We start from the raw sequence: 57,671 nt of genomic DNA, 5'->3' as shown, positions 1-57,671 counted from the left end.
TGTTTCGTTATTGGTGTGCGGAAGAGGACGTGCCGGTACAGGCTTTTGTTATCCGCACCGATTTGGCCTGTGGCAGCACCATTGGCCCGATCACTGCTGCCGAACTGGGCGTAAAAACCCTGGATGTTGGCGTGCCCACGTTTGCCATGCACTCGATACGGGAGCTGGGCGGGGTCAAGGACGGCTTTAATCTTTATAAAGTATTGGCCCGTTTTTATAACAGCCCCATACCGTTATTGTCTAATCACGGGTGATGGCCGTCACAGCTGAATTTTGCCGTATTACCTATAATCATTACGTTACCCAGATGCCGCAATGAGCTATTGATGTACGAGCAAAATTTACCAGACCTGTTAGGCCAATTCAGCCCCTTCGAAGCAATGGAGGCAGAATATATCCAGCAACTTCTGCAGTATGCAGAGGTTATCAGTGAGCCGGACGGCAAGTTACTGTTTCGGCGCGGGAAGCGGGCGGAATTCCGGTACTATTTGCTGGAGGGCAGCGTCGAGCTGATCAGCGCCGGCTTCAGTTCCGAGCTTGTCGAGGCGGGCAGCGAGCGAGCCCGGCTGCCGTTGTCCGAAGCGACGCCAACCCAGGTGTCGGCGGTGGCCAAGTCCAAAGTACGACTGTTAAAAGTGGATTCTGACTTTCTCGATTTGGTGTTGGCCTGGAGCGAGGCGCCGCTGGACGACCTCCAGCTGGACACGGACAATACCGCCTGGCTGGAAACCAACCCCGCGGCGGCCATGAACGTCGAAGTTTTGCACAACGACTGGATGAGCGGGCTGCTTTCATCCCCCCTGTTGCGGCGTATTCCGTCGGCCAATATCCAGCAGTTGTTTGCCCGCTTTGAGCGCGTCTCTGCCAGTGCCGGCTCAGTGGTTATCCAGGAAGGTGGCGTCGGGGATTATTTCTATATCATCGATACGGGCAGGGTGCGCATCAGTTCCATTACCGGCAGCAAGGACATTACCCTGGGACCGGGGCAATATTTTGGCGAGGAAGCGCTGGTGGCCGATACCCCGCGCAACGCGACGGTAACCATGCTCGCTGACGGCGTTTTGATGCGCTTGGGAAAGGACGATTTCAGCAACCTGCTGCACAAGCCGATCCAGCAATACATTTCCGCAGCGCAGCTGGCTGAGTTGCAGGGTAAGGTTAGCTTGCTGGACGTGCGAACCGCAATGGAGTTTCGTCTGCAGCATTCCCCTGATAGCGTCAATTTGCCGCTGTCCAGGCTGCGCGACAAGCTGCCAGAGCTCGGCAAGGGCACTCGCTATGTATTGGCGCCGGAAGCGGGACGGCGCGCCCAGTTGGCGGCGTATTTGCTGGCCCAGGAAGGCTACGAAACATTCCTGCTGACGGCGGAGTCAACGCCCTGGCAACTTGAATAGCACCTGGTGAGAGTGTTACTGCTTTCTGCCTATCACGCCGCCAGTCACGCTCACTGGTGCCGCGGCCTGATGGCGGCGTTTCCCGACTACCAGTGGACTCTGCTCTCCCTTCCCGGGCGCTATTTTAGTTGGCGAGTGCGGGGCAACAGCCTGAGTTGGGCCTGGCAGGAACGGCGCACACTGGAGCAGGACTACGATCTGTTGATCGCAACATCAATGGTGGACCTTTCCGCACTGCGGGGCTTTGTGCCCAAGCTGGCTGCGCTGCCCACCATTGTGTACTTCCACGAAAACCAGTTTGCCTACCCTCTGTCGGGTCAAGCATTCGCCAGTGTCGAGCCACAAATCCTCAATGTTTATACGGCCTTGTGTGCCGACCGCATTCTGTTTAATTCTGCCTACAATCTGCACAGCTTTGTCGACGGAGCCAGGCAACTGTTGGCGCGCCTGCCGGACCAGGTTCCCGCGGGAATTATTGAACACATTGCCAGCAGGAGCCAGGTATTGCCGGTGCCACTGGATAATGACTGGTTTGACAATGATGACGCTGACACGCAACAGCGGCAGGGTGCTGCCTTGACGAGCGTCGAGGCGGATGGGTGCAAGCCACTGACCATCGCCTGGTGCGGGCGCCACGAGTATGACAAGGGGCCGGAGCGCCTGTTCGCTATACTGTCTGAACTGGAGTCCAGCAGCCTGGATTACCGGCTGGTCATACTGGGGCAGCAATTCAAAAACAGCCCGCCAGAATTTGCCCGCATCAAGCAGCAGTTTGCCCATCGCCTGCTGCATTTTGGCTACGCGCAGTCGCGGGCCGACTATCGGCGCTGGTTGCGGGCCGCCGATATTGTGCTCTCCACCGCGCTGCATGAATTCCAGGGGCTGGCGGTTATGGAGGCGGTGGCCAGCGGCTGCGTGCCGGTGCTGCCAGACCGGCTGGCCTACCCGGAGTGGGCGCCAGCCTGGAGCCTGTATAGCCCCGACTCGATTATCTCCAATGCGCAGAGCGATGCGGCGGCAGAAATCGCCGCGGAAGCCCGCGCCGCGGCAACGCTAATTTCGAGTGCGAGCACCCATACGGCGCCCGACTTGTCAGCCTATAGCTGGCAGGCAATGCAATCGCGCTACGCACAGTCGCTGCTGCAAACAGCCGCAATGCAAGGCGCCGGGCGGGGCGGTTAAGTAATCTGGCCAATCGGTAGATCCCCGGCGCAAGAGTGTCGCGTTTGCAGTTATTTTGTCGTTCAAGGCTCGATGTCTGGCGATTTCAGATAAAATGGGTGTTAGCTACACGATAAAGTACTTATTTTACGGATTAACCCAACAGGTGATATATGTCGGCAGGTGGATTGATCAGTCGCAGCTGGACGTTAAAAAAGCTTGAATACAGCCTCGACAAGGCGGATTGCTACAGCACCTGGAAAGCGTTAGCGGCTGAGCACGATGAGCTCTCCGGGGCCAACCAATGGAAGCAAAGCGAAGACAGTGATTTGTTTGATGCACGCCAGCTGAAAAAGCGCTTTAAGGTACTGCAAGACGCGCTAGCCGAAAACGACCGGGAAGAAGTCTTGTTTGCCTTGAATGAAGGCATCCACGGCAACATGGGGGGCATGGGCAAATCGGTACTCTATCGTCAATCCAGGCTGGGCACCAAAAAGCTGATTGAAAATTACGTGGCTACTGTGGTTGAGGCCCTGCAGCAGGTTGGCGATGCACCGGAATCTGAAATCCCTTTTGATGAAAAGCTCGACTTCTTTCGCCGCGCCAGTCACTGCTATGGCCGTTCCGCATTGACCCTGAGTGGCGGTGGCGGATTGATTTACTTTCATCACGGGGTGGTGGAGACCTTGCTGGAGCACAATATTCTGCCTAATGTGATCTCCGGCGCCTCGGCGGGCGCCTGGATGGCGGCCCAGATAGGCACCCGCACCGATGCTGAATTAAGCGAATATTTCCAGCACAAGCGCTACGACTTCCAGGCCGGTAAAGGTTTGAAGGACATTGTCGGGTTGATGCGCGGGATTGGCCGTGCCGACCTGGAGAACGAACGGGATGATGTTATCGACGCATTTGTTCCCAACCTGACCTTTCAGGAAGCCTACGAGCGTACCGGGCGCTACATCAATATATCCATCGCGCCGGTAGAGAAACACCAGACCTCACGGTTGATGAACGCCATTACCTCGCCCAATGTCACTATTCGCTCTGCAGTCAAAGCGTCTTCTTCGGTGCCCGGCTTAGTCGACCCGGTGGAGCTGGAGGCCAAGGATTCTCGCGGCAGGACCAAACCCTATCTGCGCAGTCGCCGCTGGGTCGATGGCTCTTTCGCGGAGGATTTACCCTTCAAGCGCCTGGCCCGTTTGTTTGGTGTAAACCATTATGTGGTCAGCATGATCAATCCGTTAGCGGCACCGTTCCTGCGTCCGGAATCCAAGTCAGGGTCTTTGAGTGTAACCAATTCGGTAAAAAACCTGGCCATAGTTGGCGCCAGGGAAACATTGAAAACCGGCCGTCGCTGGATATCGCCAGTGACCCTGGGGCGCTTTGATTCCATGTTTGGCGTGGTGTACCAACTGATTGAGCAGGACTACGTCGGTGACATTAATATTGTGCTCAACCGAAAGCAGGTCAAGTCAGGTAATTCGCTGTTCAACTACGCCGATGACGCGGACATTCAGGCACTGATTTTGGCCGGGCGCCGCGCCACCTGGCCCAGGGTTGATCAAATCAGGAATTCAGTCCAAATCAGTCGTGCCATTGATGAAATACTCGATCGACTGGAGCAGGAGGCCCTGGCCCAGCCTCATCCGCAACATAAACCGCATATGACGTTGTAATACAGCGGTAATGGCGGCGCAGGGGTGCCGATATCCGCTCGTTGCGAGAGAGGGGCAGTGCCTTAAGTCTGCAACTCCCCGCCGCTCGCTCAACGGCTATCGGGATTTGCATGACTGCGCTCGTGTTGCAACAGCCAGAGCTTGACCTGCTCGCCGCCGGCGTAGCCGCACAGCGCGCCATTGGCGGCGACGACTCGATGACAGGGAATGAAAATCAGCAGTGGGTTGCGGCCGTTGGCGCTGCCCACCGCCCGTGCAGCCTCGGGCTTTTGAATTAGCGCGCCAATGGCTGCGTAACTGCGGGTCTCGCCGTAGGGGATAGCAGTTAACGCCTGCCACACCGATCGCTGGAAGCCGGTTCCGGTGGCCTTCAGGGGCAGATCGAAGTCTTTGCGGGTGCCGGCAAAATACTCCCGCAACTGCTGTGCCGCGTCGCCGAACAGGTCCGGCTGCTGCACACCGGTTTGCGCCCGCTCATAGTCACGGTGGCCGGGCGTGTACAGGCCGGTAATCGAAACGCCGTCACCGGTGATTACCAGGGTGCCAATGGGAGAGCCCAGGGTGGTGAAATAACGGCTGGTGGTATCCATCAACATATCAACCACCTAAATATCACCCAGCATGGGCCTGATCACCAGGTCTTCAACTACGCTGCGCTCACTCAGCTGATAGGTAGTCAACAGCAGTTGGGCAATATCCTCCGGGGGAATAAAACGCTCCTCGGGCAGGTCTACACCCTCCCAGCTGGCGGTCAGGGTGGCGCCGGGCATCACGGAGGTAACACGAATGTTAAACGGCTTCATCTCCTCGCGCAGGACCTTGGACATGCCGTACATGGCAAATTTACTGATGGTGTAGGAGCCGCCATTGCTGTAGGCCATCAGCGAGGCAATGGAGCAGATATTAAAGATATGGCCGCGGCCAGCTTTTTTCATCTCCGGTATCAGGCCGCGGCTGGCGCGATAAGCGGAGTACAGGTTGGTTTCAATGTGCTGCTCGAGCAGGCCCTCTTCCTCGGTGTGAACCGCGCCCGGTATAAACACACCGCTGTTGTTCACCAGGACATCAATGGGGCGATTGAGGTCTAGAACCAGGTTCACGAAACGACCGGTATCGTCCTTGCGCGACATGTCGGCGGGGCAAACGTAGACGCGATTATTGTGTTTGGTTTCTATGTCGCGTTTCAGCGCGCTGAGATCGTCGCTATTGCGGGCGCAGGTGACAATGTCGAAACCACTGCCAGAAAACGCTTCAATTACGGCTCTGCCGATGCCTTTGGTGCCGCCGGTAACCACGGCCAGCTTTGCTTGGTTCAAGGTGTCTGCCTCTCGTTTTTCAGTGGTGTGCGAAAGTAATGGGGCTCGGCCTTTGCTCCGGCCGCAGCCCCTGCAGAGAGGATGATAACGCGCGCGGCTTAGACCCGTCCAACCACCGGTATCACTGCGCCGGTAATGGCACTGGCCTGGGGGGAGACCAGGAAGCTGATAACGTTGGCCAATTCCGCGGGAGAAACCCAGGTAGAAAAGTCTGCGTCGGGCATATCCTTGCGGTTAATCGCAGTATCGATAATGGACGGCATAACGGCATTGACCCGCAGCCCCTTGCCTTTGAACTCTTCCGCCAGGGATTCGGTCAGCTTCGATACCCCGGCTTTGGAGGCGGCGTAGGGTGCCATACCGAGGCCCGCTTGCACTGACCCGAGGGCGCTGATATTGACAATACTGCTGCTCTTCTCTTTGCTCAGGAAGGGCAGGGCCGCGCTGCAGGAAATAACCGCGGTTTTGACATTGATATTGTACATCTTGTCCCAGCTGGCGAGGCTGCCGTCAGCAAAGGTTTCCCAGACAAAACCGCCGGCGATATTGACCAGCGCATCGAGGCCGCCAAAGTGAGTGCCCGCGGTCTGGAACGCCTGGCGGGCACTGTCTTCCGAGGTCAGGTCGACGCCGCCCAGTTGCAACAGGTTGTCCCGGTCCCGGGCGGGATCGGCCGGCGCGTAGTCAATGGCAATGACACGGGCGCCACTGGACAATACGGACTCGACAACCTGGGACCCCAGCCCCCCAAAGGCGCCGGTGATGGCAATGCGTAAACCGTCTAAATTCATGTAACTCTCTCTTGTCTGGTCATTAATTATAGTGAGCTGCGGCGATTGCAGTTCGCGGTCACTTGCTGCGGGCATTGTATGCTAAAGTAAACTGGTAGAGGTAGGGCAGTGGTTTTAACGCGATTCAAACTGAATACCAAATAGCTTACCCTGCTTGCCATTAACCGGCAGGGCAGCAGTGCCTTGGAACCGGTATTTGGCTGACTATACATCGCAATTCAATAAGACATACGGCAAGTAAATAAGACATCCACATGGAAAGATTGACGACGATCACCCTGGCAAAGGAATATCAAAAGTTTTCCGCCGCTCACTTTACGATTTTTTCCGCCACCGAGCGGGAGCGCCTGCACGGCCACAATTTCAGTGTCACAGCGGCTCTCACGGTGCCGGTTGGAGACGATGGCCTGTGTTTCAGCTACCGCATCTACAAGGATATTCTCAAGCAGGTGTGCGAACAGCTGGATGAATACGTGCTTATCCCGAGCCAATCCCCCCATTTGCAGATTCGCAGCGAGGGGGCCTTTTATCACGTCGAGTTCAATGGCGAGACCATGCCGCTGTTAAAATCTGACACGATATTGTTGCCCATCAGGAACACTACAGTGGAAGAGTTTTCCCACTACATCCTGGAAAAATTACTGCAGGTCAACCAGGACGGCAACCGCTTTGACATTCGGGCCCTGGAGGTGCGGGTTTTTTCGGGTCCCGGTCAGTGCGGCTCCAGCAGTTGGGCCGCATGAGTCGCGCGGATATTCCCTGTACACGCCAGCGCAGTTATGGCCAGTGTCGTTAAGAGCTGTGCGGGTCTGGTGGGCAGGCAGTGCCCGCAATGGACAGAACGGGAATGGACGCCGCTGCGAAAATACCAACTTCTAAATCACTTTAACTTCGGCCTAAAGATTAATAAAATCATAAGGTTGAGATGATGTTCTAATCTTGTTTGGTAGGTAGTGGCGGGGTTAAAAAGGCCCGCTTCTGCGGCGCTGCCGAAACAACACTTGTTTTCCAGCTGTACCAGTGCTGAACCATTATCGTATCTGATAAGCTTACCAAATTACCACCTAAGCTAAGCTTTCGTGCAGCCGGCACTATGTTAGGTCTGGCTTCGGGGGCTTGCTTTCAAGACCCTCGACAGCAGGGATGCTGTCGTGGAGCCTCCATGGATGGAACCTCGGCGAGTCTTGAAAGCAAGCCCCTGGAGGCAGGCCGGGAGCAAAGCTGCTGTCGCAAGGGCTACAGGGTATATGTTTACTATCGCCGATAGCTGGCTTATTCATAGGCGTAATTAGGTAAGCTTATACTTGGGTTAAGCCGACACCAGTGCTGAGCCGGTACCAATACTGGCCGCGAAGTTGAAGGAATTCCTGGCCAATATTGGGACGTCAGCCGGCTGTCTCAACCAGTTGGCAGCAGGTACAGTAACCAGCCTCAGTAGCTCCTTTTCCACTTCAATTCCGCCCCTTCGATACCGGTCTTACCACCGGTTGAGCTCTCCAGGTTCAGGTTGGGGGTCAGCTCAATCTCCACTCGTCCTTTCCAGGGTTGGGATGGATTGGGCGTGCGCTCCACCTCCAGGTAGACTCTCTCGTTGATGTACTTGCCCACACCTACGCTGACGCCGGAGGTATTGTCTTCCGTGGTCTCTGTTTCAATAAACAGGGTGTCTGCTCCCAGCAACTCGCGAGTACTGTCGATGGGGTCAAAGCCACCGGAGCCGCCGCGCAGGGTGTTGATGGCAGCGGCCAGTTGCACGGCCTCTATGGGGGACATGTTCTGGATGGATTTGCCGAAGATAACGTAGGAGACTATCTCGTCTTCGGGCATGGCTGGAACCGATGAAAAGGTTATTTTCAAGTCCTCGTCGGTGCCGTTGAGGTTGGCGGTAATGACCCGATCCGCCTTGCTGTAAACCCCCTGGATAGAGAGACCAATGGCGTTATTGTTAAAGTTAACCTGGCCGCGTTCGAGATTGAACTTTTTGCCAAACACCTTGAACGAGCCGCGCACGGTACTAAACGCGCCTTCGTAGGTGGGGGCACTGGACGTGCCGCCGAGTTTGAGTTTGCCTTGCAGTTCCGCCTCCAGCCCGCGCCCCCGGAGGTAGGCCTGTTTGCGCGCTGACAGCACCAGATCCAGGGTGACCACGGGCAACTGCAGGCTTGCCGGTTTACCTTCGTCGCTTTCCAGCTCCTCCGTCTCCAGCTCCTCCACCTTGATGGTGGGTATCTGGTGGGCCAGACTGGAGCTCAGGATGGCGGTAAACGGGCTAACCTCAACCTCACCTTTGGCCAGCAGTGCCTTGAAATCACCGCTGAGATTGATCTTGCCGGTTAACTCGCTCTCTATTTGCGGGTTGCGCAACAGTGCCGCCTGGCTGGCTTTTAGTGTCAGGTTTACCTCTCCGCTATCACTGCCGCTGGGCAGTCTGGCGGCTCCACTCAGAATCAGCTTGCCTCTTTCGCCATCGGTCGCGTCACAGTCTTTGAGTTGCAGTTTTTGCAGTGACATTTCTACGCTGCAGCGGCCGTTTTCGATGGTGGTGCCAGTGGAAAAATTGTTGTAATAGGCGCTACTCAAATTGAGGTTGCCATTAAGAATCGGCTCCAGCAGAGTGCCGGACAGATCCAGGTTGGTGCTAAGTTGGCCGGCGATACTCTGGGAGTTGTCGGGGATAAAGGCCGCTACGGTCTGCAGGTTAAGCTGGCCAGCCAGTGTTGCCGCGAGGGGCAGGGTGTTGTAGGGGCGGACATCCTCCGGGTTTTGCAGCTTCTCCAGCAGGGGTTTGGTAACCAGTGTGATAGCCAGTGGTTCCGCCGGCTTGTTACCCAGAGTGAATTGCGAATCCAGCGTCAGTTTGCCATCGCTGTGAGCGGCGATCATATTCCACTGCAGGGGCAGGCTGACAGGTTCGCTCTCTTCGTCATAGCCCTGGATTTGGGTGTCGTAGTTAAACGACGCGTTAAGCTGCGGGTCGTCCAGCTTGCCTTTGAGGTTCACCGACGCTTGCAATGTGCCTTGCGGCAGCGGCCAGTGGATAAAACTGAACTGATCGGTGCCGAGCCTGGCGCTGTCCAGCTGCAGATCGATCTGTTGCTGGGCGTAAGTGAGGCTGGCACTGAGCGTTGGCTGGCCCTGGATGGACAGCTCCAGCGTATCGACTCGGGAAATTGAAGCCTGGTAGACGCCGCGGGCCGCTGTGGTAAACGGTATGTCCTGATAGCGACCGCTAATGCTGGCGTCGCCCTCAATACGCGGTTGCTGTATTTGCCCCTGCAGGTGCAGGTTTGCCGTTGCCACACCCTCCAGGGTAGGCGGCAGGCTCAGGTCCGCCAGGCCGACCAGCTGCAGGGGCAGGGCGTCGGCCGCCAGGCGCAAATCTGCGTGCAAGCTGGAGTAGTCAAAATTGCCAGACAATACCGCCTTTGCTGTGCCCAGCTGCAAGTGCGCGGCCTTGGTTGCCAGGGTCGACTGCCGCTTGTCGATCGTGCTGTTAAGGGTAAACGGCTGCTGCCGATAGTGGCCGCTGCCGGAAAACGTCAGGTCTACGTCAGGGTCCTGCACAGCACCGGTAAGCCGCCCGCTAAATTCGGCAAAGGAAAAGTCGAGATTGTCGGGCAGCGGCACGCTAAATTCGCGCAAGGTCTGCAGTTCAAAATTACGCCCCTGGAAATCCAGTTTGGTCTGCCTTGACTGCCAGTCGATACTGCCACGGCCGGCAACTTCAGCCTCGGCCATGCTGGCCGTGATGGCGGCCAAAGTAGCATTGCTGGCAGTGGCGGTGCCCTCTACGGCAATGGCCACCGGCAGGTCGTTGTACAACGCTTGCGCTGACGCCGAGCCATTCACTCGTGGCTGATCGATGCTTCCGCCAACCCGTAATTTGGCACTCAACTGGCCGGGACCAAGTTGATCCAGCCAGATTCTGCCGATACTCAGTGGCAACTGGTTTATCTCCACTTCAAAGTCCAGCTGTCCGGCGACTAATTTACCCTGCGCCCGGTGGCGGGTGTCGTTGATACCAAGCTGCAGTTGTTCGACCAGCAGGTCGCCGCCCTCAGGGGTGTATTGCAGGTCAGTGCTGATAGCAATTTGATTGTCGACCAGCGGAAATAGCAATTCCTTGACCGAGAGGGTCAGGGTGGTGGCCTCCATCCGAATTGCGGCGCTGAAACGGGCATCGATCGCCTGTGTCAGGGGTAATTTCAGGCGTTGACCGACACTGCCGCCAGCCTGCTCTCGCAGCACACCTTCAGCCTTGAAGGTGATCCAGTCAGCGGAATCCAGTTGTAACTGCAACTGCGCAGCGGTTGCGTCCAGGCTCGCGGCCTGCAGTTGCAAGTTGACGCTCTGGTCCTTGCGCCAGCCAGCGCGGCCGTCCAGAGACAAGTTGAATTGCTCGGCATTCGGCTCGAGACCGCCAAAGCCGTGCAGCCTGATCGTCTTGAGTTGTAATTGCCGCAGTTCTATCTGCTCTAAAAACGGCAGTGCCAGGGGCTCTCGGGCCGGCTCTGGCGCTGGGCTTTCCCCGCCCGGTTTGTGCACCTCCAGCTCAGCGGCGGCAAGCTTTTCAACAAGCAGGTGATGCTGGAACAGAAAATATGGGCGCCAGAGCAGTTCTGGCTGGCGGATGGCCAGCAGCGGGCTGCCATCCTGGGAAACGGCAATAAGGTCCGCGCGCCAATTGCCCAGTGCAGGTGAGCGCAGGCCCTGCAGCTCGATGTGCACTGACTTGCCCCGGTTGATCACCTCGATGGATTGTTTGGTCAGCCACAAGCGGCCGCTTTCGGAGTTGAGGGCCACGGCGAGGGCCAACCCCAGGCCCACCAGTAACAACAATAAGGTCGCCAGCAGGGTCAGGAGCCAGCGCAACAGGCGCATTGGGTGCCATTGATTGAGAAATGCCGGCCCCATCAAAAAGCCTGCCCAATGCTGATATAGATCTGGTAGTTATTGTCTTCGCCGTCGCGCTTGTCCAGCGGGAAACCGATATCAAAGCGGATCGGGGCAAAGCTGGTGTAGTAGCGCAGGCCAAAACCCGCACCCCAGCGCAGATCCTCACCGGGTTTGGGTGTCGCCGACTCGTAGGCGGTGCCGCCGTCCAGGAAAAGCACTCCCCCCCAGCTCTGGCCCCAGCGCAAACGGGTTTCCAGCGAGACTTCGGAAAATGACAGGCCGCCGCTGGGCTCGCCGTCAGTGGTAGGGCCCAGCCCCTGGTATGCGTAGCCGCGCACCGAGCCGCCGCCACCGGAATAAAAGCGGATATTGGCGGGCACATCGGTGCGGTCTATGCCGGTAATGGTACCCATCGCCGATCTCAGGGCCAGCGTCGGTCGCCCCCAGAGGCGCGCGGAGGAGAGATAAGCACTGGCGGCTATAGTGGAGTGCAGGAAGCGGGTGTCGGTGTCGTAGGCGTCCCAGTAGGGGCGTACATTGAGCCCGGCTACCCAGCCGGAGGTCGGGTCCAGCGGGTTGTTGCGATAATCCAGCTGGATATTCATGGGCACGGATAGCAGCGCGTAATCCTCGCTGCTATCGTCTTCGGTCACCTTTGAGAAGGCCAGCTCCCCGCCGATTTGGGCGCGGATATGCTTGGTTAGCTGGCGGCTCAGCTCTACACCGACAGTACCCGTTTCCGACTGGAAGGCATCCGGGTTCTCACTGCTTAGCTCGCTGTAGACGGTCAAGGCCTGGTTGTCGCGCCAAATATGGGGAAAGGTCAGGGAAGCGTCGAGGGAGCGTGCAAACTCGGCCACGTGACCATCGATGCTCAGCTTTTCGGCTCGTCCCAGCAGGTTGCGGTGCTCCCAGCCGACGGAGACGCCGAAGCCCTCCTCCGATTCAAACCCGGCACCGGCGGACACTGTGTGGTGATCCCGTTCTGTGACCTGCAAGGTAACATTGACCCGGTTATCTACCGGCTCTTGCTCTTCAATACTGATACTGGCAACGAGGTTTGTTTGCAGCAGCTGCAGGCGGGCCTTGTCCAGTTGCGAACGCTTGAAGCAATTACCTGCCTTGAAGGGCAGCCGGGCCAGCAAGTAATCCTTCTCGATGGTGGTTAAACCCTCCATCTGAACCGATCCAAATACCATTTCCGGGCTCTCGGTGATGAGGTAAATGACCTCAGCCGAGTGCTTGGCGTGGTTCAATAGCACCCGGTAGTTGACCTCCGGCCTGAACAGGCAGTGATTGTCCAGCAGGTAGTCGTGCAGGGTGCTTTGGCCAGCCAGCACGTCTTTTGCCAACAGCGGGGCGCCGGCCTTTAACTTGACCCTGTTGCTGGGAATAGAGATATCCTCGGGCTCCCTCACTACCACCCTGGATACCCGGTAGCGGGGGCCGGGTTCGACCAGGTAAATAAATTTCTCCCGCTCGAGAACAGTTTTAACTTTATTGCTGTAATAGCCCTCGGAACGCAGCTTTTTAATCAGCAGTTGTCGCTCCTGGTAGGCAATTTTGCGTGGCTGGGAAAACTGTACCTCTTCCAGGTTGGCGCGATAGAGAACCAGTTCATCGGCCAGCACCCGTTGCAGGGTATTATTTTGGGGAACCTTAATCTCGAACGGCGTGTCTTTCTTGTCGAACGGGTTGAGTGGTGCAATCAGGGCCGACTGACACCCGGTAATCGCTGCCAGGATCAGCAAGGCGATTATGCGCAAAACGTACTTCATTATGGATTTTGTCGGCCTGAACGTAAGGGATTGCCCGCATCACAGCAGGGGCGTATCGGGATTGTAGAGTATGTGAATCCCAATGTGGAGCAGCAGCAGGGCAATAGTCGTTGATTTTTCCGGGGCGCAAAGGCATGAACGCCGGGGACGGGCAGGAGGGATTGATTGCGGCTCAATTTCGAGTCAGTATGGAGGTGACGACAAATAGAATTACCTAATTACGCCTATGAATAAGCCAGCTATCGGCGATAGAAAACATATACCCTGTAGCCCTTGGGACAGCAGCTTTGCTCCCGGCCTGGCTCCAGGGGCTTGCTTTCAAGACTCGCCGAGGTTCCATCCATGGAGGCTCCACGACAGCATCCCTGCTGTCGAGGGTCTTGAAAGCAAGCCCCCGAAGCCAGACCTAACATAGTGCCGGCTGCACGAAAGCTTAGCTTAGGTGGTAATTAGGTAGAATTATAAACGTTCAGGTGAGGCTGCAATGGCGAAACTGACCTTTTACGGTGCCATCAACGGGGTAACGGGCTCGGCTTATCTGCTGGAAACGGGCTCGGCCAAAGTATTACTGGAGTGTGGCTTGTTCCAGGGCCGGCGAGAAGAGGAGAAGGCCAACCGCGACCCCTTTCCTTTTACAGTATCTGATCTCGATGCGGTGGTACTGTCTCACGCGCACCTCGACCATTCCGGGCGACTGCCAAAACTAGTGGCCGATGGCTATGGAGGCTGTATCTACATGACCTACCCCACACGGGAGCTGCTGGAAGTCATGTTAAAGGACGCCGCCTCACTGCAGGAGCGGGACGTCGAATGGGAGAACAAACACCGTCGTCGCACCGGCAAAAGAGAAATAGATGCCCTGTATACGCTGGAGGATGTGGAGCAGACATTGCCGCTTTGCGAAGGCGTTAATTACGGCCAGCGCAGCGAGATCGCCCAGGGTATAAGTGTGTGCTTTCGTGACGCGGGTCATATCCTCGGCTCCTCCATTGTTGAGCTGTTTATTAAAGAGGGGGGGCGAGAGCGTAAACTGGTATTTTCCGGCGACCTGGGCAATAGCTGCGCCGCTCTGCTGCAAGATCCGGAGATCGTAGAAAGCGCCGACACTTTACTGATTGAATCGACTTATGGTGATCGCAATCATCGCTCCATGGAGGAAACCCTGGACGAGTTTGAGGAAATCATCGTCACCGCATCGGCAAACGGCGGTAACATAATGATTCCATCGTTTGCAGTGGGACGCACCCAGGAGATTATTTTTCGCCTGGGTGAGCTGTATCAAAAGGGCAAATTAAAGCAACAGGCGGTATACCTGGACAGCCCCATGGCGATTGCGGTTACGGAAATTTATCACCGCTACCAGAATTTTTACAACCCGGAAGATGCCGAGGTGCTGGGGCAGGGCAAGCACAAGAGCTTGCACACTTTTTTACCTGTCTTGCGCTACTCATCCACCACGGCAGATTCCATGGCCCTCAACAAGATTGAGGCCGGGGCCATTTTTATTGCCGGCAGTGGTATGTGTAACGGTGGGCGTATCCGCCACCACTTCAAGCACAATCTCTGGCGTCGCAATGCCCACGTGGTTATTGTCGGCTACCAGGCCATCGGCACTCCAGGGCGGGCCCTGGTTGACGGCGCCAAAACGTTTCGCATGGCGGGCGAGGAAATTGTCGTGCGTGCTGCCATTCACACCTTGGGTGGTTTTTCAGCCCACGCCAGCCAGTCCCAACTGGTGGACTGGTTGAGCCATTTCCATAAACCCAGGCCCAAGCTTTTCCTGGTCCACGGCGAAGAAGAAGCGAAGTCAACTTTCAAACAACACCTGGCGCAGCATGGTTGGGATGCAACCATTCCCACTGAAAGGCAAACGATTACCATTTAGCGAGCTGCTGTTTGTTCCAGGGTCGAATTAATCCGGGCTGCTGCAGTCAATCTGTGCGGAAGCTGCGCAGGCATCGTCGCCAGTTTTGACACAGCATTACGCAGCCAAGCCCGCCCAGCAATCGTATGTCCTGGCTATGACCTGTCCGGAAAGTGCTGTCCGACCAGCGCCAGCCACAACAAATATGCAGCCAGGAAAAGTAACCAGGAGAGGAAATTCATGCAACAGAGAGGTAATTTATGGCTGACTCGGTAGACCTTCCGAAAGTATTCCCCAGCGCCGGCGAAGATGCCGATGCCTCCAGGCGAGCGCCGGATACACCACAGACCCGGTCACCCTCCTATCGGCTGGCATTTACCGATGCCGATTTTTTACTGCGCGAGGACCTGCGTCCAGTGCGCTTGCAACTGGAACTGCTCAAGCCGGACCTGCTTCAGGATGAATACAACATTCATTCCACAGTAGTGATATTTGGCAGCGCGCGAATCTACGATATTGAAACCGCAACTGCCCGCTTGGCTGCGGCCGAAGACCGCGCCCGAGCCAATAGCGGCGATGCCCGCCTGGCCCGTAAAGCCCGCATCGCCGCCCGCACTCTCGCCAATGCGCACTATTACGCTGAGGCCCGCAAACTGGCGCAACTGATTACTGCGGACACAGCCAGTGACGAACGCTGCCAAATGGTGGTAGTAACCGGCGGTGGACCGGGCATTATGGAAGCCGCCAACCGCGGTGCCATGGATGTGGGCGGCAAGAGCATAGGCCTGAACATCGTCCTGCCTTTTGAGCAGCAGCCAAACCCGTATATCACCCCCGAACTGTGTTTTCAATTTCACTATTTTGCGATTCGGAAAATGCATTTTTTAAAACGCGCCAAGGCACTGGTGGCCTGTCCCGGCGGCTTCGGTACCATGGATGAATTGTTTGAAACCCTGACCCTGATCCAGACCCAAAAAGTCAAACCTCTGCCGGTATTGTTGCTCGGTAGTGATTATTGGAGTCGGGTTATCGATTTTGAGCTGATGGTTGACGAAGGCGTGATCTCGGAAAGTGACCTGGACTTATTCCAGATCATAGATAGTGCGGATCAGGCGTGGGAAATTATCAAGCGGCACTATGGTCTTTCTTAACCTCTCCGGGGGTTTATCCTGACCACACGGGTCTATCCCAACCATTTCAGGAATTAGTCATTGCAGCTCGATAGATCGTCAGGCACAGGAGTTGAGTCAATGCAAAAGGCAGTTGAACAAACAGAACAGCAGCGCAAGGACCAGGGCGGTGTTTCGGCCCAGTGGCATGCAATGGACGCGGAGGCTGTGCTCGCCCAACTGCACGCCAGCGAACGCGGCCTGGCGGAGGAAGAGGTACAGCGGCGCCAGCAACAATACGGTTTTAACCGGCTGCCTGAAGTCAAGGGGCGCGGCCCGCTGCTGCGTTTTTTGGCGCAGTTCCACAATGTACTGATTTACGTGTTGATGGTCGCGGCCGTCATTACCGCCATGCTGCAGCACTGGGTGGATGCCAGTGTTATTTTCGGGGTGGTATTGATCAACTCCATTATCGGCTTTATCCAGGAGGGTAAGGCGGAAAATGCCCTGCGTGCGATCCGCCAGATGCTGTCGCCTAATGCCATGGTGATACGCGCGGGCAAACAAAGCCTGGTGCCGGCAGAACTGCTGGTGCCGGGCGATATTGTCAGTATGCAATCCGGCGACAAGGTGCCGGCAGATCTGCGCCTGATCCGCTTGAAGGGGCTGCAAATCCAGGAGGCCGCCCTCACTGGCGAGTCAGTGGCGGTGTCGAAAGACAACAACCCGGCCGCAGCCAACGCGGTGCTGGGCGATCAGCGCTGCATGGCCTTCTCCGGCACCCTGGTGACCCACGGCCAGGGGATCGGAGTGGTGGTGGCTACCGGGTCAAAAACCCAGATTGGACGAATCAGTAAAATGGTGGCGGGGGTATCAAACGTCACCACCCCGTTGCTGCGGCAACTGGCGCAATTCGGTCACTGGTTGACCATCGGCATCCTGGTGGTAGCGGCAGCCAATTTTGCCTTTGGTGTCTGGATTCACGATTACCTGCCAACGGAAATGTTTCTGGCCTCGGTGAGCCTGGCGGTGGCGGCAATACCGGAGGGCTTGCCGGCCATCATGACCATAACCCTGGCCATTGGCGTGCAGCGCATGGCCAAGCGCAACGCCATCATTCGCAAATTGCCGGCGGTGGAAACCCTCGGCTCGGTATCGGTTATCTGTTCCGATAAAACCGGTACCCTCACCCGCAATGAGATGACCGTGGGTGCTATTGCCACCAGCCAGCACCGGTTTGACGTCAGCGGTACGGGCTACGATCCCCACGGTGACATCAGCCTGGACAGCGACCCTGTGGACGTGGAGCACAAACCCCTGCTGCATGAGGCGTTGCGCGGAGCGGTACTCTGCAATGATGCATCGCTGGAAAGCAAGGACGGGGAGTGGAAGGTCAACGGTGACCCGATGGAGGGAGCGCTGCTGGTCGCCGGGCAGAAAGCGGGGTTGGACCTGCAACTCGAGGCCAAGAACTATCCGCGCACGGACCTGATTCCGTTTGAATCCGAACACCGGTTTATGGCGACCCTGCACCACAGCCACAGCGGCGAGGCGTTTATTTATCTGAAAGGTGCCCCGGAACGGGTACTGGACATGTGCGCCACCCAGAGAGACTACTCCGGTGAACAGAGCCTAGAACGCCAGTACTGGCTCGATAGAATCGAGGAAATGGCCGCCATGGGGCTGCGCGTGCTGGCGATTGCCATGAAAACTGTGCCTGCCGAACAGGTTGAGCTAAAGTTCGCCGATGTCGAGCAGGGCCTGACCCTGCTGGGCTTTTTCGGCCTCAGCGATCCGCCGCGCAGCGAGGCGATTGAATCGGTACGCAAGTGCACCCAGGCCGGCATTACGGTGAAGATGATTACCGGTGACCACGGCGCCACGGCGCTCGCCATTGCCAAGCAGCTGGGTTTAAAAAACAGCCGTGATGTGCTCACCGGCAAAGATCTCGAAGCCATGAACGAGGCGCAATTGCGCGACCGTATCGAAGACGTCGATGTCTACGCGCGGGTCAACCCGGAGCACAAGTTGTTGCTGGTGCGCCTGTTGCAGGAACAGGGCCAGGTGGTTGCCATGACCGGTGACGGCGTCAACGATGCGCCGGCGTTGAAAAGGGCGGATGTGGGCACCGCCATGGGCAAGAACGGCACCGAGGCGGCCAAGGAAGCGGCGGAAATGGTATTGGGCGATGACAACTTTGCTTCCATTACCCACGCGGTGGAAGAGGGCCGCACCGTGTACGACAATATCACCAAGTCTATTTTGTTTATTCTGCCCACCAACGGTGGCGAAGCATTGATTATTCTGGGCGCGGTTATTATGGGCTTTCAGCAATTGCCGTTGACACCGGTACAGATCCTCTGGGTCAATATGATCACCGCCGTTACCCTGGCGTTGGCGCTGGCGTTTGAGCCCGCCGAAAAAAATGTTATGCGGCGCCCGCCGCGGGATACCAAACAGCCGATTCTCAGCCTCTACCTGTTTTGGCGAGTGGTATTTGTCTCCATTATTTTAATGGTCGGTACTTTCGGAATTTATCTCTGGGATTTAAACCAGGGCGCAACCATCGAGCACGCCCGCACAGCCGCGGTCAATACGCTGGTGATGTTTGAGATTTTCTATCTGTTCAATGCCCGCTATATCACTGAATCGGTATTTAACTGGGAAGGCTTAACCGGCAATCGCTATGTGTTAGTCGCCATCGCGGTATTGGTGAGCTTGCAAATGGTATTTACTTACGCGAGCCCTTTTCAGCTGCTGTTTGGTACCGCTGATTTGGAACCAGGGGTGTGGATCACTATAGTGCTGGTGGCGGTCTCGGTGTTGTTGCTGGTTGAGTTGGAAAAGTGGGTGGTGCGATCAAGGCGCGGCAAAGCGCGAGCAAAGGTACCGGCTTAATCGCCCCCAAAATTACCAGTCTGTCGGCGCCGACAGATTCAGCGGAAACCTGCTGCAGGTTTCCGCGGAGATATAAATGGCGGCGCTGGCTTATTACTGTTGCTGGGCCAGATAGTTGCGCCAGCCGCCCAAATGGGTGATCTCATCTGCATTATCAGTAGCGCAGGGTTCACAGATAAAGCCGGCGACCCAGCGGCCGTCAGTCAACTCTACCTTGCCGATGCCCAGTGGCTGGGGTATGCCCGCCACAAAGCTGCCGAACTGGGAAGTAGGCAGGCGCCAGACTTCGACCTCAATAGCACTGCCGTTATTGCTGTCGCGGACCAGTCCCGGGCGATAGGGCGGCCCGCCGGCGAGCGCATAGAGGCGGTAATTCGCCGCGGTACTGGTGCGCTCAAGCAGTTTGGCGTCCCGATCCAGCAGCTGCCAATTGAGTGCAAGCCCTTCCAGGTGCGCGCCGCATACCACCACATCCACGCTGTCCATTACACCCGGGGCTGACTCCCGCAGGGCGGGTAGCGGCCAATCGGTAGCGCCGAGCGGGTACTGATTGCTGGTCTGCCAGTGATTGGCCATGGACAACAGTTTGCTGTCATCAAACGCCTTTCCGGCCAGGGTGATACCGAACGGCAAACCGTTTTCGAAAAAGCCGGCGGGCACGGCGATGGCGCTGTAGTCGAGCAAGTTCATAAAGTTGGTGTAATAACCCAGGTTGCTGTTTAAGCCGATGGGGTTGTCGGCCATTTCACCCTGGGTGTAGATGGTGCCAGCGGTGGGCGTGACCAGGATATCCACCTCGGCAAACAGCAGATCGGCTTGCTGCTTGTATGCCTGTAACTGGTACAGGGCCTTGAAGGTATCCGCGGCTGTTAAGCCCACCCCCTTGCCGATAATCTCCCGGATCACCGGCAGCATCGCTTCCGGTTGCTCGGTGTAGATTTCTTCCGTGGCAACATAGCGTTCCGTGACCCAGGGGCCGGAGTAAAGCAGTTTAGCGGCGTCAAACAGGGGCGAGAAATCGATCTCCACCTTGACTCCGCCAAGGGCCTCCAGTTGCGCCACCGCTGCGTCAAACAGATTGCTGGCAGCAATGTTGCCGAAGAACTCCAGTTGCTGTTCCTGCGGGATGGCAAAACGGAACGGCTGTTTGGCCGCACCGTAATTGTTAAAATTGGTGGCCGGATTTTTGCGCGAGTAGCAATCCTCCGGATCAAACTGCGCGGCCACTTCAAACACCTGGCTGGCGTCATCGGTGGTTGTGGCAAAGATCGAGACACAGTCCAGGGACTTGCAGGCGGGAACCACACCGGTGCAACTCAACAGCCCGCGCGACGGTTTCAGGCCGATCAAATTATTAAAGGCCGCCGGTACCCGGCCGGAACCGGCAGTGTCGGTGCCCAGTGAAAAGCTGGCCAAACCCAGTGCGACTGCCACCGCCGAACCACTGCTGGAACCGCCAGAGACGAAGTTGTTGTTAAAAGAGTTGCGGCAGGGACCCCATTTGTCCGGCGAGCGGGTGCCCACCAGGCCGGTGGCGAACTGGTCCATATTGGTTTTCGCCAGCGGAATGGCGCCGGCGTTAATCAACTGCTGGACAACGAACGCGCTTTTCGAGGGAACATAACTAAACGCTTCGCAGGCGGCGGTGGTGGCTATACCCGCCAGGTCAATATTGTCTTTAATGACAAAGGGAATGCCCCAGAGCGGCTTGCTGTCGATTTCCGCCGGGTCCAGGTTGCCGATATAGTTCTTGATTTCGTCGAGGGGGAGCATCTGTATAAACAGGTTTTTATCACTGTATGTCTGCGTCTTGTGCAGCAGGTGATCCACCAGCTCCTGGGGGGTAAAGGTGCCGGCCTGGTACTGGCTTTTCAAATAATCGATGGTGAGATTTTGCAGTTCCATAGTTTTTTCCAGTCAATTTACGCGCCCGGGTAAACGCGGGCGATTAGTGAGTATTCAGTCGCAAGGCCATCAATCTTGAACGGCAATCGTCAGCAGCGGGTCGCCACTACTGACCTGGTCGCCTTCCTGTTTCAAAATTTGATGTACGGTCCCGGCACAGGGTGCATGCACTTCGATTTCCATCTTCATGGATTCAATCACCAGCAGCAGGTCGCCACTGTTGACGGTTTGACCGGGTTGCACCGCGATTTGCCAGACACTGCCGGCGACGTGGCTTTCCACCGCCTGGCCGCCCTCGGGCAAATCAAATTCCTGCGCCGTTTTCTCTGCCGCCAGGGACTGTTCAAAATTCATCTGCCCGGACTCGATCCAGTGCTGCAACTCGGTGGCAAAGGCTCGTTCCCGACGCTGGGTAAAGTCCGCAATAGACGCCTGGTTGTCGCGCAGGAAACCCTCGTATTCCCCAAGGTTAAACACGGTTTCCTCGATTTTGACCGGGTACTGGCCCTTGGGAAAATCCTTGCGAATGGCAACCAGTTCTTCGGCACTGACCTCGTAAAACCGAATCTGGTCAAAAAAGCGCAATAACCAGGGTTGGCTAAAAGCTGCGGTCTTATGAAAGCGATTCCACATTTGCAAGGTGCGGCCCACAAACTGGTAGCCGCCGGGCCCCTCCATGCCATAGACACACATATAGCTGCCGCCAATGCCCACCGAGTTTTCCGCCGTCCAGGTGCGCGCCGGATTGTACTTGGTGGTGACCAGGCGGTGGCGTGGATCGATCGGAGTCGCCACCGGCGCGCCCAGGTAGACATCCCCCAAGCCGAGTACCAGGTAGCTGGCGTCAAAGACGATCTTCTTCACCTCGTCGATGGAGTCCAGGCCGTTGATACGCCGGATAAATTCAATATTACTCGGGCACCAGGGCGCGTCCTTGCGCACCGATTGCATGTATTTCTGGATGGCAATGCGGCAAGCCTCGTCGTCCCAGGACAGGGGAATATGGACGATACGGGCGGGCACTTCCGGGTCTGCCGAGTGATCGAGGGCGTCTTCTGCGGTTTCCAGGTGCGCCAGCAGGGTGTCCAGGTCCAGGGTTTGACTGTCGTAGTGGACTTGCAGGGAACGCACCCCGGGCGTGAGTTCCCGCAGGCCCGGCAGGGTATTGTCCTGCAGCCACAGCATCAGCGCGTGGACGCGGAAACGCAGCTTGATATCCAGCTGCAGCGGTCCGTATTCAATCAGCAGGTAGTGGTCGCCCTGCAGCCGATAGACGATTTTGGGAAGTTCCTTGCCCGCTTCGTTGAGCTTGGCCGGCAACTCCTTGACGATACAGGAGTCGGGCTGCAGCATCGCCGGCTGAAACGACTCCAGTTGCAGGCGGTTGAGGCTGTCGAGCTGGTCGCGCTCCAGCGCCACCGCGTCCTGCAATGCAATTGGCAGGAAGCGAACCTTGTCACCGGCGCGCAGCTGTCCCAGCTTCCAGAGGTCGGCGCTGACCACAGTGGCCGGGCACACAAAGCCACCCAGTGAAGGGCCATCCGGCCCCAGAATAACCGGCATGTCACCGGTAAAATCCACCGCGCCAACGGCGTAGGCGTTGTCGTGGATATTGCTGGGGTGCATGCCGGCCTCGCCGCCATCCGACCTGGCCCACACCGGCTTGGGGCCGAGCAGGCGCACGCCGGTGCGGCTGGAGTTATAGTGCACTTCCCAGGGGGTGGCGAAAAAGGTTTCGATATCCTCCGGGGTAAAAAAATCAGCCGCCCCGTGGGGCCCATAGATAACTCGCAGCTGCCACTCCGAGCTCAGTTGCGGCCGCGCTGCCGCTGGTAAACAGGGCAGGCGATCGGCATTGTTGCCGCTCTGGCTGCTATCTGGCCGGGCAGCGCAGTGCAAGACATCGCCGGTACGCAGTGCCCGCCCGCCGTGGCCGCCAAATTGGCCGAGGGTGAAGGTAGCGCGGGAGCCGAGGTATTGGGGGCAGTCCAGGCCGCCCTCGAGCAGCAAGTAGGCGCGGCTGCCAGGGCCGTTGATGGCGCCGAGGGTCAGTACGTCGCCCGCCGCAATGTCCGCCACCTGCCAGTTTTCCAGTGTGCGGCTGCCACTGCTATGACCAGTGCTGCCACTGCTTATGCGGGCGTCAATATCTGCACCGGCGATAACCACCCGTGCGGGCTGGTTGAATTTAAGGGTGGGGCCGTTCAGGGTAATTTCCAGCCCCGCTGCGTCGGCGGCATTGCCCAGCAACTGATTGCCGAGGCGAAAGGAGACGCTGTCAAACGGGCCGCTAGGCGGTATGCCCACATGCCAGTAGCCGCTGCGGCCCGGATAGTCCTGGATTGTGGTCTGGGTACCGGAGCTGAGGACATCGATGGTGGCCGGGATTAATTGCAGGCTGTTGAGGGCGTTAGTGGTGATCTCGCCCTGCTCAAATTGCGGTTGCTCGAGTACGTGCCTGACGTAGTCGATATTGGTTTCGATACCGTAGATGCGGGTGTCTGCCAGCGCCTGGGCAAGTTGCTGCAAGGCCTGCTGGCGATCGCTGCCGGTGGCGATGATCTTGGCTAACATGGGATCGAAAAAAGGTGTGACTTCGATACCGGCCTCAACCCAGTGATCGATGCGCAGAGTAGGGGAAAGCTGGGGGAATTCCACCTGGGTGAGCAGGCCGGCGCAGGGCTGGAAATCCTTGTTGGTGTCCTCGGCGTAGATTCTCGCCTGGATGCTGTGGCCGCGGGGTTGCAGGTCTTTTGCCAGCTCTGCCAGTGGCGCCAGTTCGGCGGCACCCAGTTTCACCATCCATTCCACCAGGTCGACACCGTAGACCTGCTCGGTAACACCGTGCTCTACTTGCAGGCGGGTATTGACCTCGAGAAAGTAAAACTGGTCGCTGTCGCTGTCGTAGATAAACTCCACTGTGCCGGCGCTGCGATAATTGACGCTGCTGGCCAGGCGCCTGGCCACCGCCGCCAATTCCTCCCGTACCGGTGCGGGTATATTGGGTGCCGGGGTCTCTTCAATGACTTTCTGGTTGCGGCGCTGGGCGGAGCAATCCCGCTCACCCAGGGTGACCGCATTGCCCTCACCATCACCAAACACCTGTACCTCGATGTGGCGGGCGCGGGTAATAAACTTTTCCAGGAACACGCCGCTGTTGCCAAAGTTGTTGCCGCTCAGGCGTTTCACCGATTCAAACGCTGCCGCCAGTGCGGCCTGGTCATTGCAGCGGCTCATGCCGATACCGCCGCCGCCGGCGGTGGACTTCAGCATCACTGGAAAACCGATCTGCTCGGCGGCGGCGCTGGCTGCCGCCAGGTCACTGAGCAATTCTGAACCGGGCAAAAGCGGCACCTGGCATTGTTGAGCCAGTTCCCGGGCCCGGTGTTTCAAGCCAAACTCCAGCATTTGCTCAGGCCGCGGCCCGAGAAAGACCACCCTTTCGAGCTCGCAGCGTTGCGCAAACTCGGCGTTTTCGCTTAAAAAACCGTAGCCTGGATGAATGGCTTCGGCACCGGTGGCGGACGCTATGGCAAATAATTTGTCCTGGTTGAGATAGGTGGCCGCCGCATTGCCTTCGCCGAGGCTGATGGCGAAATCGGCCTGGCTGACGTGCAGTGAGTCCCGATCCGCTTCGGCGTAGACCGCCACGGAGGTAACGCCCAGGCGCTTCAGGGTGCGAATGATGCGGACAGCGATGGCGCCGCGATTGGCGATCAATACCTTAGTAAACACAATCTTTTACCTTTGCCGATTGAGTCGTCTCAATTCAATTAATAACCGCCGGGTCGTCCCGCCGGGCTGTTAGTGTAGTGCGTCGTATACGCCAGTGCAGTCAATTAATCCCAGATCAAAACTTCGATCGGGGTAGGGTTGTAGCCATTGCAGGGATTATTCAGCTGCGGGCAATTGGAAATCAACACAATAACATTCATTAGCGCTTTCAATTCCACGTATTTGCCCGGGGCGGAAATACCATCTTCAAAGGTCAGCCCGCCCTCGGGCGTCACCGGCACATTCATAAAGAAATTGATGTTGTGGGTTATGTCAGCTTTTTGCAGCCCCAGCTCATCGTGTTCCTGGATCGCCAACATCCAGCTGTCGCGACAGGCGTGCATGCAGCGCTTTTCCAGGTCGTAGCGCACGGTGTTGGATTCTGTGGCGCAGGCGCCGCCGACGGTATCGTGGCGGCCACAGGTGTCAGCGGTGATTTCCAGCAGGTCGCGGTTGAGGTTGGTTTTCAGCCGGGTACCGGCGCTCAAATACAGATTGCCCTGCTCGCGAATGGTATCCGTGGCGCTGTAGCGCTCACTGGGATCATCGGCGTTATAGAACAGGGTGTCGGCGGCCTGGTTACCCTCCAGGTCGAGTATGCGGATGGTCTGGCCCTGTTCCAGCCGCTTGATAAAATAATCTCCGGCGTCGACTATCTGGCGAAATATGGCCGACTTGCTTTGCAGCGGACTTGTTTTAATCATATTGCCTCCCTAGGAGTCCAGGCCCATGTGATAGAGCGCGTTATTGTGAAAACCCCGCTGGTTTTCCGGCCGGGAATTGAGGCAAAAATCATCTTCGGCAACGGCGGCGGCTTTATCCAGTTTGAGGCCAATCGGGGTAAAGGGGTAGCTGGCATCGGCATTCAGCGGGTGCGGGCAGGTGTGCAGAATCACCAAAGTATCCATCTCAAAACGCAGGCGCAGGTTGTCGCCGGCGCTGGACCTGCCCGCCAGGGCCAGGTTGCCCTCGGTATCCACCGCCACCTTGCTGAACCAGTTGACGTTGGCGGCCATGTCCCGGGCGCTGAGGTTGTATTTTGCCAGCTCCACCAGAAAACTGTCGTAGCCGTTTTGCTGCCACTCATTGTGGTCGCGCTGGTAATCACGCTTGCCCCAGCGCTGTTCGATGTGGGCGGCGTGGGAGTTGCCACAGACACTGTCGTGCCAGCCAAAGGTGTCATCGGTAACGGAACAAAAAATACGCCCCATATCGGAATAGAGACAGTTGCCGCGGGTCAGCTTGAAGGTGTGCTGGCATTTGAGTGTATCCGGGGCGTTGTATTTCTCGCTCAGCAAGGTGGGGTTATAGAACAACATACCGACGTTGGCACCGCCGTTGAGATCGGTGATTTGCAGCTGCATGCCGCGCCGGATCACCAGCGACCAGTGGCTGGCGCCGGGCAGGGTGGTGGAATAAGAGTCCAGTTTCATTTGTCTCTCGCTGTCAGTCAGGATTGTTATGCTTTGGGAGTGGGTGTACCGGCGGCAGAATAGCGGCACTGAGCAGTAATTTACCAGTACTCACCCCGCGCCGGGAAATCATTTCATTGGCAATGGCTTTCAGGGTCTGGCCCGGACCCTGTACCAGGATCACCGACATGGTCTTGGCGTTTTCCAGGTTCACGTGCAGACTGCTGATCACTTCATCGATGTATTTGTGCTGGATATCCGCCAGCTGTTTTTGCAAGTTCGGCACCGAATGGTCGAACACCAGGTTGATGGTGCCGGCCATGATTTCCTGGCCGATTTCCTCCCGGTGTTCGTTCAGTTTCTGGTGCAGAACATCGGCGATGGCCTGGGATCGACTTTCGTACTCCCGCTCCGAGACCATTGTGTCGAATTGTTGCAACAGGTTTTCCGGCAGGGAAACGCTGATGCGGCACAGCTTGTCCTTGCTGGTCTCCGTCATTGTGGCAGTCTCTTTGAGGGCGTTGAAGGGGGTGTTGAAGGGGGCGTTGAAGGGTTCGCCGGGATCGCAGGGGGCGTTGCCTCTGGCTGAGTTGCTACCGCCGTTCGCCACTCGGCAAAGTTGGCGCGCAGAAAGTTCGCCATAAACAGGTTGATGTCGTCCAGGTCCACCAGGGGCAACTCACCGCCCGGGCTGCGATACTCGTAACCATCGGGCCCAAATTCCGGGGTTACACTGATCCCGGTATAACCGCGCTGGCGTTGGGAACTCCACAGCCATTGCCAGTAGCCCAGGTGGCGTTGCAAGGCCTCGCGATATACCCCGAGGCGCGGATCGGGCACTTGTGGCCCCTGGTCATAGCCAACCCGGGCATGGATGTGATGGGCGTGGCGGGCGAGATCGCGAATAATTTGCTCTTCCGTAGCTTGCAAGCCTTCACACACCACCACCCAGTGACTGATATCGAAGGTCAGCTTGAGATCGGGCAGTTGGGCGAGGATATCCCGCGTCACCCAAGGGTTGAACAGGCTGCGGCCACGGTGGGTTTCGAAGCTGATGTCGAGCCCGAATTGACGGGCAAGCTCGGTTGCGCTGGCGAAAAAATCCACCGATTGGGCTACTGTCCAAGCATCACAGCCGCCGAGGCAGGTGACAAACTGCGGCTGTAAATATTCCAGCCGTTGCAGTTGCAGTTTTAAATCGTCGAGGTGCTGCGCGACGTTTTGGCGGCGGTCGGGTACATAGCTGCCGGTGGTGGCCACTTCGACTATGTAGTGTAATTGCAGGTCGGTAAGGGTTCGGGCCAGCATGCGCTGCTCAGCTCGGTCGACCGGCACACGGCCCTCGAGACCGCTGTAGCCGTCCTGTTTGGCACTGGTCGCGGCCACTGTCGCGGAGCCACTGTAACCCCAGAGGCTGCGAAAACACTGTAATTGCAAGGGGTTGGCGGCGCCGGTCATTTACACACCCACCAGGAATGAAACACCGGCGGCGCCCTGGGTGCCTGCGTCGACACTGCCAGGGCCGAGGGGGTAGGCGCGGTCCAGTCGGTAGTGGTGGAAGCGCTGCAACTGCTGATCCAGGGGCACGGCCTGGGGGCAGGACTGGGGGTAGCGCTGGCGGTGCAAACGGGGCAACCGGTGCCAGGGCTCGCCGGATTTCCAGTGGTGTATATTGTGATAACAAAAATTCAACACCAACAGATTCAATAGTGGCCAGCGCTCGCTCAACAGGTTGGTGTAGGTGTGGGTCTCCTCGTAGTGACGGTCCCGGCGCCCTTGCAGGCGGCTTTGTTCGAGGCTGGTGTAGATTTCGTAGTCGTGCTGGTAGGCGTCCATAAACCCCAGCACCGCAATGCAAATACACCAGGCCAGCGCATACCCCACCAACAGTGGCCAGTGTAGCCAGCCCAACAGCAGAAAAAACAACAGCCGTGAGCACAGGGCAACCACACTGTGGGTGCGGTAAGGAGCCCGTTGCGGCAGCATAAACGCCGCCACAACATCGAGCAGGTGGCTGACAATTTCCAGCGCCGGAATATACAGCCATTGCAGCAGGGCCACCGGCTGTCGCACAGACTTGCGCCGCTGCAACCAATTGCGCAGATCCACTGCGACAATGTCGGCCCGCTCGCTGTGATGGCGCATGTGTTTAGTGCGCAATTCTTCGTAAGGCAGGTAGGTTGCGCCCAGCAACCAGCACAGGGCGCGACCCAGCTGCCGATTGTGCTCGGGCCGGCGAAAAATAGTGTTGTGCATGCACTCGTGTGCCAGGTAGGCACAGAGCACCAATAGATGCGCCAGAAAAAGTGTTGCCAGAACGTTAAAGGCTGTTGCAGTTTGCAGCAAGCCAGCTAGCGCCAAGCCCAATCCCAGCAACAGGTAAACAAACAGGCCGGTATTGGCCAGGCGGCCATCAGTGTAGCGATAAATACTCATATTACACCTCCGGCAGGTCGTCCTGCGTATGTTGATACGACCAGGTCGTCCTGGTCGCTGCGGGTTTGCTGAATTGCATTACAAGTCAATTCCCCGGATTAAAAATTTACCGAGGTTGCAGGTCACGCTTAAAACATGTGCGCATAGCGCTCAATTTCCCAGCTGGATATGGCCTGGTGATAACTGTTCCACTCTTCCTGTTTGTAGCGGATAAATTCATCGGTCAGGCCACTGCCGAGGGTTGCGCGGATAAACGGGTCTGCGGCAAACGCCTGGATCGCTTCATTCAAGCTGCGAGGCAGAAACTCGATACCGCGCTCCTCGCGCTCGGCTTCGGTCAGGTTGTAGAGGTTGTCTTCCTGGGGCTTGCCCGGGTCGATGCCCTCGCGAATGCCTTCCAGGCCTGCCGCCAGTGCCAGGGCCGCGGCCAGGTAGGGGTTCACTGCACCATCGGCATTGCGGGATTCACAGCGACCACCGTTCATGGGTACGCGGACGGAATTGGTGCGATTGTTGGAGCCGTAGGAATTGAATACTGGTGCCCAAGTGAAGTAGGGCATGTCACCCTGGCGCACCAGGCGCTTGTAGCTGTTCACGGTGGGGGCAAACGCGGCACACAGTGAGCGCCCGTGCTTGATGATGCCGCCAATAAACTGGTAGCCAAGCTGCGTGATACCGAGCCCATTGGGATCTTCCTCCGATGCGCACTTGAACAGGTTTTCGCCGGTATTGATGTCCGAAAGCGACATATTAAAGTGCGCCCCGTTACCGGTTTTGTTGCCAAACGGTTTGGGCATAAAAGTGGCGAGCAAGCCTTCTTCCCGCGCCAGTTCCTTGGCCATCAGGCGCAGGAATGTAAAGCGGTCACAAGTGGTGACGGCATCGGCGTACATAAAGTCAAATTCGTATTGCCCGTTGGCGTCCTCGTGATCGAACGAGTAGAGATCCCAGCCAAGGTCATCGATGGCCGTGGCCATTTTGTCGAGCCAGCCAAACTGGTGCAAAAAGGAGCGGGTGTCGTAGCAGGGCTTGTTCAGCTTGTCCTCGGGGTTGGGCACTTCCAGCGAACCGTCGGCATTTTTTCGCAGTACAAACAGTTCGGCTTCAATGCCCAGATTAAAACCGAAGCCCATCTCAGCCGCTTGTGCCATGACATTCTTCAGCGCTACGCGGGTGTTGAGCGGGTAGGGTTCGCCGCGAAAACTGTTGTCGGCTGGCATCCAGGCAATCTCACGCTGCCAGGGCAGCTGGATAATATGATCGAGGTCGGGTACCGAGGCGATTTCGTTATCGTTGGGCTGCTGGCCCAGACCGTCCAACGCGTAACCGGTATACAGCTCCGAGCCCGCCGCCATCTGCTGCAAGTGGGACAGGGGTACCACCTTGCCCTTGGGCACGCCGTGGATATCAACGTAGGTTCCCATGCAATACTTGACACCTTTCTCCGCCAGCGCCGCCTGGATTGCGCTAATCTCTTCTCTCGATTTCATAAACACCTTGTAGTTGATTTGACGTTGAAAAATTTCCGTAACCGGCGCAGCAACGCTTACCGGTTAACTTGTTCACCTGTACTTTTGTTCACTGTTTCACTGGTTCACTGGTTCAAAATAGGATGCGGACAGTGGCGGCTGTTCACTCAAACCGCGCTCGATCAAGGCCGCCAGATCCTCGACCATCCACTCAAACAGTTGGTGGCCCTTACCGGCGTCGGCCCGACTCGGGTAACCGGTAACGCCATTGCTGCTGGTCCTGTTTACCGGATGAGAGAAAACACTGTCGGTAGTGCGGTCTTGGTCGTCACTGGCGCTGCATTTTTCCGGCCGCACCATCGCCAGGTCCTGCGCCAGCATCAGCGATGTTTCGGCATCGTTGGCGTGCCAGTCTTCGGCATCGGCAAAGTGTGCCTGCCTGACCCGCTGGCTCAGTTCCGGAGTGTTGATCACCGCCACCATCAGGTCGTCGTGCTCGGCGCGCAGCATCTCCAGCGCACAGCGCAGGGGCGCGGCATTGGTGACGTGGGCGTTGACGATAAATAATTTGCGCAGGCCGGAGGCGTAGACCCAATCGCCCATATCCTTAATCACATCAATCAGGGTTTTCGGCTGCGGGGCAATAGTGCCCGGCCAGCGTCGGGAGTGACCAATGGAGCAGCCGTATGGCAGGGTCGGCAGCAACAGGGTTGCGGTTTTACGGGCAACCGCACGGCACACAGCATCGGCAATACTGGTGTCGACACCGCAGCCAAGGTGGGGCCCATGTTGCTCGGTGGCGCCCACGGGCAAGATCACGGCTCGGGCGCCATTCTGCACCAGCTGTTGAATTTCTTCCCAGGTTTGGTAATACCACTGCGTCATTTTACCAACATCTCGCAACTGTGATTTTGGTTAAGGCCTGCAATTTTTCCGCAAATCCTGCAGGCCTCGAAAACATTTTCGGCACTGGCCCGGGGCCTAAAAAACACTCGGTACCTGGTCGTTGACGTGCACCATGCGCACCATATTGAGTTTGTCCGTCGCCAGTTCATCGCCGTCATCCTCCGGGTGTATCAGTTCTTCCAGGCGACGCTTAGTGGCGAGGAATTCGTCCGATAATAACTGCGACGGATCCCGCGGTTGCGGTACCGATACTTCGATCACTTCGTTGACTTCCCCCGGGTGCGCCTTGAGCACCAGGATTCGATCTGCCAGGTAGATGGCCTCGTCGAGATCGTGGGTAATAAACACCACGGTGATGTCGATATTTTTCCAGATCTCCATCAGGTGCGATTGCATTTTGGCGCGGGTTTGCGGGTCGAGGGCACCGAAGGGTTCATCCATCAACAGGATTTGCGGCTGGTTGGCCAGCGCCCTGGCGATGGCGACCCGCTGCTTCATACCGCCGGATAACTGGTGTGGATAACTGTCGACAAAGCGGGACAAGCCCACCAGCTCAATCCACTGCAGGGCTTGTTCTTCCGCGGTGGTCTTACCGTGACCGGCCTCGATCAAGCCAAACATGACATTGCGCTTGACGCTCAGCCAGGGAAACAGGGTGTAACCCTGGAACACCATACCGCGATCCGGTCCCGGCCCGGTGACCGCCTTGCCATTGAGCAATACCGAACCGCTGCTGGGCGTTTCCAGGCCGGCGAGAATTCGCACCAGGGTGGATTTGCCGCAACCCGAAGGGCCAATTACACAGACAAATTCCCGTTTGTAGGCCTTGAAGTTGATGTCCTGCAGGGCCGTGACCTGGCCGCCGGCGGAATCGAAGTGCTTGTGCAGGTGCTTCACTTCGAGGCTCACCGGCCGCTGCTTGAGGCGATCGAATCGATCCTTGACGGCAGCAGACTGGTCGAGATAACTCGGTAATACAATCGGTGTCATGAACAGCTCCGTTACGCCTATTGGGCTTTCTGCCAGGGGAATAATTTTTTCCCAATCAGGGCCAGTAAAATATCGAACGACAGCCCGATAATGCCGATGATCATAATGGCCGCAAACACATTGTCGAAGTTCTTGTAGCGGGCTTGTTGGGTAATAAACCAGGTGATGCCGGAACTGGTGCCGACCAGTTCCGAGACGATCAGGTAGGTCCAGGCCCAGCCCAGCAGAATGCGCATATCCCGATACAGGTCTGGCAGCACTCCCGGCACCACCACCTTGAACAGCAGCGCTTTATTTTTTGCCCCCAGGGTTTGGGCTGCTTCAAGCAGCGAGGGGTCCAGCTTGCGCGTGGTGTTGGCAATCACCAGCACCTGCTGGAAAAAAGTACCGATAAAGATGATGGCAATCTTGGGCTGGTGGTAGATACCGAGAATTGCAACCGCCAGGGCGCCGAAAGCCGGCGCTGGCAGATAGCGAAAAAATTCAATAAAAGGTTCAAACAAGCGGGAGAAAAAATCGTAGGTGCCGGCCAGTATGCCCAGCGGCACACCAAACAGCGATGACAGCACAAAACCCCAGAAAATAACCTGGATACTTTCCCACAAGCTTTCGTGCAACCATTTTTCACTGCGTCTTTTCGGCTCGGTGGTAAACGAAGTGTAGAGGGCGACAGCAACTTCGTGTGGCGCCGGTAAGTAGATCGGGTTGGTGCGGATCCCGGAGGGCGGCTGCAACTGGTTTTCGATTGCGGTCAGGCGTTCCTGTTCAAACAGCTCGCGCTCAACCAGCATGCCGGACTTAAAATAGGCCACACCGCCCTTGTCCTGGATCTCGACCATTGGGTGCCACAGGAACGGCACATAACTGACCAGGCACCAGATGGTGATTGGCAGGAGGAAACTGAAAAATGCGACCATCGCCCTGGGTTTGGCGGGCAGGTTTTTGCGCACAGCAAGCCACTGACTGGATGACATAGCTCAGTCCATTAATAAGTTGACGGGAAAACCTGGCTGATAGATGCCAGCGGGTGTGTGCACCCGCTGGCGCTTGACGTGTTACAGACTCAGCATCAGGCTGGTATCGATATAGGCATCGATGTTTTGTGGCTCGGCGTAAACTTCATTGGCAACGTTAAAGTCGTCAGCAATCTTTGACGAGCCATACAGGGATCTAAAGCCAGTACTTTTACCGAGAAACGCTTTGGCTTCCGACAGTGACAGGATTTTAGTGCCCTCTACAAAGCCGCTGTATTCCTGTGGCGATAAGCCCACCCGTGCCGCCATAATGGAAACGGCTTCGGCGCGGGTCTTGGGGTCATTCAGGTAGGCGACCGCCTGGTACCACACCTTCAGTACCTTCTTCCACTCTGCTCTATTGGCGGCAAGGCTGGATGGGGATACGGCCAGCACATCATAGATCAGCCCGGGTTCATCGGCACTGGAGTATACCCGGGTCGAACCGGGCACCAGTTGCAGGGCTTGACCGGAACTTGGCTGCCAGGCGACGATGGCATCGACGTCACCGGAAGCCAAAACCTGGGGCGTTTCATTGGTGGGTACATTCACCAACTCGACATCCGCTTCGGTCAAACCACTTTTTTCCAGCGCGTTCAAGAGCAGCAGGTGGCCGACAAAGCCGATCTCAACACCGATCTTTTTGCCCTTTAATTCCTTGACGGATTTAATGCCAGGGCGGGCGACGATCATATCGTTGCCATTGCTGTAGTCGTTGACCAAAATCATGACACTCTGGGCACCGGTAGCGCCGGTAACCAGTGCATCACCGTTGGTCATGGCGACGGCATCCAGCTGGCCCGCGGCAAAGGCATCCATACTGGCGACGTAATCGAACCACTCGAATTCAACCTCGACCCCGGCGGCTTTGAACATGCCTTTCTCCAGCGCGATTTCCCAGGCGACCCAGCCAGGCCAGTCCGAGTAACCTATTTTCAGAGGCTGCGCGGCGTGAGCAGCGGCCACCATTAACAATCCGGTAACGATTCCGCCTATAAGCTTAGCGAAGGTAGTTTTCATTGCGTCCCCTTGATTTAAAGGTAATAGGTTTAAAGATAATGGGTATTTAGGTGATGCGGTTGCTTGGCGTTGCGATGCTCCAGTATTACGAATATTCAAAAACGTAATACTTAAATAGCGAAAATGGTGCCAGCTGCCACAAAAAAGTTATAAATTGTTGATATTTATAGAAATTAAGCACGGCCACTTGTTGCTGGAGGATTTCCGCTGCCCAGGAAACTGGTGCTCATTGGTGCGTGGCGCGTACAGCTGCACCAGAAAGTGGCGGCTTTGCAGGCTTGCAGGCAGACCTCAGGGGCAATGTACTGAACAGCCTTGCGCTAAAGAAAAGGGACAGCCTTGAGCTATTTAACTGGACAGCCTTGAGCTAATTAGCTGGACAGCCTTGAGCTAATTAGCTGGACAGCCGCAAGTGAATGTCGCCAGAATGACGCGTAAAAACAGGGGTTAATTTTATGAGTTTTGATTTCGCAGCCATTCCCTCCCAGCCCGGGCGGGTCGCCATAGTCACCGGCGCCAACACCGGTTTGGGGTTTGAGACCGCTCGCGGCCTGGCGGAAAAGGGGGTTCAGGTGGTGATGGCCTGTCGCAATTTGGGCAAGGCGGCAGAAGCGCAGCAACGCATCCTGGAACAGTGTCCCGAGGCGCAACTCGAGATTATGGCGCTGGACCTGTCAAGCCTGAAGTCGGTCCGCGAATTCGCCAGCGTCTACCAACAACGTTTTCAGCGCCTGGATATTTTGATCAATAACGCCGGCATTATGATTCCACCATACTCCCTCAGTGTGGATGGTTTTGAATCACAGCTGGCAGCCAATTACCTGGGCCATTTTTTGTTGACCGGGCTGCTGCTGGATACGCTGGAAAAAACCAGTGGCTCCCGCATTGTCGCGCTGGCCTCACTGTCGCACAAATCGGGCAAAATCAATTTCAACGACCTGCAAAGTGAGCGCAAGTACAATGCCTGGAAGTGCTATGCCCAGAGCAAGCTCGCCTGCTTGATATTTGCCTATGAGATGCAGCGCCGCCTGACTGGGGCGGATTACCAGACCATTGCCGTAGCGGCCCACCCGGGCGTATCCGGTACCGATCTGTCCCGCCATATACCCTGGCTGGTGAATAAACTGGTTGCTCCGGTGGTCCTTAAGTTCGGTGGCCAGCCGCCAGAGCAGGGCGTCTTGCCCATTCTCTACGCGGCCCTGGGGGACGATATCTGCGGTGGCGATTACACCGGGCCCACTGGCATCGGAGAATGGAAGGGGCCCGCTGGTAAGGTGAAATCGACCCGGGCGTCACACAATCCTGAAGTGGCGGCGCGGCTGTGGTCTGTGTCGGAGGCGCTCACCGGCATCCACTATTTATCCCCGGCCGCAGAGGTACGAAATAGTGATTGCGCCGGCGCGAAAGTGTAATACAGTGGCATATTGTCTCTGGTGCCTGAGTGGCTGCGAAGCGGTGCACCAACGGCCCCGCTATAGCGCAGAAATCGCCTGTGGCCAGCGGCTTTGGTGTTTGGTTTGGCCGTGAGTTTGACGTTTGGCATTATTGCTCAATGCAGGCCAGGGTGTACACGGCAGGGGATAGCAAGGCAGGGGTAACAAGGCAAAGGTAACAAGGCAAGGGTTACAGCAAAAATAGAACAATAACAACAGTAGGGGAATAGCTATGGTGATTCCGGAAATCATGGGGCAGGTGTTATTTCTGGTGGGCGTTGCGACGGTCGGCCTGCTTATCCAGCGCTTGACCCGCCTCGATATCACCCTGTCAGCCCTTATCGCCGGAGTGCTGAGCGGGTTGCTATTACCCCATATCGGCTTTGATACAGGCATCAGGGCGACTAACATCAAAGACCTGGTGTTCTACGTTATCCTGCCCATACTGATTTTTGAAGCCGCCTGGCATTTAAAGCCGGCTCTCTTGCGGCGCTGGCTGCTGCCAATACTGTTGCTCTCCACCCTGGGAATGCTGATCAGTTGTGGCGTTGTGGCAGTGATTTTGTTTTATGCCATCGGCGCCCCCGAGGGGTTTCCCTGGGTGGCGGCCCTGTTGGCTGGCGCCATCCTGGCGGCGACAGACCCTATTTCTGTGGTCTCTTCTCTAAAAAAGCACAGCGCCCCGGAAGACCTGACCACCCTGGTGGAGGGCGAGAGCCTGTTTAACGACGCCAGCGCCCTGGTGTTGTTTGCCGCGGTACTGAGCTTTGCCGTAGGCGCACAGATTGAAATAAACCAGAACTATATCGCTGTCTTTCTGGAGATATTCTTTGGCGGCCTGTTGTTGGGTTTGCTCGTCGGCCTTGCCGGAGTGATTGTGGTATTAGTGCTGCGGGACAAAACTGCCTCCAATATTGTTCTTATTCTCGTGGCCTTTGCCAGCTTTTATATTGCCGAACACTATTTCCATGTCTCCGGAATTATGGCAGTGGTCAGTGCCGCCTTGTTATCGCGGGTATTATTGCAAGAGTACCAACAAAAATACGTCAGCGGCATAGTCATCACACTGGATTGGTTAGGGTTAACCTTTAACTGCATTATTTTTGTGTTGATGGGGCTGGTGATCACCTTTGACATGTTTACCGAGCGCTGGTTGGCGATGCTGATCGCGATACCCGCGGCGTTGTTGGGACGCGCCTGTGCAGTCTACGGCTGTGGCGCACTGACCCGCTTGCTGCCACACCCGGTGGCGCTGGGATGGCAGCATGTATTGGTGTGGGGCGGGCAGCGCGGTGCCATTGCCATAGTGCTGGTGTTGAGCCTGCCCGTCAGCCTGCCGTATTGGTGGACGGTGCAGTCCATGGTTTACGGCGTGGTGTTGTTTTCGCTATTGGTGCAGGGGAGCACTGCGTTTGCAGTGATCAAAAAGTACAAGGCCTGAAATGGAGTGACCGACGAACCTGCTGGCCAGTCGAAGGCTGCTGCTCCTGGTGACTCATAGCGACAACAGGAGCAGCGGCGCTGCCACCAAAAAGAGGCCATTTGTGCGCGATAAATGGCCTCTTTTTGGTGGACGATGGATTAAGCCAGAGCTTTGCAACTGGCTATAGCAGCGGGCAATTTCACCCGCTGGTTTACCCAGGTTTAATTAATAGCTTCTGACCCAGGACACTAGTTGTCGTAATCCAGCACCGGCTGCAACCAGCGCTCCAGGCTGGCCACCGGCATTTTCTTTCTCGCCGCCAGGGACTCCACCTGGTCCTTCTGGATTTTACCAGTGGGGAAGTAGTGCGACTCCGGGTGGGAAAAATACCAGCCCGAGACACTGGCCGCCGGTGTCATGGCGTAGTGCTCGGTGAGCGTGACATCAATCTCATCAGTGGCGTGCAGCAACTCAAACAGGGTGCCCTTCTCGGTGTGGTCAGGGCAGGCCGGGTAGCCGGGAGCCGGGCGAATGCCTTGATACTGCTCCTTGATCAGGGCTTCATTGCTCAGGTTTTCATCGTCGGCGTAGCCCCAGAACTCCTTGCGCACACGCTCGTGCATGTGCTCGGCAAAAGCCTCGGCCAAACGGTCGGCCAGCGCCTTCACCATAATGCTGTTGTAGTCGTCGTTGGCCTCCTCGTAACGCCGTGCCAGCTCCTCCGCGCCAATGCCGGCGGTGACCACAAAGCCCCCCACGTAATCCGCCTTGCCGCTCTCCAGAGGCGCGACGAAATCGGCCAGCGAGGTATTGGGCTTGGTGTTGCCCGGCTTCTTGGTCTGCTGGCGAATATGATGCAGGCGCGCGCTAACCTGGTCGCGATCGTCGCTGTCATAAAGGGCGATATCGTCGTGCTCGATCGTGTTGGCGGGCCAAAAGCCGATCACCGCCCGGGCTTTCAGCAAGCCTTCGTCAATGATCTTTTTCAACATGGCCTGGGCATCGGCAAACAGGTTGCGGGCTGCTTCGCCCACCACCGCGTCGTCGAAAATTTTGGGGTACTTACCCACCAGGTCCCAGGTGATGAAAAAGGGTGTCCAATCGATGTTGGCCACCAGTTTCTCCAGTGGATAGTCGTCGAATACCCGGGTGCCGAGGAAGCTGGGTACTGGCGGTGAGTAATTGTCCCAGTCCAGTTGCAATTTGTGGCGGATGGACTCGGCGTAGCTGCGCACGGTGCCGCGGGCCTTGCGGCCGGCGTTGCGCTCGCGCACCTTGACGTATTCCTCTTGCACGCCTTTGACAAAATCGCCCCGCAACTCGTCCGACAGCAGGCTGCTGGCCACACCTACCGCGCGCGAAGCATCGGGTACGTAAGTCACCTGGTTGAGCTTGAACTGGGGTTCGATCTTGACCGCCGTGTGGGCCTTGGACGTGGTGGCGCCACCGATCAGCAAGGGCTTGTCGATGCCCTGGCGCTGCATCTCCTTAGCCACGGTGACCATTTCATCCAGCGACGGGGTAATAAGCCCGGAGAGACCGATGATGTCGCAGTTTTGTTCCTGGGCGACCTGCAAGATCTTGTCGCAGGGCACCATAACGCCGAGATCGATGACCTCGAAGTTGTTGCACTGCAGCACCACGCCGACGATGTTCTTGCCGATATCGTGTACATCGCCCTTGACCGTGGCCATCAGGATTTTGCCGTTGGGCTTGGCGCCCTCCTGTTTTTCCGCCTCAATAAAGGGGTTCAGGTAGGCCACAGCTTGCTTCATGACCCGCGCCGACTTGACCACCTGGGGCAGGAACATCTTGCCCTCGCCGAACAGGTCGCCCACCACGTTCATGCCGTCCATCAGCGGGCCTTCGATTACATCCAGCGGCCGCTTCGCCAGCTGCCGGGCGGCTTCGGTATCCTCCTCGATAAACGCGGTAATGCCCTTGACCAGGGCGTGTTGCAGGCGTTTGTTGACCTCCCAACTGCGCCACTCCAGATCTTCTTTTTTCTCGCCGGTACTGCCGTCGCCGCGGTATTTCTCGGCGATTTCCAGCAGCGCCTCGGTGCCGTTATCGCTGCGGTTGAGAATCACGTCCTCGACCCGGTCCCGCAGTTCGGCCGGCAGGTCATCGTAGACCGCCAGCTGGCCGGCATTGACGATGCCCATATTGAGCCCGGCCTTGATGGCGTGATAGAGAAACACCGAGTGAATGGCTTCCCGCACCGGGTTGTTGCCGCGGAAGGAGAAGGAGACGTTGGATACGCCGCCGGAAATACCGGCGTGGGGCAGGTTCTGCTTGATCCAGCGGGCCGCCTCGATAAAGTCCACGGCGTAGTTGTTGTGCTCGTCGATGCCGGTGGCGACCGCAAAGATATTCGGGTCGAAAATGATATCCGCCGGGTTAAAGCCGATCTTGTCCACCAGCAGTCGATAGGAGCGCTCACAGATTTCGGTTTTGCGCTGCAGGGTATCGGCCTGGCCGCTCTCGTCAAAAGCCATAATGACCACGGCAGCGCCGTAGCGCTGGCACAGCCTCGCTCGCTCGAGGAATTCCTGCTCGCCTTCCTTGAGGCTGATGGAGTTCACCACCGGCTTGCCCTGGATGCATTTCAGGCCGGCCTCGATGATTTCCCACTTGGAGGAGTCGACCATGATCGGCACCCGGGCGATATCCGGCTCACCGGCGATCAGGTTGAGAAATCGCACCATGGCCGCCTGGGCGTCGAGCATGCCCTCATCCATATTGATATCAATAATCTGGGCGCCGTTTTCCACCTGCTCCAGCGCCACTTCCAGTGCGGTGGCGTAGTCTTCCTGCACGATCAGGCGCTTGAACTTGGCCGAGCCGGTGACGTTGCAGCGCTCACCCACATTGACGAACAGTGAGTCGGCGGTGATGTTGAAGGGCTCCAGGCCGCTTAAACGGCAGGCAGGCTCGATTTCCGGCAGGGCGCGCGGGGCGATATCCTGCAGGGCGTCGGCGATGGCTTTGATGTGCGCTGGGGTGGTGCCACAGCAGCCGCCGATGATATTGACGAAGCCACTGGTGGCGAACTCCCGCACGATCGCGACCATCTCTTCCGGGGTCTGGTCGTACTCACCGAATTCGTTGGGCAACCCGGCATTGGGGTGGGCCGAGACGCGGCAGTCGGCCACCCGGGACAATTCCTGCACGTACTGGCGCAACTCCGCCGCACCGAGGGCGCAGTTGAGGCCGATCGACAGGGGCTTGGCGTGGGCCAGGGAATTGTAGAACGCCTCGGTCGTCTGCCCGGACAGGGTGCGGCCGGAGGCATCGGTAATAGTGCCGGAAATCATAATCGGCAACTCGATGCTGTGGCGTTCAAAATACTCCATCACGGCAAAAATGGCGGCTTTGGCGTTGAGGGTGTCAAAAATCGTTTCTATCAGCAGGATGTCGACACCGCCGTGCACCAGCCCGTCGATTGACTCCAGGTAGTTTTGCACCAGCTGGTCAAAGGTGACGTTGCGCGCGCCCGGGTCGTTGACGTCCGGGGAAATGGAGCAGGTACGGCTGGTGGGCCCTATGACGCCAGCCACAAAACGCGGCTTGGCCGGGTTTTTGGCGGTCATTTCATCGGCCACTTCACGGGCTATGCGGGCCGAGGCCAGGTTGAGCTCGTGCGCCAGTTCTTCCATTTCGTAATCGGCCATGGAAATACGGGTGGCATTGAAGGTGTTGGTCTCGATGATATCGGCACCGGCCTCCAGGTAAGCGCTGTGTATTTCCTTGATGATTTGTGGCTGGGTGAGCGACAGCAGGTCGTTGTTGCCGGCAATATCCATATGGTAATCGGCGAAACGCTGGCCCCGGTAATCGCTTTCCTGCAGCTGGTAACCCTGGATCATGGTGCCCATGGCCCCGTCGAGAACCAGGATACGGTTAGCGATCGCATCGAGCAGTGGGGCGGGGTTGGGCAGCTTGGTGTCGGGCATTGTATAAACCTTGTTGTGTGTCGCAGTATGGGTATTCATCGTCTGGCACAGACGCTCCGCGGCTGATAGCAGGGGCCGGACTCCGGGACCGGAGGCCGCAAGTGCCAGGTTTGTTCGACCGGCAGGCCGATCTATATCAAAAAATATTGATATAGGTTGGTATTTTAGCAGAAATGCCGGAAATGTCCCGCCTTATTCCAGATAAATGACGGCAGCTGGTTTATTATATCCGCGGCGCTGTCGAGCAGCACTCAGGGGTTGGTGCTAATCACCCTTATTTTTTCTCCGGTTTTTATACGCAGCAGTTTCTCGTAAAATGGGGGACACAGACGATTAGGGTATTTATTAGATGGTAAACGTAACGATTACAGATTCGGCACAGGAGTACTTGGCTGGCCTGCTGGCCAAGCAGGAGTGTGAAGGAATTGCCATACGCATGTTCGTTGCCAATCCCGGTACCGCCCAGGCAGAAACTTGCATCGCCTATTGTCGTCCGGGGGAAGAAGAAGCGGATGACGTCAAGTTGGAGCTGAAATCCATTACCGCCTTTTTTGAAGGCCGCAGCATCCCGTTTCTGGATGACGCCAAGGTGGACTATGCGCCCGATCGTATGGGTGGGCAGTTGACCATCCGCGCACCTAATTCGAAAATGCCACAGGTAACCGACGACAGCCCTGTGGAAGACAGAATCAATTACGTGCTCTACAACGAAGTCAATCCGGGCCTGGCGGCTCACGGCGGCAATGTTACCCTGGTCGAATACACCGATGACCACTACGCCGTATTGCAGTTTGGCGGCGGGTGCCAGGGCTGCAGCGCCGTGGATGTGACCTTGAAAGAGGGGGTTGAGCGAACCCTGATGGAACGCATTCCGGGCCTGGCCGGCGTGCGCGATATGACCGATCACACCGACACCTCCCAGGCCTACCTCTAATTCAGTGCTCGGGTAGCGCGGTATTTCTGCCCGAGACATTGCTGCTCTGCCGGACTTGTAGTTTTCTGGCTTTGCTTTTGTACAACTTAAGGTTTCCCACAAATTAAGGACTACAAGCCAGGGCTTGCTAATAGCCAGGATTTTCCCGCAAGCCGGGATTTCCCGGTCTGTGGTTCCCGAGCTTTTCCCCCGAATAAAAGACTACCGCCCGAATGCAAGCGCCCGCAGTGCCGGGTTGTCGGCAGTGCGGGCGCTCAATGTAGGTGGCTGAGGCGCTTAAAGTGCTGTTGAACAGTCTCTAAGTGTCAATTAAAACAGCAGGTTACCTGCGGTTTTTAAGGGCGTCTTTAAGCTTGTCAGCCATGCTCCTGAGGGTCTTTTCGGTGACTTCCCAGCCGATACAGGCATCGGTTACCGAGACCCCGTATTTCAGGTCCGCCAGGTTCGAGGTCAGCTTCTGGTTGCCCTCACCAATATTGCTTTCCACCATGATGCCGATGATGGACTTGTTGCCCTCCAGAATCTGGTTGGTGATATTCTCCATCACCAGCGGCTGCAATTCATGGTTTTTGTTGGAGTTGGCGTGACTGCAATCGACCATAATATTGGTGGACAGGCCGGCCCGCTGCAGCGCTTGCTCGCACACTGCAATACTGACCGAGTCGTAGTTGGGTTTGTCGTTGCCGCCGCGCAGCACTACGTGACCGAAGGCGTTGCCCTTGGTGTGGGTGATCGCCACCTGGCCGTCGGGGTTGATGCCGAGAAAGCGGTGCGGGCTGGAGACTGATTCAAGGGCGTTGATCGCCACGGTCAGGCCACCATCGGTGCCGTTCTTGAAGCCCACCGCTGACGACAGGCCGCTGGCCATTTCCCGGTGGGTTTGGGATTCTGTGGTTCTCGCGCCCACCGCCGACCAGGAGATCAGGTCCTGGATATACTGCGGCGAAATGGGGTCGAGAGCTTCGGTCGCTGCCGGCAGACCCATTTCGGCGATATCCAGCAGCAGCTTGCGCCCGATGTGCAAACCCTCCTGGATCTTGAAGGAGTCGTCCAGATAGGGGTCGTTGATCAGTCCTTTCCAGCCAACGGTAGTGCGCGGCTTTTCAAAGTACACGCGCATAACGATAAAGAGCGAGTCCTTGACCTCTTCGGCCAGCGCCCGCAGGCGCTTGGCATAGTCTATCGCCGCGTCGACATCGTGGATAGAGCAGGGGCCGATCACAACCATCAAGCGGTGATCTTCGCCACTGAGGATTTTGCGCACGGTCTCCCGTCCCTCGGTAACCACCTGCGCTGCTTGCTCGCTGATCGGCAATTCGGCCTTGATGCCGGCCGGCGAGATCAATATTTCCTGGGACACGATGTTGAGATCGTCTACCGTATACTCTGTCATGAACACTACCTGATTGGTTTATTTTGCAGGGCCGACATTCTACTGAAAAACGCCGGGTCAGGGAAATAAATCGCCGCCCTGTCGGCAATATCCGCTCGTTTCAATCCAGCTCCTGGAAATGCCCCAGCAGCGGGAAATACAGGGCTGCACGCACTGGCAGCGCGGCGCTGTCACTGAACAGCTGGCGGTAGCGCTGCATCTGCGCCCGGTAGCTGCCAACCTCGGCGCTGACGAAATCCGCCAGCGGCTGCTCCGGCGCGGGGCTGGAGGATTTGTAGTCGATAACCCAGCGCACCCCGTCGGCGACAAAGGTACGGTCGACTATGGAGTTGCGGGGTTGACCGGCCAGCGCCCAGTAGCTGCTTTCCACGGCCGAATGCTGGTGGCGGTTGTCCAGCAGCCAGCGGCCACGACTGTCTGCCAGGGTGCGGCGCACGCCCAGCTCGACCTGATCGGCAGCGCTGTCCAGCTCGGTGCCATTGAGGCCCAGTTGTTGCAGCTGGACCCGCCAAAAGGGCTGTTGGCGCTGAATGCGAGCGTCATCCCAGTGGTGGCTGCCGTCACTGGCGATGCGTGCCAGGGTGCGGTGCAGGACCAGGCCGATATAACGCTGGCCGCGGTGGCGGAACTGATCGTCCGCCACCTGATTGTCGTCGTCATCGTACTCGCTGCCGCGATAGGCGGCCAAGAGGCTTGACGGTACCAGTGCCGGCCGCTGCCAGGCGGGAGGCAGGCGCCGGATAATACCCTCGTTGGCGGCGGGCAAGCTGGTTGTGGCGGTGTCTGGCGCGGCCGGGTAGAGCTGCACTTGATCCTCCACCGCCGACCAGATAGATGCCAGCAGGGAGCCGCTTGGGGGCGGTTTCGGCTGGCCGCTCTTGCTGTCGCTTTTCAGGTTGCCGAGCAGGTGCAGGCGCTTGATTGCCCGGGTGCAACCGACGTAAAACAGGCGGGTGGATTCCAGCTCACTCTTGAGCTTCACCTCTTCGCGCAGGTATTCGTAGAGCGGATCGGTATCCTCGCCAATGGCGGAGAGCGGGCTCAGCAGCAGGCGCTTTTGGTGGCTGTTGTTGATCCGCTCCTGCCACAGCAACAGGGCTTTGTCGTCGCTGCGCGAGCCCTGGTCCAGGCCGGGCATAATGACCGTCTCAAACTCCAGGCCCTTGGACTTGTGGATGGTCATTACTTCCACCTGGATATCATCGCCGCTGAGGGGGCGGGCGTAGAGCTGGTCCACCGCGTGCTGGAAGTCTTCCCAGCTGGCAATCTGGCCGCCCTCGTCGAATTGCTCCAGCAGGCGGAAAAAGTCGTTGGCATTTTCCAGGTCGTTGGCGTCCAGTAGCGCGGCCGGCCCGCCGAGAGCGACCCACAGGCCCTCCACCAGGTGGCGCAGGCTTTTGCGCTGGCGCTCGCGCCAGGCCAGGCAGAGCAGCGGCGCGCTGCGCTGCAACAGTGCGCGGCCCTCCGGACTGAGCCCGGTCAAGGTCTGCAGCTGCTGCAAGTTGTGCAGGATAACGGGACGCTGGCGCTTTTTGCCTGAGTCGGGGTCCGTTACCGGGTTTTTCTGGTAGTCGGCGTGCTGGTTGGCGAGAATCAGCAAATCGGCGTTGTCGAGGCCGATCCAGGGAGCGCGCAATAGCGCCAGCCAGGCGTTGCGATCACTGGCATCGGTCAGGGCCCGGGTCAGGCTGATCAGGTCGACGATGGTCATGCGACTGGCCAGCGGGTCGATATCCGTAGCGCGCCAGCGGATGCCGGCCCCGTGCAGGGCCGGAATGATACTGCGCAACAGGCCGCGGTTGCGCACCAAAATGGCAATGCGGCTACCGTCATTGCCGTCGCCCCCAGCGGCGCCCTCGCCATTACTTTGCGCCAGAGCCTGTTGCACCAGTTGTACCACCTGGTCTGCCTCAGCGCGGCGATCTTCGGCGTCGAGAAAGGCGTGGATGTGCACCGCGTCGCCAGGCAGGGCTTGCTTGAAAGGAATGGATTCCGAATAGGCCACGGCGCCACGGGAAATATCTTCCCGGTCCGGAAAAGCCTGCCGGAAGGCCCGGTTGACCCAATCGACCACGCCGGCCTGGGAGCGAAAGTTGACCTGCAGGTCGATGGGTGTCAGTGGGGTGGCACCGATGCCCGTTTGGCGGGCATCGAGAAACAGGCCGACGTTGGCGTTGCGAAAGCCATAACAGGACTGCATTCCGTCGCCGACGATAAACAGGGTGCGGCCGTCGCCAGGTTGCCAGCCGGCCGTTAGCCGCTCCAGCAGTCGCCATTGGGTCGAGGACGTGTCCTGGAACTCGTCCACCAGAATGTGACTGATCTGGTAATCCAGGGCCAGGCCCAGTTCGGTGGGCTGCTCCTCGTCACCCAGGGCGAGCAGGGCGCCCTGGGTTATCTCGCCGTAATCGGTGGCATTCAGTTTGCGAAACACCAGTTTCAACTGCGATACACACCAGGGCAGAATGCGGGTCAGGCTGTCCAGCAGGCGCCACTGGTGGGGCTGGTAGCGGGCCGGGGGCAAGTAGCGCACCAGGCGCAGCAAGCTGAGCAGCCCCGGCTCGGCACTGAACGTCTCCAGCAGCGCGCCCATGGCCTCTTTCTTGTCCCGGGCCAGGGCCTTGGAGGCCTTGTCGGTGCCTGCCGGAAAGCCGCTTTTTACGGTCAGGCCGCGCTGTTTGCGCCAATTGCCATCAGCGGTGAGCAGCAGGTCCGCCAGAGCCCGCCAGAGTGGCAGCGCCGCCGGTTCAGTCCCGGGCAGCTCGCAAATGCCCGCCAGTTGCGCCACGGCCAGGTGGGGGGCATCCCGCTGGCAGTTGCTGGCGGCGTAATCCGCCAACAGGTAGAGGTCGCTGGCCCAGGGCAACAGCAATTCGCCCAGTTCCGCCAGGCTTTCTTCAATCAACTCCGCCAACACGCCTTCAAAGTAGCTGCGCGCCGCCCCGTCGCGGGAGGCGTACAGGGGCTGCAACCATTGATCGCGGTTCTCCAGCAACTTTACCAGCAGGTCGAGAATGCGATCCTTGTTGTTGTCAAAATGCAGAAACAGCTGGCCGATATCTTCTTGCAGCGGGCCCTCCTGTTCCAGTGCCTGCAGGGCTTGTTCCGCCGCCTGGCGGTAGGCCCGACGCGGGTTGTCGAGCATACGCGTGCTGCCGCCGATGGTGCTGCTGAGCGGGTTCATCAGGGTCAGCGAGCGGCACAGACCGTCGATGGTGTGAACCCGCAGCCGCTGGGGGCTCTGTAACAACTGCCAGTTTTTCTCACGGTCGCACTGCAGCACCTTGTGGGCGAGGTCCCAGGTGTGCTGCTGATGCGGGTCTTCAGGGCGCTCGCTGCTGGCGGCCAGTTCGATGGCGGCGCTGATGCGCTGCTTCATCTCGGCGGCGGCCTTGCGGGTAAAGGTGATGCACACCACTTCTTCCGGGTGTTCGCACAGCGGCAGCAGGGTCAGCACCCGCTGGGTTAACAGGCCGGTTTTGCCGGACCCGGCCGGCGCACTGACCGCAAACGAGGTGTCCGCTTGCAGGGCCAGTTGCCGCTGGCGGTAATCGGGGGGCTGGGTCACGACTGTGGCTCCGTACTACTGCCGAGGCGGAGCTGGATTTCCGCCTGCTCGGGCCAGCGCAACAGCGGCGCAAGGTGCTGGTAGTGGCGGCGCAGGGCCGGTGCTTTGATTTGCCCGCTGCAATCGCCGGCGAGAAACTCGGTCACCAGATTGGTTAACGCCGTACGCCAGTGTTCCAGGGTGTCGGGCCAGTTGTCGGGCAGCTCCAGCTTTTCCCGTTGCTGGGGGGAGAGAAAGCCCGGGTGATCGACGCTGATTTCGCCCACAGCGACCATTTGCACCTCATTGGCATTAATCCCGGCAAACATTATGGCGTCAACCTGGGGCTGGTAATTGAGGCTGTAGAGTGGCAGTTGGGGTTCCTCCGGGCGCGCACCGGCCCATTGCTGCGCGGCTATCTTGCCGGTTTTGTAGTCGATCATGACCCGCTCACCGGTGTCCAGTTTGTCAACCCGGTCCAGGCGCAACTGCAGCGGCAGGCCGGCAAAATTGATATCCAGTGCCTGCTCGATGGCCTCGACCCTGAAATCAGGGCGCTGCTGTTCCAGCTCCAGCCAGCGCTCCAGCAGTTGCCCGAGGCGCTGGCCTTCGAGGGCCAGGTAGCGGGCGCCCAGCTGGGCCGGTTCGCGCCGCTGTAAATTGCCGATATGCTCAGCGATGACCGAGTGCAGCAACTGCTGCAGCGGGTCAGGTTCGAGTGCCAACAGAGCCTGCCGGGTTTGCAGGCGAGACCATATATCCGCCAGGCAGTCGTGCACCAATTGGCCCCGCTGCACCGGGGTCAGGCCATCGGCGGGTCGCCATTCGTTCTCGGCGCCGACCCGGTGCAGCAGGAAGGCCGCGGCGGGCAGTATGGCCTGGTCCTTCAGCAGGCGGGTGCCGCCGCGCAGGCCGGCCAATTCCGGCGCAGTCACCGCCGGCGCGCTGTTGAGGTTGAGCCATTGAAAATCGCTGTTGCTCGCCTGGCGCTGCAAATAGGCTTGCCATTCAGCTGGGCACTGTTGCAGCGCGGTTGCTTCGGCCGCTTGCGGCAGGTCGGCGACCAGCGGGCTGGGTTGCAGTTCCGCCTCGTCGTCCTGGGCGGCGAAACTGAACATTACTTCGTCCGCGCAGCGACGGTAGTTGTCCGTCAGGCGCTGGGCGTAGAGCAGCTCCCGGCTGGCATCGGCGTGGGGCATGCCGTAGTGGCGCTGCAGTGCCAGCGGCAGGAGCGGGTTGGGCTGGGCCGCCGGGGGCCAGTTCTTTTGCGCCATCCCCAGCACCCAGCAGTGGGAAAACTCCAGCCCGGCGCCCTCCAGTATGCCCAGTATCTGGATCGGGGAATTCGGGGTTTGGGCCTGGAAGTGGGTGTTCATGGCCAGCTGCCCGAGCAGGTCGAGGGCAGTGCTGCAGTCCATAACGGCCTGGCTAATATCGAAGCGGGCAAATTCTTCCAGCAACTGGTACCACTGACTCATCTGCTGGTATTCGTTGCTGTCCAGGCGCCGTTCTCCAGGCCATCCGAGGCAGCGCAGTTGCCGTTCAAACAGTGTCGCCCAGCGGCTGGCGGGGGCCTGGCGGGGGTGTTGTCGGCGCAGCGATTCCACTGTTTGCAGGGCGTTATCGAGCCATATCCCATAGTCGGGCTTGCCCTCCTGGTCGTCGCGGCCGGAGAGTGTGGCAGGGGGCTGCTGTTCGGCCAGTCGATGGCAATAGCGGCGCAGTTGGCCGGTGCTGGTGTGCTCGCGCTGGTCGCGGCGCAGTTGCGCGACCAGTTGCTGTAAAAAGTCCAGTTCCAGGCCGGGGCCCCAGAAGGTTGAGTTGAGTAGCATCACCAGGTCGGCAACCGCCCAGTTGGAGAAATTCAGCCGCAACAATTGCAGTGTGGTGTGAATCAGCGGCACGCTGCCCAGGGGCACACCCGCGGAAAAGTTAAAGGGCAGGGTATAGCGCGCAGTGTGCGGCAGGCTGTAGTGGGGTTCGAAGGTTTCGGTAAAGACCCGTTCGATCAGCGTTCTGGATTGGCCCAGCTCAGGTGCGATTACCGCGATGCTGGCCTCACTGTTGGCCTGCAGCTGCTGCAGCGCCCAATTGGCCGCGGCGCGCACTTCCGCCTCGCTGGATTCACATTTGACCAACTGGCAGGTGGCCGGTTGTTGCCGGGAGATGGCAGCGACCCGTTGCGTGCGGGTCGCTATAGCGGCGAAAAGGGCTGTTGTCAGTGGCGGCAGGTCTTCAAACCCCAGCGCCAGCAGGTTAGCTTCCCGGACCAACAGCCCCTCCTCAAAAGCCTCGATGATCACCTGCTGGGCCTGTTCCGGCAGGCACAGGTGCAGGCTGGCGAGACGCTCCTGAAAAGGGGCCAGCCACTGTACCAAACCCGGCTTTTCCGCTTCCGCAAAGGGGGCGAGGTCGGCCTCTGTCAGTTGCCAGCGCAGCAGGGCCCGGTAGGCCGAGGCGGCATCATTAGCCAGGCTCAACGGATTGATCAGCGCGGTGCTGCCGGTGTCACTGTTGATGACGTCGAGCCACAGGGAGCGCTGCTGACTGTCGCTGGCAAGCATGCGCGGGTCGGCAATTGCGGCGGCGTCCAACAACTCCTGGTAAGTGGCCTCAATCCAGTCGGCGAGGGCAAAGACACGTGGCGCGCGCCAGACTGTCGCGCCGCTGGCCAGGCAGTATTGACTGTAGGCGTCAATAACCTTGCGCCGCAAGCGGCTGTTGGGAGTCAGAATCAGGTGATCTGCATCGATCGCCGGCAGCAGTGGCTGGATGGAGAATAGACTTGCAGGCATGGATATCCGGGCTGATCGTTAGAGAGTGGCGGGATAATGTCACAGCCGGGCGGGGCTGTCACGGGTTGACCGTGCACTCCTTTGTGCCTGGCAATTCAATTGCCGGCGAGGCCTTACAGGTACCTAATTCCGCCTATGAATAAGCCAGCTATCGGCGATAGCAAACATATACCCTGTAGCCCTTGGGACAGTAGCTTTGCTCCCGGCCTGGCTGCAGGGACTTGCTTTCAAGACTCGCCGTGGTTCCATCCATGGAGGCTCCACGACAGCATCCCTGCTGTCGAGGGTCTTGAAAGCAAGCCCCCGAAGCCAGACCTAACATAGTGCCGGCTGCAGGATGCTTGGCTTAGGTGGTAATTAGGTACAGGTATATTGCTGTTAATTCTGCCCGCGGCCTTAGCCCGCCATTCGCTGTTTATAGGTGCGGACGATTTGGTTAAAGTTTTCCGCCACAGAGTGCATCTCGTCCACCATAATGTTGTGTCTTCTGGTGGACTTGTTGCAATCAAGAAATGCCTCGCCCTGGCTCAGGAACGCCTTGACATCATTTTTGGCTTTTACCATCTGCGGGGTGACCGCGGTCATGGGGTCCGGCAGTGCGGGCGGGTGGGGCGGCGTGCAGGCCAATGCGGCGCTGCCAGTAAGTCCAAATAGCGTGGCGGCGATCAGTGTTTGCAAAGTGTTCATGTATCTGGAGCCTTTCAGATCTATAATTGTCGGTTTGCTGGTAACAGCCCGGTGGCAATGACGCCACCGCTATGGCGTCAGCCTTGATAGAAATCATTCCCTTATTAAAAATAGCACAGGATTCAGGGGCTGATTATTTTTCCGGGAAAATGTGAACTGCATACAGAAAATCACCCATATTGCAGCGTGCAAAAGCCTGTTTGCAGCTTGCAATAACCTGGCTGTAGCATGCATATGAAGTTCGCTGTCAGGCTTTTTCCACAAACTGGTCGGCGATTAGCTGCAAATACAAAGGCGCTTCAGCGCTAAAAATAGCGTCGCCGCCGCCCCGATGGGCTTTGCAGAGGTGATCTTTGGCGGCCTGCTGCCGGTCCATATGGTGCAGGCATTGACCGAGGCGCAAGTGGATAAACGGGTTGTCGCTGGTGTCCGGACAGAAGTCGGCTGACTGCAGGGCCTCGCAGGCCTGCTGGTATTGACCGAGGCGATAGTAGGTATCACCGATACCGGTCAATATCCAGCCAGCTTCGGGGTATTGCGCCTGGGGTTTGGGAAGCAGGAGCCAGGCTTGATAAAATAGACGCAGCGCTGACTTGAAGTCTTGTTTATCATAGGCACCGTAGGCAGCGGCACAGTGTCGCTTGATTAACCGGGTGGTTTCCTGGGGCAATTCAGACATATTCGGGCCGTACAGCGTAACGTTATTATTTTAAAGACTATTGTTTTGGTGAGCGCGGTTCTGGCAAAAAGTGCGGCTAAAAGCATAAATTGGAAATGGCTAAATGACCAGTTTTACCCTCTCAATCCATGAAATTGCGGCATTTCTGGCCGGGCTATGCGTGGCGGCGCTGCTCGGCTGCTGGTTACATCAGCGCCGCCAACAGTGGTTACAAATGCGACTGAGCAGTGAATTTGGCCAGATCGAACAGGACCAGTTGCGCCAGATCGGCCTGTTGCGGCAGGAGTTAAATCACCGCTCGGCGCTCTGCCAGCAACAGCAAACCCAGCTGCAGCAGCGGCAGCAAGAGCACAGGTTGCTGCAAGGGGAGTTCAGTGAGGTGCAGAAACAACTGGCCAGTTCGCGCCAGTCACTTACCCGGTTGCATGAACTGGAGCAGGAGGTGGTGCGTAGAGAACAGGACTACAAGCAGTTGCTGGCCGAGCACAAGGGGCTCGAGGCCCGCGCTGCCAGCGAGAAACAGGCACTGGAAGAAAAGCTGGTACTGCTACGGGAAACCCGCGAACAATTGAATGGGGAATTTCAGTTGCTGGCCAACAAGATCTTTGCAGACAAGCAGTCCCAGTTTGCCGAGCAGTCCCGCCACACCCTCAACGCCAGTGTGGAGCCACTGAAGACCCAAATCGAGGCCTTCCGCAAAAAAGTTGAAGACGCCTACGACAAGGAGAGTGCAGAGCGCAACCAGCTGGTTGGCCAGATCGCTGAGTTGCAAAAGCAGACTCGCCAGATCGGAGAGGATGCCATCAACCTCACCAATGCGCTGAAGGGCGATTCCAAAGTCCAGGGTAATTGGGGCGAGGTGATCCTGGAACGGCTGTTGGAGCAGTCGGGGTTACAGAAGGGGCGCGAGTACGAGGTCCAGGTGGCGCTGAAAGATGAGCACGGCAGACGCCGCAACCCCGACGTTATTGTGCGCCTGCCAGAACAAAAAGATATCGTCATCGACTCCAAGGTATCCCTGCTGCATTACGAGCAATTTATGAATGCCGCGGAAAAAGCCGAGCAGGAGCGCCTGTTAAAGTTGCACCTGGGGTCGCTGCGCGCACATATCCAGCAGCTCAGCAGCAAGTCCTACGAAAAACTGGAGGGAATTCGCAGTCTCGATTTTGTATTTTTATTCGTGCCGATCGAGGCGGCCTTTATGCTGGCCCTGCAGGCAGATCAATCGCTGTTTCAGGAAGCCTATGAAAAGCAGATTATTTTGGTCAGCCCGACCACACTGCTGGCGATGCTGCGCACAGTGGAAAACATCTGGCGTTATGAAAAGCAGAATCGCAACGCCGAAGAGATTGCCCGCCAGGCCGGTGGCTTGCACGATCAGTTTGCTCGTCTGCTAGAGGCGATGAACGAGGTTGGCCGGCAGATCCAGAAAACCGGTGACGCATACGACCTGGCCCGCAAGCGTTTGGTGGATGGTAATGGCAATTTGGTCAAGCGGGTCGACGGCCTGCGCAAGCTGGGCGCGAAAACCAAAAAGCAATTTCCTCCGGGCATGTTGCCGGAATCCGAAGTGGCATTGCTTGAAGATGAGTCCTAGCGTTTCCTAATTACCACCTAAGCTAAGCGTCGTGCAGCCGGCACTATGTTAGGTCTGGCTTCGGGGGCTTGCTTTCAAGACCCTCGACAGCAGGGATGCTGTCGTGGAGCCTCGAGCCCGCCCCGCGAGCGGAGCGAGTGCTTTGGGTGCATGGATGGAACCTGAGCCTGCCCCGCGAGCGCAGCGAGTGCTTTGGGCACGGCGAGTCTTGAAAGCAAGCCCCTGGAGCCAGGCCGGGAGCAAAGCTGCTGTCCCAAGGGCTACAGGGTATATGTTTACTATCGCCGATTGGCTTATTCATAGGCGTAATTAGGTAGTGTTTAAACGTTACACAAGCTTTACAGCAGCTAACGAGAGCAAAAAATAGAGAGTAGAACATTGAATAGCTTAACAATATTGGCAGTACTGGCAGTGGTAATCGTCCTGGTTCTGGCGGGGGTGGCAATTTACTACCTGCTGCGAGTGAGAAAGATGGAGCAGGAGCGCCAGCAGCAACTGGACGCCATGGCCGAGGAGCGGGCGGCACAGCGGCTGCGCCTGATCAAAAGTATTCAGCTGATCGCCCGGGGTATGCTGGACGACCAGCTCACACTGACCGAAGGGGCCATTCGCATCAAGGTTATGCTCGACGGCCTGGCAGTGGAGGAGGATACCCGGCAGGCCTATGTGGCTTTTTACCATTTGGCTGCTGCCACCGATCATATCCCCATTCTCGGCGAATGGAAAAAGCTCAGTACCAAACAGAAATTACAGTTCGACAGCCAGCGCGAGCAACTGGAAAGGGATCACCGGGAATTTGTCCTGGATGCCGCCAAGCGTATCCTGGTGGCCAAGTTTTAATTAATCAAATCGCTTCTGTTTTGCGCTTGAGCAACACGCCCGACTCAATATGGTTGGTGTAGGGGAATTGGTCAAACAAGGCCAGTCGCTCGATGTCGTGGCTGTCAGTCAGCTGTGCCAGGTTGTCTGCCAGGGTTTCCGGGTTGCAGGATACGTAGAGTATATTGGGGAATCTTTGCACCATGGCCAGGGTGTCGGCGTCCAGCCCGGCTCGCGGCGGATCGACAAAAATAGTGGAAAAGTTGTAGGCGTCCAGGTCGATTTCGCGCAGACGGCGGAACGCTCGTTGCTTGTCCATGGCTTGGGTAAACTCCTCGCTGGACATGCGCACCACCTGGATATTGTCCACGCCGTTCAGTGTCATATTGTGGAGCGCGGAATTTACCGAGGTTTTGGAAATTTCCGTCGCCAGCACCCGCTCAAAGTGTCGCGCCAGTGGCAGGGTGAAATTGCCGTTGCCACAATAGAGCTCCAGCAAGTCACCGCCCAGGCCCTCCGCTGCAGCCACTGCCCAGGACAGCATCTTTTCGCACACCCTGGCGTTCGGCTGGGTAAAGCTGGTCTCGATTTGCTGGTAGCGGTATTCCTGTGTGCCCACCTTCAGGGTCTCGGTAACATAGTCGTTACCTATCACCAGCTTTTGCTTGCGGCTGCGGCCGACAATATTGATATCGAGAGCAGCGGCGAGCTGTTCGGCCTCATGGCGCCAGTTTTCATCCAGCGGTCGATGATAAATCAGGCTGATAACACACTGGTTTGACAGCGTGGTGAGAAACTCTACCTGGAACAGGCGTTTCGACAACAGCGAGGAGCGATTAATGGCTTGCAGCAGCAGTGGCATCAGGCGATTGATAGCCTCGCTGCCCACCGGGAAGTCTTCGATCACAAAGGGTTGCTTGTACTGCCCGGGCTGGTACATGGCGTAATGAGCGGCGCCGTCGGCGTGCCAGACCTTGAATTCCGCCCGCATCCGGAAGTGACTGGGCGGCGACTCAAACACCTCGACAGCGGGTGCTGAGAACGGGCTCATCAGCGCGGTAATTTTGCTGGCTTTGGCAGCTAACTGGTCGGGGTACTGGTCCGGGTATACGAGATTAATGGTCATGCGGGGGCGATCGACTCAACTAAAAGCCGGGCATTATACCCGCGCGACTGGTGAGTTACGACCGCCTTGTGTGCCGGGCAATGCCGCAATACTGGACTTTAGGGGATCTCTAAGCTGCCGGGGTTATTACAAATGGTTTACAATAGCATCTGTAGACATTTGAGCGACGAGGTAACAATGCAAACCCTGGAAGTAGGTCCTGCTGTGGAAGTCGATATGCGGGAGGGTATGAGGCGCCTGGCTTCGGGCGTCTGTGTTATCTCTTCGGTGGACCAGCAACAACAACCGTTTGCCATGACGGCCACCTCGGTGACGTCGGTATCTGATACGCCACCGTCGCTGCTGGTCTGCGTCAACAAGCAGGCGTCCATTCACTCGGCCATTTCAGCCAGTGGCAGATTTTGCGTTAATTTACTCAGTCGCCAGCAGGAAGATATATCCAACCGCTGTTCCGGCGGGGAAGAGGGTATTGGTCGCTTTGCGGTGGGCAATTGGAATACCAGCGCTGAGCTGCCTTATCTGCAGGACTGCCTGGCGGTATTTACCTGTAAAACCGAGCAGCAAATGGACTATGGCACCCACAGGATTTTTATCGCCAGAATAGAAAAAGTGGCGGTGCCAACTGACGCGATCATCGAGCCGCTGATTTATCTCAATGGCGGCTATCGCTAGCACATCTCATTTTCGTCACGCGAGTCACCGCCGTTCGCGAGCGCAAGGTATCTGGCCGCGGTTGCCAGGCGTACAGTCGCGTCTTACTGGCGCTGCTCACAGCGGCCCCACTCACAGTGAAATAGTTGCTGCTGCTTTTCGCAGACGACAATATAGGCCTCATTCGGCCATTGATTTTGCAGAATATACATGCGCGGCTGGGGGCAGTCGTTGGAGCGGCTGCGATTTTCAAGCATAAAGTAAGAGCGACCCGGGTTGCTGGTCAGGTCGCGGTTGCCGGCCAGGGTTGGTACCTGCTCGCCTGTGGCCGGGGCCGCCGGGTGTTGCCGCGCGTAGTCCAGTAACTCCCGGGCGACATTTTCCTCCATAGCTGTTTCGAGCTTGCCCTGCAGCACTTCCGCGGCACAGACCGCTTCCCGGCCGAAGCGCACGATTATCCCGCGCACCTGTTTTAAAGCCGCAGATTGTTCTGCCTGGAGAAATTCATAGGCGCTCGGTGCTACGTCTTCGCCCCCGTAATTGAACCTGTGCTCGCGCAGCGAGGCCCGGTAAAACCCGTCGGCTCCTGCCACCAATGCCCAGTTAACGGCTTGCCACTGCTCGCACAAGTCTGCCGCAGCGGTGCTTGTGGCGGTGTCTGCGGGGCTGTCGCTGTACACCGGATTGCTGGCCAGGTATTGCTGCGCCGTCTGCACGTAAATGGCTTGTTGCAGCAGTCGCTCAGCGGCCGTTTGCAGTTGCAGATAGGAAACAGTGTGTACCGGGGCGCTCTGGCAAGCAGCCAGAAGCAATGCACTCGCGCAACAGAAAAGACAGGTCAGGACTTTAATAAAAGGCATAAAAGGCAGCAGCCAGCTTCTATTTTGACGATGTAATCGGCAGCGAGATAATAAACGTGGTGCCTCGCCCCGGCTCGGTTTCAACCTCGATGGTGCCATCGTGGTGTTCGGTAATAATAAAATATGAAATAGACAGGCCGAGACCGGTGCCCTGACCGGCCTCTTTGGTGGTAAAGAAGGGTTCGAAGATATGGCGGCAAATCGACTCGGGGATGCCCGGCCCGTTATCTTCTATCTCAATATAAATATAGCGGGAGTCGGCGCGGGTTCTCAATGTCAGCATTGGCTCCACGGTCGATTTAGTCTGGTCCAGGCCAAAAGCTTGATAGGCATTGATGATCAGGTTCAGAAAAACCTGTTGCAGTTCAATTTGTGAGCAGTCGATAAGCGGCAGGTTGGGGTAGAACTCCTTCTTGATACGGACGTTTTTTTTGCCTGTGGCACTTGCCAGGCCAAAGGAGTTGACGGCCAGTTCCAGGCTGTGGTCGATCAGGGCACCGATATCGGTTAACTGGCGCTCCGATATGCTGGTGCGAGAGAATTCCAGCATGTTATTGACGATCTTGGCCGAGCGCTCGCCAGCTTCTTGTATAGCGTCCAGAAAGCTGAAAATTTCCCGCGTCTGTAAATAGGCCTGCACCTGTTCAAGGGATGTACCTAGCTCCTCAGCTTTAAGTTTGTTTTGTGGTAATTCCATGGAAGTGCGACGGTAAATGTTCTGTACGCTGTTCATTATCGCCGTCAGCGGATTGTTGATCTCGTGAGCAATGCCGGCCGCCAGTTCCCCCAGCGACATCATTTTCTCGTTTTGAATCATCATGGATTCCATGCGCACACGCAGTGAAACGTCATCGACGCGAATGACCACCCCGGTCAATTGGCTGGACATCAGGGGGTAGATGGTCATGTCTATGTGTCGGCGCTCATCGCCAAAGTTGTGGGCAAGATTCTCGCGGGTTTGCGGCGCACCGTTGCTAATGGTCTCGTTGATCAGCTTGCTGTCGACCGGCAGTTCGGGATAGATATCGTGCAGGTTGCGCCCCAGGGCCAGATCCGCCGGGATATTGGTCGCTTTTTGGGCGGCAGTATTCCAGTGGGTGATTTCACCGTCGCGGGTGACGCCGATCAATTCCGAGGGCATCGAATTGATAATACTGTGCAAGTATTCCTGGGTTTCCCGCAATCGCACTTCGGTCAATTCGTGCTTGGCAATTTCGTCGTACAACTGGTTGTTAATGTGGCGCATCCGGTCAGTGCGCTCACTGACCCGCTGCTCGAGGTCGGTGCGGGCCGTTTTCAGTTGCTTCTCCGAGCGTTTATGGCGCCTGCGGCTGATCTGGATGTCAATGATAAACAGGCTTTGCAGGGCAATCACCAACCATGCCAGCACCAGCAGGTCCGGCTTGATATCCCAGTGCAGAAACACCAGTAGCAGCGACAGGCAGCTCACCAGCAGCAGGGCGGCGGCTAGCTGGCGCAGATGGTGTTGAAGTTTCTCCTGATCAGGCATGAATCCTGGCCGTGAATGAGACTGTTGTAAGCTCCAGTTTGTACATTCAATTGTTCATAAAATCAACAGGTTACAGTTTGTTTCACTATTTTGTAGAAAGCCGTTGACTATACATGGTATTTCAGTAGAATGCGCGACTCTTGCCAAGCGGGTGGATAGCTCAGCTGGGAGAGCATCGCCCTTACAAGGCGAGGGTCGGGGGTTCGATCCCCTCTCCACCCACCACTTTCTCTCTGCGTGATAGGAGAAGTTGGCGCAGGCAAGAAATGCGGACCGGTAGTTCAGTTGGTTAGAATGCCGGCCTGTCACGCCGGAGGTCGCGGGTTCAAGTCCCGTCCGGTCCGCCACTATTCGAAGAAGCTGCCCTATGGCGGCTTTTTTTCTGCCTGTAGAAACTACCAAGCCAGGACGGGACGCGAAGCCGCAAGCGGGTTCACTAACTTTGTCCCGGAC

At 57.6% G+C, this 57,671-nt stretch carries 40 protein-coding genes and 2 tRNA genes (1 of these 42 running past the window's edge); 16 read left to right on the top strand and 26 right to left on the bottom strand.

Annotated features, from left to right (window positions below):
- The 4 genes from G8764_RS18735 to G8764_RS18720 all read left to right on the top strand — a co-directional run.
- Positions 1-254: the 3' portion of a M18 family aminopeptidase gene (locus G8764_RS18735; protein WP_166166519.1), read on the top strand. The gene continues 1,057 nt to the left of window position 1, outside the view; 254 of the gene's 1,311 nt are visible here — the last part of the coding sequence; its start codon lies beyond the left edge, outside the window; its stop codon occupies positions 252-254.
- 72 nt (positions 255-326) lie between these two features.
- Positions 327-1,394: a cyclic nucleotide-binding domain-containing protein gene (locus G8764_RS18730; RefSeq protein ID WP_166166517.1), complete on the top strand. Its 1,068-nt coding sequence runs from the start codon at positions 327-329 to the stop codon at positions 1,392-1,394.
- A gap of 12 nt (positions 1,395-1,406) precedes the next feature.
- Positions 1,407-2,576, top strand: coding sequence for a tRNA-queuosine alpha-mannosyltransferase domain-containing protein (locus G8764_RS18725; RefSeq protein ID WP_207951967.1), 1,170 nt, complete (start codon positions 1,407-1,409; stop codon positions 2,574-2,576).
- Positions 2,577-2,728: 152 nt separating this feature from the next.
- Positions 2,729-4,231: a DUF3336 domain-containing protein gene (locus G8764_RS18720; protein WP_166166513.1), complete on the top strand. Its 1,503-nt coding sequence runs from the start codon at positions 2,729-2,731 to the stop codon at positions 4,229-4,231.
- 89 nt (positions 4,232-4,320) lie between these two features.
- On the opposite strand, the gene G8764_RS18715 is transcribed toward G8764_RS18720, so the two are convergent.
- The 3 genes from G8764_RS18715 to G8764_RS18705 form a co-directional block, all read right to left on the bottom strand.
- Positions 4,321-4,827: a methylated-DNA--[protein]-cysteine S-methyltransferase gene (locus tag G8764_RS18715; protein ID WP_243748904.1), complete on the bottom strand. Its 507-nt coding sequence runs from the start codon at positions 4,825-4,827 to the stop codon at positions 4,321-4,323.
- 9 nt (positions 4,828-4,836) lie between these two features.
- Entirely contained in the window at positions 4,837-5,547 is a 711-nt protein-coding gene (locus G8764_RS18710) for an SDR family oxidoreductase (protein WP_207951966.1), read from the bottom strand.
- 98 nt (positions 5,548-5,645) lie between these two features.
- Positions 5,646-6,338, bottom strand: coding sequence for an SDR family NAD(P)-dependent oxidoreductase (locus tag G8764_RS18705; RefSeq protein ID WP_166166511.1), 693 nt, complete (start codon positions 6,336-6,338; stop codon positions 5,646-5,648).
- 254 nt (positions 6,339-6,592) lie between these two features.
- Here G8764_RS18705 and G8764_RS18700 point away from each other — a divergent pair, with 254 nt between their 5' ends.
- Positions 6,593-7,081 (top strand): 6-pyruvoyl trahydropterin synthase family protein, encoded by a 489-nt coding sequence (locus G8764_RS18700; protein ID WP_166166509.1) that lies wholly within the window; start codon positions 6,593-6,595, stop codon positions 7,079-7,081.
- Positions 7,082-7,769: 688 nt separating this feature from the next.
- Here G8764_RS18700 and G8764_RS18695 read toward each other — a convergent pair.
- Together G8764_RS18695 and G8764_RS18690 are read right to left on the bottom strand one after the other, a co-directional pair.
- Entirely contained in the window at positions 7,770-11,252 is a 3,483-nt protein-coding gene (locus G8764_RS18695) for a translocation/assembly module TamB domain-containing protein (protein ID WP_166166507.1), read from the bottom strand.
- Positions 11,252-13,012 carry an autotransporter assembly complex protein TamA gene (locus G8764_RS18690; protein WP_166166505.1) on the bottom strand — a complete coding sequence of 587 codons (1,761 nt, stop codon included), beginning with the start codon at positions 13,010-13,012 and terminating at the stop codon, positions 11,252-11,254. Before G8764_RS18690 ends, G8764_RS18695 begins: the two co-directional genes overlap by 1 nt.
- A gap of 484 nt (positions 13,013-13,496) precedes the next feature.
- Between G8764_RS18690 and G8764_RS18685 the strand changes: the two genes are divergently transcribed.
- The 3 genes from G8764_RS18685 (at position 13,497) to G8764_RS18675 (ending at position 18,883) form a co-directional block, all read left to right on the top strand.
- Positions 13,497-14,897: an MBL fold metallo-hydrolase RNA specificity domain-containing protein gene (locus tag G8764_RS18685; RefSeq protein WP_166166503.1), complete on the top strand. Its 1,401-nt coding sequence runs from the start codon at positions 13,497-13,499 to the stop codon at positions 14,895-14,897.
- A 239-nt stretch (positions 14,898-15,136) separates the two neighbouring features.
- On the top strand, positions 15,137-16,027 hold the full coding sequence (locus G8764_RS18680; protein WP_166166501.1) for an LOG family protein: 891 nt from the start codon (positions 15,137-15,139) through the stop codon (positions 16,025-16,027).
- A gap of 99 nt (positions 16,028-16,126) precedes the next feature.
- Positions 16,127-18,883 carry a cation-transporting P-type ATPase gene (locus G8764_RS18675; RefSeq protein ID WP_166166499.1) on the top strand — a complete coding sequence of 919 codons (2,757 nt, stop codon included), beginning with the start codon at positions 16,127-16,129 and terminating at the stop codon, positions 18,881-18,883.
- Between the two features lie 93 nt (positions 18,884-18,976).
- Here the strand turns inward: G8764_RS18675 and atzF are convergent, their stop codons facing one another.
- From atzF to G8764_RS18615, 12 genes are all read right to left on the bottom strand, one after another.
- Positions 18,977-20,788: an allophanate hydrolase gene (gene atzF / locus G8764_RS18670; RefSeq protein ID WP_166166497.1), complete on the bottom strand. Its 1,812-nt coding sequence runs from the start codon at positions 20,786-20,788 to the stop codon at positions 18,977-18,979.
- A 69-nt stretch (positions 20,789-20,857) separates the two neighbouring features.
- A complete protein-coding gene (uca, locus tag G8764_RS18665; protein ID WP_166166495.1) occupies positions 20,858-24,523 on the bottom strand; it encodes an urea carboxylase in 3,666 nt (1,221 codons plus the stop codon).
- 104 nt (positions 24,524-24,627) lie between these two features.
- On the bottom strand, positions 24,628-25,266 hold the full coding sequence (locus G8764_RS18660; RefSeq protein ID WP_166166493.1) for an urea amidolyase associated protein UAAP2: 639 nt from the start codon (positions 25,264-25,266) through the stop codon (positions 24,628-24,630).
- A gap of 9 nt (positions 25,267-25,275) precedes the next feature.
- The gene (locus tag G8764_RS18655) at positions 25,276-25,995 is read right to left on the bottom strand and encodes an urea amidolyase associated protein UAAP1 (protein WP_166166491.1); all 720 of its coding nucleotides are present in this window, start codon (positions 25,993-25,995) and stop codon (positions 25,276-25,278) included.
- A gap of 13 nt (positions 25,996-26,008) precedes the next feature.
- On the bottom strand, positions 26,009-26,473 hold the full coding sequence (nikR, locus tag G8764_RS18650; protein WP_166166489.1) for a nickel-responsive transcriptional regulator NikR: 465 nt from the start codon (positions 26,471-26,473) through the stop codon (positions 26,009-26,011).
- A complete protein-coding gene (locus tag G8764_RS18645; protein ID WP_166166487.1) occupies positions 26,470-27,432 on the bottom strand; it encodes a sugar phosphate isomerase/epimerase family protein in 963 nt (320 codons plus the stop codon). Before G8764_RS18645 ends, nikR begins: the two co-directional genes overlap by 4 nt.
- Complete coding sequence (locus G8764_RS18640) at positions 27,433-28,410, bottom strand: fatty acid desaturase (protein WP_166166485.1); 978 nt, start codon at positions 28,408-28,410, stop codon at positions 27,433-27,435. It abuts the gene before it with no gap.
- A gap of 128 nt (positions 28,411-28,538) precedes the next feature.
- Positions 28,539-29,900 carry a type III glutamate--ammonia ligase gene (glnT, locus tag G8764_RS18635; RefSeq protein ID WP_166166483.1) on the bottom strand — a complete coding sequence of 454 codons (1,362 nt, stop codon included), beginning with the start codon at positions 29,898-29,900 and terminating at the stop codon, positions 28,539-28,541.
- 96 nt (positions 29,901-29,996) lie between these two features.
- Complete coding sequence (locus G8764_RS18630; protein ID WP_166166481.1) at positions 29,997-30,764, bottom strand: creatininase family protein; 768 nt, start codon at positions 30,762-30,764, stop codon at positions 29,997-29,999.
- Between the two features lie 96 nt (positions 30,765-30,860).
- Positions 30,861-31,775 (bottom strand): ABC transporter ATP-binding protein, encoded by a 915-nt coding sequence (locus tag G8764_RS18625; protein ID WP_166166479.1) that lies wholly within the window; start codon positions 31,773-31,775, stop codon positions 30,861-30,863.
- Between the two features lie 17 nt (positions 31,776-31,792).
- Positions 31,793-32,749 carry an ABC transporter permease gene (locus G8764_RS18620; RefSeq protein WP_166166477.1) on the bottom strand — a complete coding sequence of 319 codons (957 nt, stop codon included), beginning with the start codon at positions 32,747-32,749 and terminating at the stop codon, positions 31,793-31,795.
- Positions 32,750-32,830: 81 nt separating this feature from the next.
- Positions 32,831-33,808 carry an ABC transporter substrate-binding protein gene (locus G8764_RS18615; RefSeq protein ID WP_166166475.1) on the bottom strand — a complete coding sequence of 326 codons (978 nt, stop codon included), beginning with the start codon at positions 33,806-33,808 and terminating at the stop codon, positions 32,831-32,833.
- Positions 33,809-34,263: 455 nt separating this feature from the next.
- On the opposite strand from G8764_RS18615, the gene G8764_RS18610 reads away from it, so the two are divergent.
- On the top strand, positions 34,264-35,220 hold the full coding sequence (locus G8764_RS18610) for an oxidoreductase (protein ID WP_166166473.1): 957 nt from the start codon (positions 34,264-34,266) through the stop codon (positions 35,218-35,220).
- Between the two features lie 253 nt (positions 35,221-35,473).
- On the top strand, positions 35,474-36,682 hold the full coding sequence (locus G8764_RS18605) for a cation:proton antiporter (RefSeq protein WP_166166471.1): 1,209 nt from the start codon (positions 35,474-35,476) through the stop codon (positions 36,680-36,682).
- 230 nt (positions 36,683-36,912) lie between these two features.
- Here G8764_RS18605 and metH read toward each other — a convergent pair whose 3' ends face one another.
- The gene (gene metH / locus G8764_RS18600; protein WP_166166469.1) at positions 36,913-40,620 is read right to left on the bottom strand and encodes a methionine synthase; all 3,708 of its coding nucleotides are present in this window, start codon (positions 40,618-40,620) and stop codon (positions 36,913-36,915) included.
- A gap of 349 nt (positions 40,621-40,969) precedes the next feature.
- Between metH and nfuA the strand changes: the two genes are divergently transcribed.
- Positions 40,970-41,554, top strand: a complete 585-nt coding sequence (gene nfuA / locus G8764_RS18595; RefSeq protein ID WP_166166467.1) for a Fe-S biogenesis protein NfuA — start codon at positions 40,970-40,972, stop codon at positions 41,552-41,554.
- A 322-nt stretch (positions 41,555-41,876) separates the two neighbouring features.
- On the opposite strand, the gene G8764_RS18590 is transcribed toward nfuA, so the two are convergent.
- From G8764_RS18590 to G8764_RS18570, 5 genes are all read right to left on the bottom strand, one after another.
- Positions 41,877-42,947, bottom strand: coding sequence for a 3-deoxy-7-phosphoheptulonate synthase (locus G8764_RS18590; RefSeq protein ID WP_166166465.1), 1,071 nt, complete (start codon positions 42,945-42,947; stop codon positions 41,877-41,879).
- A gap of 100 nt (positions 42,948-43,047) precedes the next feature.
- Complete coding sequence (locus G8764_RS18585) at positions 43,048-46,515, bottom strand: UvrD-helicase domain-containing protein (protein ID WP_166166463.1); 3,468 nt, start codon at positions 46,513-46,515, stop codon at positions 43,048-43,050.
- Complete coding sequence (locus G8764_RS18580; RefSeq protein ID WP_166166461.1) at positions 46,512-49,289, bottom strand: PD-(D/E)XK nuclease family protein; 2,778 nt, start codon at positions 49,287-49,289, stop codon at positions 46,512-46,514. The genes G8764_RS18585 and G8764_RS18580 overlap by 4 nt, the downstream gene beginning before the upstream one ends.
- Positions 49,290-49,685: 396 nt before the next feature.
- Positions 49,686-49,976 carry a hypothetical protein gene (locus G8764_RS18575; RefSeq protein WP_166166459.1) on the bottom strand — a complete coding sequence of 97 codons (291 nt, stop codon included), beginning with the start codon at positions 49,974-49,976 and terminating at the stop codon, positions 49,686-49,688.
- 247 nt (positions 49,977-50,223) lie between these two features.
- A complete protein-coding gene (locus G8764_RS18570; protein WP_166166457.1) occupies positions 50,224-50,655 on the bottom strand; it encodes a tetratricopeptide repeat protein in 432 nt (143 codons plus the stop codon).
- A 103-nt stretch (positions 50,656-50,758) separates the two neighbouring features.
- On the opposite strand from G8764_RS18570, the gene G8764_RS18565 reads away from it, so the two are divergent.
- Both G8764_RS18565 and G8764_RS18560 read left to right on the top strand, forming a co-directional pair.
- Entirely contained in the window at positions 50,759-52,252 is a 1,494-nt protein-coding gene (locus G8764_RS18565) for a DNA recombination protein RmuC (protein WP_243748903.1), read from the top strand.
- A 378-nt stretch (positions 52,253-52,630) separates the two neighbouring features.
- On the top strand, positions 52,631-53,092 hold the full coding sequence (locus G8764_RS18560) for a DUF2489 domain-containing protein (protein WP_166166455.1): 462 nt from the start codon (positions 52,631-52,633) through the stop codon (positions 53,090-53,092).
- Between the two features lie 4 nt (positions 53,093-53,096).
- On the opposite strand, the gene trmA is transcribed toward G8764_RS18560, so the two are convergent.
- A complete protein-coding gene (gene trmA, locus G8764_RS18555) occupies positions 53,097-54,197 on the bottom strand; it encodes a tRNA (uridine(54)-C5)-methyltransferase TrmA (RefSeq protein ID WP_166166453.1) in 1,101 nt (366 codons plus the stop codon).
- A gap of 177 nt (positions 54,198-54,374) precedes the next feature.
- On the opposite strand from trmA, the gene G8764_RS18550 reads away from it, so the two are divergent.
- The gene (locus G8764_RS18550) at positions 54,375-54,869 is read left to right on the top strand and encodes a flavin reductase family protein (RefSeq protein WP_166166451.1); all 495 of its coding nucleotides are present in this window, start codon (positions 54,375-54,377) and stop codon (positions 54,867-54,869) included.
- An 83-nt stretch (positions 54,870-54,952) separates the two neighbouring features.
- Here the strand turns inward: G8764_RS18550 and G8764_RS18545 are convergent, their stop codons facing one another.
- Together G8764_RS18545 and G8764_RS18540 are read right to left on the bottom strand one after the other, a co-directional pair.
- Complete coding sequence (locus tag G8764_RS18545) at positions 54,953-55,660, bottom strand: hypothetical protein (RefSeq protein WP_166166449.1); 708 nt, start codon at positions 55,658-55,660, stop codon at positions 54,953-54,955.
- A gap of 67 nt (positions 55,661-55,727) precedes the next feature.
- On the bottom strand, positions 55,728-57,218 hold the full coding sequence (locus tag G8764_RS18540; RefSeq protein ID WP_166166447.1) for a two-component system sensor histidine kinase NtrB: 1,491 nt from the start codon (positions 57,216-57,218) through the stop codon (positions 55,728-55,730).
- A 149-nt stretch (positions 57,219-57,367) separates the two neighbouring features.
- On the opposite strand from G8764_RS18540, the gene G8764_RS18535 reads away from it, so the two are divergent.
- Together G8764_RS18535 and G8764_RS18530 are read left to right on the top strand one after the other, a co-directional pair.
- A tRNA-Val gene (locus G8764_RS18535) sits at positions 57,368-57,443 on the top strand.
- A 45-nt stretch (positions 57,444-57,488) separates the two neighbouring features.
- Positions 57,489-57,565 (top strand) — tRNA-Asp (locus tag G8764_RS18530).
- The last annotated feature ends 106 nt before the right edge of the window (positions 57,566-57,671 follow it).

The sequence above is a fragment of the Pseudomaricurvus alcaniphilus genome, assembly GCF_011440395.1.
Lineage (GTDB): Bacteria > Pseudomonadota > Gammaproteobacteria > Pseudomonadales > Cellvibrionaceae > Pseudomaricurvus > Pseudomaricurvus alcaniphilus.
Note: the sequence above shows the minus strand (reverse complement) of the source record. Positions and strands in the feature narration are given on the sequence as shown.

Excerpts from the sequence above, each read along its gene's own strand:
- nikR (WP_166166489.1), bottom strand. The coding sequence starts at position 26,473 with ATGACGGAGACCAGCAAGGACAAGCTGTGCCGCATCAGCGTTTCCCTG.
- G8764_RS18605 (WP_166166471.1), top strand. The coding sequence starts at position 35,474 with ATGGTGATTCCGGAAATCATGGGGCAGGTGTTATTTCTGGTGGGCGTT.
- atzF (WP_166166497.1), bottom strand. The coding sequence starts at position 20,788 with ATGGAACTGCAAAATCTCACCATCGATTATTTGAAAAGCCAGTACCAG.
- G8764_RS18680 (WP_166166501.1), top strand. The coding sequence starts at position 15,137 with ATGGCTGACTCGGTAGACCTTCCGAAAGTATTCCCCAGCGCCGGCGAA.
- G8764_RS18730 (WP_166166517.1), top strand. The coding sequence starts at position 327 with ATGTACGAGCAAAATTTACCAGACCTGTTAGGCCAATTCAGCCCCTTC.
- G8764_RS18550 (WP_166166451.1), top strand. The coding sequence starts at position 54,375 with ATGCAAACCCTGGAAGTAGGTCCTGCTGTGGAAGTCGATATGCGGGAG.
- trmA (WP_166166453.1), bottom strand. The coding sequence starts at position 54,197 with ATGACCATTAATCTCGTATACCCGGACCAGTACCCCGACCAGTTAGCT.
- G8764_RS18700 (WP_166166509.1), top strand. The coding sequence starts at position 6,593 with ATGGAAAGATTGACGACGATCACCCTGGCAAAGGAATATCAAAAGTTT.
- G8764_RS18645 (WP_166166487.1), bottom strand. The coding sequence starts at position 27,432 with ATGACCGGCGCCGCCAACCCCTTGCAATTACAGTGTTTTCGCAGCCTC.
- G8764_RS18580 (WP_166166461.1), bottom strand. The coding sequence starts at position 49,289 with ATGCCTGCAAGTCTATTCTCCATCCAGCCACTGCTGCCGGCGATCGAT.
- G8764_RS18720 (WP_166166513.1), top strand. The coding sequence starts at position 2,729 with ATGTCGGCAGGTGGATTGATCAGTCGCAGCTGGACGTTAAAAAAGCTT.
- G8764_RS18625 (WP_166166479.1), bottom strand. The coding sequence starts at position 31,775 with ATGACACCGATTGTATTACCGAGTTATCTCGACCAGTCTGCTGCCGTC.
- G8764_RS18715 (WP_243748904.1), bottom strand. The coding sequence starts at position 4,827 with ATGTTGATGGATACCACCAGCCGTTATTTCACCACCCTGGGCTCTCCC.
- G8764_RS18640 (WP_166166485.1), bottom strand. The coding sequence starts at position 28,410 with ATGAGTATTTATCGCTACACTGATGGCCGCCTGGCCAATACCGGCCTG.
- G8764_RS18630 (WP_166166481.1), bottom strand. The coding sequence starts at position 30,764 with ATGACGCAGTGGTATTACCAAACCTGGGAAGAAATTCAACAGCTGGTG.
- G8764_RS18620 (WP_166166477.1), bottom strand. The coding sequence starts at position 32,749 with ATGTCATCCAGTCAGTGGCTTGCTGTGCGCAAAAACCTGCCCGCCAAA.
- G8764_RS18660 (WP_166166493.1), bottom strand. The coding sequence starts at position 25,266 with ATGATTAAAACAAGTCCGCTGCAAAGCAAGTCGGCCATATTTCGCCAG.
- G8764_RS18695 (WP_166166507.1), bottom strand. The coding sequence starts at position 11,252 with ATGGGGCCGGCATTTCTCAATCAATGGCACCCAATGCGCCTGTTGCGC.
- glnT (WP_166166483.1), bottom strand. The coding sequence starts at position 29,900 with ATGAAATCGAGAGAAGAGATTAGCGCAATCCAGGCGGCGCTGGCGGAG.
- G8764_RS18565 (WP_243748903.1), top strand. The coding sequence starts at position 50,759 with ATGACCAGTTTTACCCTCTCAATCCATGAAATTGCGGCATTTCTGGCC.
- G8764_RS18675 (WP_166166499.1), top strand. The coding sequence starts at position 16,127 with ATGCAAAAGGCAGTTGAACAAACAGAACAGCAGCGCAAGGACCAGGGC.
- G8764_RS18655 (WP_166166491.1), bottom strand. The coding sequence starts at position 25,995 with ATGAAACTGGACTCTTATTCCACCACCCTGCCCGGCGCCAGCCACTGG.
- G8764_RS18690 (WP_166166505.1), bottom strand. The coding sequence starts at position 13,012 with ATGAAGTACGTTTTGCGCATAATCGCCTTGCTGATCCTGGCAGCGATT.
- G8764_RS18685 (WP_166166503.1), top strand. The coding sequence starts at position 13,497 with ATGGCGAAACTGACCTTTTACGGTGCCATCAACGGGGTAACGGGCTCG.
- metH (WP_166166469.1), bottom strand. The coding sequence starts at position 40,620 with ATGCCCGACACCAAGCTGCCCAACCCCGCCCCACTGCTCGATGCGATC.
- G8764_RS18570 (WP_166166457.1), bottom strand. The coding sequence starts at position 50,655 with ATGTCTGAATTGCCCCAGGAAACCACCCGGTTAATCAAGCGACACTGT.
- G8764_RS18705 (WP_166166511.1), bottom strand. The coding sequence starts at position 6,338 with ATGAATTTAGACGGTTTACGCATTGCCATCACCGGCGCCTTTGGGGGG.
- nfuA (WP_166166467.1), top strand. The coding sequence starts at position 40,970 with ATGGTAAACGTAACGATTACAGATTCGGCACAGGAGTACTTGGCTGGC.
- G8764_RS18575 (WP_166166459.1), bottom strand. The coding sequence starts at position 49,976 with ATGAACACTTTGCAAACACTGATCGCCGCCACGCTATTTGGACTTACT.
- G8764_RS18610 (WP_166166473.1), top strand. The coding sequence starts at position 34,264 with ATGAGTTTTGATTTCGCAGCCATTCCCTCCCAGCCCGGGCGGGTCGCC.
- G8764_RS18540 (WP_166166447.1), bottom strand. The coding sequence starts at position 57,218 with ATGCCTGATCAGGAGAAACTTCAACACCATCTGCGCCAGCTAGCCGCC.
- G8764_RS18615 (WP_166166475.1), bottom strand. The coding sequence starts at position 33,808 with ATGAAAACTACCTTCGCTAAGCTTATAGGCGGAATCGTTACCGGATTG.
- G8764_RS18590 (WP_166166465.1), bottom strand. The coding sequence starts at position 42,947 with ATGACAGAGTATACGGTAGACGATCTCAACATCGTGTCCCAGGAAATA.